The organism is Nonomuraea fuscirosea (assembly GCF_003001935.1).
Taxonomy (GTDB): domain Bacteria; phylum Actinomycetota; class Actinomycetes; order Streptosporangiales; family Streptosporangiaceae; genus Nonomuraea; species Nonomuraea fuscirosea.
Genome location: NZ_PVNG01000017.1, coordinates 228,687 through 283,882, shown reverse-complemented (window position 1 = coordinate 283,882; position 55,196 = coordinate 228,687). Strand labels below are relative to the sequence as shown.

The window sequence follows — 55,196 nt, the reverse complement described above, 5'->3', positions numbered from 1 at the left end:
CCGCACACCCGCTGGAATGACCGCGACGGCATCCTCATCGAGGTGCACGACGGCATCGTCACTCTTTCCGGGCACACGCTCAAGCGCGGCGACGCGGACGCGGCCGTTCGCTCGACCCGCCGGACGGAGGGGGTCGTGGACGTCCAGGAGACGCTCACCTGGAGCGAGAACGACGTCCTGGAGGTTCCCCTCGCCTGGTACCTCCGGTGACGGCGGACACCACGGCGTGGGCCGCGATCCCACCCAGCACCGAGCAGGACCGAAAGGTCCCTCTACGGGGCCGTGATGCGGAACACGGGGAACTGGGGCGCGATCGACTCGAAGTCCTCCAGTGGCGCGTGCCGGTCCACCGGGATGTGCGGGCGCGCGCCCGGTGCGAGAGCCAGGTAGCGGCGCAGGATCGGGGCGCGTCCGGCGGGCTCGACCTCGATCAGCCGAACGCTCCTGCGCCGGCCGTGCCGCAGCACCGCCCGGCCACCGGCCGCGCGCAGATTCAGCACCCAGTTGGTACGCGAGCCCAGCATCGCCACCAGATACCGCTCTCCTCCGTGGTCGGCGAGCACCAGCGGGAAGGAGATGCTCCGCCCCGTGCGGCGTCCGGGCACCTCCAAGGTCACCCAACGGGGCACCAGGCCGCTCGCGTGCAGCACGGCCGAGCACCGGTTCATGGCGCGCGCCAGACGGCCGGGCCGGCCGCCGCGGTACAACCATCGGAGCCAGCGCGCGGAGGGGCGGGTGTCCAGGTTCATGATCTCCCCTCTCAGCTCGCCCAGGCGCGCAGGCCGTAGGATTTCCCCTGCCCGCGCAGCCTGGTGAGCGATTCCTTCTCGATCTGGCGAACCCACTGGGGAGTCAGCCCCAGCTTCTCGGCGATCTGCCGGGGCGTGTGCGGATCGTGCCCGTCCATGCCGAACCTCAGCCGCATGATCAGCGCATTGCGTGGTGCGAGCCCGTCCACGAGGCGATCGAGCACCACCTTCAACGCCCGCTGCTCGGCCAGTTCCTCGGGGGACGGGCTCCGGTCGTCCTCTACCAGGTCGCCGAGGGTGTGACGGTGCCGTCCCTCGCCCACCTCGACGTCGAGGCTGGCACAGGGTCCTGGCAGTTGCCGCAGGAAGGCGAGTCTCGCGGGTCTACGCCCCAGTTCCCCGGCCAGTTCCCGCTCGGTCGGGACGCGTCCCAGCCGGTGCAGCTCCCGTGCCCGCGCGCGGGCGACCTCAACAAGCTCGTCCTGCACGGCGATGGGCAGCCGTACGGTGGGCGCGTGCTCCAGGCCGCGCTGGATCGCCTTGCGGATCCACCAGGTGGCGACCGTGGAGAACCGGTTGCCCCGCGTGTGGTCGAAGCGCCCGACGGCCTCGATGAGCCCGAGGTTGCCGTCCTGGATCACGTCGGCCAGCGACATGCCGCGGTGCGCGTACCGTCTGGCGATCGACACCACCAGCCGCAGGTTCGCCTCGATCAGGTGCCGGCGGGCGGCCCGGCCGTCGGCGACGATGTCCCGCAGCCCTGGCGTCGGATCACCCTGCCGGATGAGACGGGCGGCGCGGGCGGCCGCCGCCATCCGTTCGCCGAGCGAAACCTCCTCGGCGGCCGTCAGCAACGGCGTCCGGCCGATGCGGAGCAGATAGTCGCGCACCGGGTCCGCGCCAGGGTTCATCGGGTCCTCCCCGGGACGGCGAGCGGGCCGAGTGGGTGGCGCGCACCAACGAGAAGCATGCTTCCTCCTCTGTAGCCCTTCCAGGACACACGGGAAATAGCGGCCCGCCCAGCGTCGTAGGGCCTCACGCGGGTGGACCTTCGCCGGTCCGGTTCCGGGACTTTCGTCCTTCCTGCGGCACCGTCGCTTCGGTAGCGTGCGACGCATGATTCGTGTCTTCCTCCTCGACGACCACGAGGTCGTCCGCCGTGGTGTCGCCGCCCTGCTGGACTCCGAGGACGACATCGAGGTGATCGGCGAGGCCGGCACGGCCGAGTCCGCCATCGCCCGCATCCCCGCGCTCGCGCCGGACGTGGCGGTCCTGGACGTACGGCTGCCCGACGGCAACGGCGTGGACGTGTGCCGCGAGGTGCGCTCCCGGGTGCCCGGGCTGGCGTGCCTGATGCTGACCTCCTTCGCCGACGACGACGCCCTGTTCGACGCGGTCATGGCGGGAGCCGCCGGCTACGTGCTCAAGCAGATTCACGGCTCCGACCTGGTCGGCGCGGTCCGTACGGTCGCCTCCGGGCAGTCGCTGCTCGACCCGCAGACCACCGCCGCCATGCTGCAGCGGCTGCGTGACCAGGCCGCCAGGAAGGACCCTCTCGCGGCGCTGACCGAGCAGGAGCGCCACATCCTCGACCTCATCGGCGAGGGGCTGACCAACCGGCAGATCGGCGAGCGCATGTTCCTGGCCGAGAAGACGGTCAAGAACTACGTCTCCAACCTGCTGGCCAAGCTGAACATGCAACGCCGCACCCAGGCGGCGGCCTTGGCCGCACGGTTGCGGGCCGACCGGAAGGACTGACACAGGCGCCGCCCGGCCGCCGGCCTCGAAGTCGGCGGCCGGGCGGCGCAAGACGCGCGGCACGTCACGTCGGCGCGGGGTGCACCCCTCATGAACGGACCACGGCCACCGGGCACAGGGTGTGGTGCAGGACGCCCCGGCTGACCGAGCCGAGCAGCGCCGAGCCGAGCGCGCCGCGCCCGTGCGACCCCACGACCAGCAGATCCGCCCGCTCGGCGGCCGCGGTGAGCGCGTCCACCGGATGTGCGGGCTGGACGTCTTCGACGACCGTCACCCGCGGGTGGTCGTGCCCGGCGGCCTTCACCCGGTCGTGCACGGCCTGCTGCTCCATGGCGCGGATCTCGTTCACGTCGTAGGCGGTCGACGGGACGAAGTCGTGCGCCGGTGACTGCACCGCGTGCACGACCCTGAGCGTCGCGCCGCGCAGCTCGGCCTGCTCGAAGGCGTAGGCCAGGGCGGGCTCGCACTCCGGCGAGTCGTCGACCCCCACCACGATCTCGCCGTGCACCGGCAGGTTCTCGCCCCGCACGACCACGACCGGGCAGGCGACGTGGCCCGCCACGTGCGAGCTCACCGAGCCCAGCACCGCGCCGGCGAACCCGCCCAGCCCGCGGCTGCCCACCACCAGCTCGGCCGCGCCCTCGGCCTGCTCGCGCAGCACCTCGGCGGGCACGCCCTCCAGCTCACACGTGGTGACCTCGGCGGCCGGGTGACGCTCACGCGCCAGAGCCTCCGCCTCCCGCAGCACCCGCCATCCCTCCTGATGCACCGTGGCCGGCAGGACCGCCTCGGGGCGCCTGCCGACCAGGTACCACGAGGTGTCGGTCACGTGCACGACGCGCAGCGGCACGCCCCTGCGTACGGCGTCGCCCGCCGCCCACTCCACCGCGGCCCGCGATGCCACGGAACCGTCGACCCCTACAATGATCATGATTGCCTCCTTCGACACTCTCATCAGACCGCGTCCACCCCCTTGTGGCGCAGGGCCGGAGGTCGCCGCCGGCCGGGACGAAGGTCCCTGCCGGACCCCCGGGTCAGGCCGTCGTCACGGGGAACGACGCCGCCAGGCTCTCGCCCCACTTCCTGGCTCGCTCCAGTTCCCCCTCCACCAGCGGCCCTTCCGTTCCGAGCACGTAGAAGCTCTGCGCCGGCGCCAGGACCCCGACGCCGAGGCGGCGCAGGCGCCGGGCGATGCCGCGGGCGGCCGAGCCGGGCAGGCGCGGCTTGACGACGCGGGTGTCGAAGGCGGCCGAGCGGAGCCCGGCCGAGGAGGTACGGAGCGTGGCGAGCCATTCGCGCACGCCGTTCCCGGCCGAGACCAGCGGCCTGGTGGCCTGCTGGGCGGCCGAGCGGCGGGTGGAGGCCCTGCTCATGGCGAAGGCGTGCGTCGGCCCGCCCACCACCAGCAGCCCGACCTCCGCCCCCACCGCTCCGGGTGCGCGGCCGGCCTCGGCCGCCTCCGTGCGCAGGCGGGTGGAGATCCCTTCGGCGATCGCCTTGGCGATCTCCTCGGTGTTGCCGAACATCGATTCGTACACGACCAGCGCGTCCATCACGCGCCTCCCATCGGGTTGTGTTGGTGTGACCATCGGCCGGAGGCCGGAGCAGGAGCTCCGGTGAGACGACGGCGGAAGATCCAGTACGTCCACGCCTGGTACGCCAGCACCACCGGCGTGAAGACGCCCGCCACCCAGGTCATCACCGTGAGCGTGTACGGCGAGGAGGCGGCGTTCGTCACGGTCAGGCTGTTGGCCGGGTCGAGCGCGGGCAGCACCTTCGGGAACAGCCCGATGAACAGGGCCGCCACCAGCGCGACCACGGCCACCGCGCTCGCGGTGAAGGCCCAGCCGTCGCGGCCGCGCAGCGTCGCGACGAGCGCGCCGGCCAGGCCGAGCGCGACCAGCGCGACCGCCGCCCACCAGGCCGGCCGCGAGCCGCCGGCGGCCAGCAGGAACGCCATCACCACCAGGAGCGCCGCGGGGAAGAGGCTCTTGGCCGTCCGCGCGGCGCCCTGGCGCAGCTCGCCCGTGGTGCGCAGGGCGAGGAAGACCGCGCCGTGCAGGGTGAACAGCAGCAGCGTGGCCAGCCCGCCGAGCAACGCGAACGGGTTGAGCAGGGTGAACAGGGTGCCGGTGTACTCGTGGCCGGCGTCCAGCGGCACGCCGCGCACGATGTTCGCGAACGCCACTCCCCACAGGAAGGCGGGGCCGAGGGATCCCCAGAAGAAGGCCCGGTCCCAGCCGCGCTTGCTGTCGGACTTGCCGCGGTACTCCAGCGCCACGCCGCGGGCGATCAACGCCAGCAGGATGAGGAACAGCGGCAGGTAGAAGCCGCTGAACAGGGTGGCGTACCACTCGGGGAACGCGGCGAACGTCGCCCCGCCGGCCACCAGCAGCCACACCTCGTTGCCGTCCCACACAGGGCCGATCGAAGCGACGATGGCGCGCCGGTCGGCCTCGTCCCGGCTGAGGAACGGCAGCAGGATGCCGACGCCGAAGTCGAACCCTTCCAGCAGGAAGTATCCGGTCCACAACACGGCGATGAGGACGAACCAGACGGTGGTCAGTTCCATGACGACGTGTCCTTCTAGTAGCTCAGGGCGGGGACGGGGGCTTCCGGCTCGGCCTGCTCATGCGGCCCGATGCGGATGAACTTGACCAGCAGGCGTACCTCGATGACCGCCAGCACGGCGTACACCAGGGTGAAGCCCACCAGCGTGATGGCCACCGAGGCGACGTCCGCGGTCGGCGAGACCGCAGCGGCGGTGCGCATGAGGCCGAAGACCGTCCACGGCTGGCGGCCCATCTCGGTGAAGATCCAGCCCAGGGTGTTGGCCAGGAAGGGCAGGCCGATCCCGGCGATGGCCAGCCGGTACGCCCACCGCCCTGCGGGGAGCCTGCCGCGCCTGGTCAGCCAGAGCCCGGCCGCGGCGAGCAGCGCCGACAGCGCGCCGAAGCCGATCATCAGGCGGAACGACCAGTACGCCAGGCCCACGACCGGCCGGTAGTCGCCGGGGCCGTAGAGCGCCTGGTAGCGGGCCTGGATGTCGTTGATGCCCTCGACCCTGCCGTCCAGGGTGTTGGTGGACAGCAGGCTGAGGCCGTACGGGATCTGCAGGTTGATGTGGTTGCGGCCGTTCTCGACGTCGCCGACGGCGAACAGGGAGAAACCGGCCGAGCTCTCGTCCTCCCACAGGGCCTCGGCGGCGGCCATCTTCATCGGCTGCTGCTCGGTCATGATCTGCGCCTGCCAGTGGCCGGAGAACGACACGCCCACGGCCGAGACGAGCGCGACGACCAGGGCCAGCCGCGCCGAGGTGCGGAACAGCGGCGTGTCCCGCTTCCTGAGCAGGAACCAGGCGCTGACGCCGAGGACGAAGGCGGCGGCGGTCAGGAAGGCGCCGAAGATGACGTGCGGGAAGGTGACCAGGGTGGTGGAGTTGGTGAGCACCGCCCAGATGTCGGTCAGCTCGGCGCGGCCGTTGTCGATCCGGTAGCCGACCGGGTGCTGCATCCAGGAGTTGGCCGCGAGGATGAAGTAGGCCGAGATGTTGGTGCCGATGGCGGCCACCCAGATCGTGGCGAGGTGCACCCGGGGCGGCAGCCTGTCCCAGCCGAAGATCCACAGGCCGAGGAACGTGGACTCCAGGAAGAACGCCATCAGCCCTTCCATGGCCAGCGGCGCCCCGAACACGTCTCCGACGAAGCGGGAGTAGTCACTCCAGTTCATCCCGAACTGAAACTCCTGCACGATGCCGGTCACCACACCCATGGCGAAGTTGATCAGGAAGAGCCGCCCCCAGAACCGGGTCAGCCTGAGGTACTCCGGCTTCTTCGTCCGGTGCCACGCGGTCTGCAGTCCGGCCACGATGATCGACAAGCCGATGGTGAGCGGCACGAACAGGAAGTGGTAGACGGTGGTGACACCGAACTGCAATCGGGAGAGATCCAGAACGTCCATGTCAGTCAGGCTGCTCCTGGCACTGGCCGCTCCCCAGGGCCGTGCGTCCCGGCCCGGAGGGACTTTGGTCCTGACCCGCGTTCACCTCTCCGCCCACCGCTGCGGCGATCCGCTTGATGATGCCGTGCGCGCATGTCACGCCTCCCGCCAGCTTCGTGCGGGCGAGTCCGGTGCGGTGCGCTCCGGCAGGACAGGTTCCAGGTGGAACATGCCGGTCAGCACCTCGCCGGTCTCCCGGGCCGGGCCGAGGCGGCCCGCGACCGCGGCCAGCACGTCCCGGGCGGTGATCAGGCCGACCAGCCCATCGGCGGAGACGACCGGCACGGCGTCCACGCCGGCGTCGAGCATGACGGCCGCCACCTGGGGCAGCGGCGTCTCCGGCCGCACCCGCGCGGTACGAGCCCGGCGCAGCAGGTCGCCCACCTGACGGGTGGACTGCTCCTGCGGACCGCCGGACCAGGACGTGGCCAGTTCCTCGCGGGTCAGGACACCCAGCACGCGCCGCCCGTCGACCACCGGCAGGTGGTGCACGCCGGCCCGGCGCATCAGCTCCCAGGCCATGAGCGGCGACTCCTCCGGCTTGACGGCGACCAGGACGCGGCTCATCACCTGCCCGGCCGTCCGCGTTTCGGCGGTCATGACTCCTCCTCGCGGGCCGGGCGGACCACGGCGACCGGGCAGGTCGCGTGGTGCAGTACGGCGTGGCTGACCGAGCCGAGCAGGGCCGAGGCGAAGCCGCCGCGCCCGCGCGAGCCGACCACGACGAGGTCGGCGGTGCCGGCGGCTCTGGTCAGGGCGGCCACCGGGTGTTCGCAGGGTTGCTCGCCGGTGATGACCAGGTCCGGGTTGCTCGTGCGCCAAGGCTCGACCAGCTCGCGTGCCGCCCGCGGCTCCTCCTTCATGATCCGGTCGATCAGGCCGCTGTAGGCGACGGCGTACGGGGACAGGGCCGGCGGCTGCCAGGCGGTGACCACGTGCAGCTCGGCCCGGCGGCTTCTGGCCTGCTCGATCGCGTACTCCATGGCCGCCCGCGCGTGCTCGGAGCCGTCGTAGCCGACGACGACGCGGCCGTGCTCCGCCTGCGGTGCGCGGACGACGACGACCGCTCCGGCGGCGTGCCCGGCCACCGCTGTGCTCACCGAGCCCAGCACCATGCCGGTGAACCCGCCGAGCCCCCGGCTGCCCAGTACCAGGCTGTCGGCCGTCGCGGACGCGCCGATCAGCTCGTCGATGACGTTCCCCGCTCTCAGGTCGGTCGTCACCTTGACGCCCCCGGCCCGGCCCCGCGCCCGGTCGGCGGCGGCTTCCAGCGTTCCCGCGCAGTACTCGGCGCCCTCGCTGTGCGGCCACTGCTCGCACACGTGGACGAGCCGCAGGTCCAGCCCGCGTCGCTCGGCGTCGGTGGCCGCCCATTCCACCGCCGCGGCGGCCGGGGCGGAGCCGTCCACACCGACCACGATCTGCCTGGTCATCGTTTCATCTCCTCAACCGTTCGGATGTCGCACTTTCAGCGTCGATCCGGGCGGCCGAAGGCGCAGCGGGAGAAGGTCACGTGAGGGTGTGTCTTTGGTCCTTGATCTCGGGACTCCCGGCGGGCCGGATGCGGGTGCCGCTGGAGCCGTCCACCACCTGGACGAGCTCGTCCAGCGCGCCGATGGCCACCGGCCGCCCGGTGGCGCGGCTGAATGCGCAGGCCGCCGCGATCTTGGGGCCCATGGAGCCGGGTGTGAAGGAGCCGTCGTCCAGTTCGCCGGGCGAGGCGGATCTGATGGGCCGCTGCCGTGGTGTGCCGTAGCCGGCGTACACGTAGGGCACGTCGGTGAGGATGGCCAGCAGGTCGGCGTTCAGTCGCGTGGCGAGCAGTGCGGCGACGGCGTCCTTGTCCACGACCGCCTCCACGCCCGCGAGGTCCCCGGTGACGGGAGCGCCGCCTCCTCCCCCGGCGATCACGACCGTCCCGGCGTCCATCAGCCGAGCGATGACGGGCAGCTCGACGACGCGTTCTGGCTGCGGGGAGGGCACGACGCGCCGGAGGCCGTACCGTTCCTGGACGAAGGTCCATCCGCGCTCGGCCGTGAGCCGGTCCGCCTCCGCGGCCGGGTAGTAGGGGCCGATGGGTTTGTCCGGGTGGCCGAAGGCCGGGTCGGCGGGGTTCACGACGACCTGGGTGACGAGCGCGGCGACCGGCGTGTCCGGCAGGTGGCGGCCGATGCTCCGGGCGATCCAGTAGCCGATCATGCCCTGGGTCTCGGCCACCAGCGTGTCGAGCGGGTAGCCGCGTTCCAGGGTGGGGTCGCGTTCGCTCTCCTCGGCCAGGAGCCCCACCTGGGGGCCGTTGCCGTGCACGACGAGGATCTGGTGGTGGCCGGCCAGGCGGGCGATCTGCTCGGCGGCGGACGCGGCGTTGCGGATCTGCGTGGCCGCGTCGGCGCGTTCGCCGCGGTGCAGCAGCGCGTTGCCGCCGAGCGCGATGACGATTCTCACTGTGCGCCTGCCAGGATGCCGGCGACGAGCGCTTCCAGGACCGCCTGGGCGGTGGGCAGCCGGTTGGCGGCCTGGGGGAACACCTGGGAGGCGGGACCGTCGATGACATCCGCGGCCACCTCCTCGCCGCGGTGGGCGGGCAGGCAGTGCAGGAAGATCGCCCCAGGCGCGGCCGCCGCCATCAGATCGGCGGTGACGCGGTACGGGGTGAGCGCGGCGGTCCTGGCCGCCCTCTGCTCGGGGGGATCGCCCATGGACAGCCACACGTCGGTGTAGACGGCGTCGGCGCCTCGGACCGCTTCGTGCGGATCGCCGGTGATGAGCAGGTCCCCTCCTGTGGCGATCTTCCTGGCTATCGCCTCGGCCTCGGGGTCCGGCCGGTAGGCGTCGGGAGTGGCCACGGCCAGGGAGATCCCGGCCAGCGCGGTGGCCTCCATGAGGCTGTGGGTGACGTTGGTGGCGGGGCCGACGTAGGCCAGTCTGCGCCCGCGCGGGTCGCCGAAGTGCTCGCGCAGCGTCAGCAGGTCGGCGAGCGCCTGCAGGGGGTGGTGGGCGTCGGTGAGCGCGTTGATCACCGGGACCTCGGCGGATCGCGCGAAGCGGGCGACCTCGTCGTGGTCGAAGGTGCGGATCACGACGGCGGCGGCGTAGGAGCCGATGACGCGGGCGGTGTCGGCGATGGTTTCGGCCCGGCCGAGCTGCAGTTCGGCCGGGCCGACAGTGAGCGGCACGCCGCCCAGGCGGACGACGGCGGTTTCGGTGGAGACGCGGGTGCGCGTGGAGGGTTTGGCGAAGTAGAGCAGCACCGTCCGTCCCTGCAGGGGGTCGCCGGCGGCGCTGGGGTGACGCTTGAGGTGTGCGGCCCGATCGAGCAGGTAGGCGAGGTCGTGTTCGGTCAGGTCGGCGATGCGCAGCAGGTCTTTCACAGCGGGTTCCTCTCGATGGGGCAGCTCATGCAGCGGGGACCGCCGCGCCCGCGGCCCAGTTCCGCGCCGGCGATGGTGATGACCTCGATGCCGTGTCTGCGGAGCATGGTGTTGGTGGTGACGTTGCGCTCGTAGGCGACGACGACGCCGGGGGCGATGGCGAGCACGTTGGTGCCGTCGTCCCACTGCTCGCGCTCGGCGGCCCACACGTCCTGCTCCGCGCGCAGCACGGCGGCCGCGCCGAGAGCGGTGAACAGGTCGTCGTTCTCGCGCACGTGCAGGCCGGGGGTGAGGGTGAACGAGCGCAACGGCGGCAGCTCGGGATAGACCACGAAGACGCCTCGGTCGACCATCGTCATGACGGTGTCCAGGTGCATGAACGCTCGTTTGGACGGCAGGGCGGCGGCGATCACGCGGTCGGCGGCGCCGGCCTCGAACAGGCGCCGGGCCAGCAGCTCGATCGCCTGCGGGGTGGTGCGTTCACTCATCCCCACCAGGACGGCGCCGTCGCCGACGACGTGGATGTCGCCGCCTTCGATGGGGGCCGGCCGCTCGGCCTCCGCCGGGTACCAGGCCGGGGCCCGCCCGGCGAACATCGGGTGGAAGGCGTAGACGGCGGCCACGTGCGTGGTCTCGCGGCGGCGGGCGGTCTTGGCCATCGGGTGCAGGGACACCCCGCCGTAGATCCAGGCCGAGGCGTCGCGGGTGAACAGGTGGTTGGGCAGCGGCGGCAGGACGAAGTCGTCCTCGCCCAGCCCGGCCAGGCGCAGGCTGTCGGCATGCAGGCCGAGCTCGCGCCGGGTGAGGCCGCCGATGAGGTGACGGGTGAGGATGTCGGCCGGCATCGCCTCCAGCGCCTCGCGCAGCGGCGGCGCGAGCGTGGGGCCGAAGGCGGGCTCGGTGACGACGCGATCCAGCACCCACGTCCTGGCCCGGTCGTGTTTCAGGGTCTCGGTGAGCAGCTCGTCGAACAGATGGACGGTGACACCGCGTTCGCGCAGCGTGTCGGCGAAGGCGTCGTGCTCCTGGCGGGCGCGCTGGACCCAGAGCACGTCATCGAAGAGCAGTTCGTCGCAGTTGGTGGGGGTCAGCCGCTTCAGCTCCAGCCCCGGCCGGTGCAGGATGACCTGCCTGAGCGGGCCGGCCTCGCTGTCGACGTGGAACACGGTCATGCCGCCTTCCTGGTGATCCCGGCGACGTCGTGGCGGTCGCGGCGCTTGAGCCACACGTAGACGGGGATGCCGGCGAGCAGCAGCAGCGTGCCCTTGTAGACGACCTCGTAGCCGGCGCCGGCGATGGTCCACAGCGTGTACGCGAACGCCAGGGCCGCGATGGTGCCGTCGAACGCCAGCCGCCTGCCGGAGAGGCGTTCGCGGTCGGTGAGCATCAGCATGAGCTGCGCCGCCGCCGCGTACGCGTACGGGATCAGCGTGGTGAGCGTGGCCAGCAGGATCACGAAGTTGAACTGCTCGACCAGGCCCGCGTTGTAGTTGAGCAGCATCAGCCCGGTGACCAGGACGCTGGAGACGACCAGCCCCACGGCCGGGGTGCCCCAGCGCGACACCTTGGCGAACACCTGGGGGAACAGTCCGTCGCGGGCGGCTGCCAGCGGGACCTGTCCCTGCAGCAGGATCCAGCCGTTCAGCGCGCCGAACGCGCTGACGATCGCGCCGATGGCGACCACGGTGCCGGCCCAGCCGCCGAACATGATCGCGGCGGCGTCGGCGAACGGAGCGGTGGAGTCCACCAGCACCTGGCGGGGGACGGCGGCGAAGACGGCGACGGTGCCCAGGATGTAGACGGCGGCGGTGACGATCGCGCCGGCGACCGTGGCGCGCGGGATCGTCCGCTCCGGGTTCTCGACGTCCTCGGCCGGGACGGTGGCCGACTCGATGCCGATGAACGCCCACAGGGTCAGCGACGCGGCGGCGGTCACCGCCCCGAAGGCACTTTGATCGCTGGGGTTGAAGGGGGTGAAGTCACCGGCGTCGATGAAGAACGGCGCGGCCACGGCCAGCGCGACCAGCGGCAGCAGCTTGGCCACGGTGGTGACGGCCTGGATCCAGCCGCCTTGCCGTACTCCGCGCACGTTGACGGCGGTCAGCAGCCAGATCGCCGCCAGCGCGACTCCCGCGGCGAGCAGTGCGGTGTCGCCGAGGGCGGGCCAGAAGTAGCCGAGATAGCTGACGAAGGCGACCGCGATGGCGGCGTTGCCCACCCAGACGGCGATCCAGTAGCCCCATGCGGTCTGGAAGCCGATGAAGTCGCCGAAGGCGCGGCGGGCGTAGGCGTACGGGCCGCCGGTCCTGGGGTAGGCGCGGCCGAGGCGGGCGAAGACCAGCGCGAGCAGCAGCGCGCCGGTCGCGGTCAGCGCCCAGGCCACCAGGCTCGCCGAGCCGAAGGCCGCCAGCGAGGCGGGCAGCAGGAACACCCCTGAGCCGATCATGTTGCCGACGACCAGTGCGGTCGCCATCCACGGGCCCAGCTTGCGGCGTGGTGACAGTGACGTGATGGACATGACCTTGTCCTCCTTCCGAATCATCACCAGCACATCAGCGGCGTGCCGACAGGTACGGAGGCCGACGTCACCCGTTGTTTGTGACCTTGGTCCTTTCTGCCGATGCCTTTCGGCCCCGGTGGCCGCCGCTCGGATCCAGGAGGGTGAAAGCGGGCATTCGACGCGAAGGGGAGAGCCATGACGACGACCAGGTCAGAGGCGTGGCGCGGCTTTGGCGGGACGGCCTGGCGGAGCAGGGTGGACGTGCGCGCCTTCATCCAGGCCAACTACACGCCCTACACCGGTGACGAGGGCTTCCTGTCCGGTCCCACCGAGCGGACCCTGGCCGTGTGGGGGAAGGTGAGCGCGCTGTTCCCGGAGGAGAGGCGGCGCGGCGTGCTCGACGTGGACGCGAAGACGCCGTCGTCCATCACCGCGCACGCGCCCGGCTACATCGACCGGGAGCGCGAGCTGATCGTCGGATTGCAGACCGACGCGCCGCTCAAGCGGGCCATCATGCCCACGGGCGGGCTGCGCCTGGTGGAGAAGGGCCTGGCCGCGTACGGCCACCGGCTCGACCCGGGCGTGCGGGAGATCTTCACCAAGTACCGCAAGACCCACAACGACGGCGTCTTCGACGCCTACACCCCCGAGATCCTGGCCGCCCGCCGTTCCGGCGTCATCACCGGCCTGCCGGACGCCTACGGCCGCGGCCGCATCATCGGCGACTATCGCCGCGTCGCCCTCTACGGCGTGGACCGGCTCATCGAGGCCAAGCGGGCCGAGCTGCGCTCCCTGGACGACGCCGACGCCTCCGACGCGGTCATCAGGGACCGGGAGGAGCTGTCGGAGCAGCTCCGCGCGCTGGACGAGCTGAAGGTGATGGCCGCCTCCTACGGCCACGACGTGTCCCGGCCGGCCGCCACCGCCCACGAGGCGATCCAGTGGCTGTACCTCGCCTACCTGGCCGCGGTCAAGGAACAGAACGGCGCGGCCATGTCCCTCGGCCGCACCTCCACGTTCCTGGACGTCTACCTGGAACGCGACCTCGCCGAAGGCCGCATCACCGAGGAGCGGGCGCAGGAGCTCGTCGACGACTTCGTGATCAAGCTGCGCATCGTCCGCTTCCTGCGCACCCCCGAGTACGATCAGCTCTTCTCCGGCGACCCCACCTGGGTGACCGAGTCGATCGGCGGCATCGGGCAGGACGGCCGCCCGCTGGTGACCCGGACGAGCTTCCGCTACCTGCAGACGCTGCGCAATCTCGGCCCCGCCCCTGAGCCCAACCTGACCGTCTTCTGGTCCCCGCGGCTGCCGGCGCCGTTCAAACGCTTCTGCGCGGCCCTGTCGATCGAGACCAGCGCCCTGCAGTACGAGAGCGACGAGCTGATGCGCCCGCGCACCGGCGACGACACCGCCATCGCCTGCTGCGTCTCCGCCGCCCCGGTCGGCCGGCAGATGCAGTTCTTCGGCGCCCGGGTCAACCTGGCCAAGACGCTCCTGTACGCCATCAACGGCGGGCGCGACGAGCTCACCGGTGAGCAGGTGGGGCCCGCGTACCCGCCGATCACCGGTGACGTGCTCGACTACGAGGAGGTCGCGAAGGCGCTGGACCGGATGATGGACTGGCTGGCCCGCACCTACGTCAACGCGCTCAACATCATCCACTACATGCACGACAGGTACGCCTACGAGCGCCTGGAGATGGCCCTGCACGACCATCCGGTCAAGCGGACCCTCGCGTGCGGCATCGCCGGCCTGTCCGTCACCGCCGACAGCCTGTCCGCCGTCAAGCACGCCCGGGTCAAGGTCGTCCGCGACGAGACCGGGCTGGCCGTGGACTACGCGGTCGAGGGCGGCTTTCCGGTCTACGGCAACAACGACGACCGCGCCGACGCCATCGCGGTCGAGCTGGTGCGCTCGTTCATGGCCAAGATCCGCGAGCATCGCACGTACCGGGACGCCGAGCACACCCAGTCCGTCCTGACGATCACCTCCAACGTGGTGTACGGCAAGCACACCGGCAACACCCCCGACGGCCGCCGGGCGGGAGAGCCGTTCGCCCCGGGCGCCAACCCGATGAACGGCCGTGACCGCCACGGCATGATCGCCTCCGCGCTGTCGGTCGCCAAACTCCCCTACGACCAGGCACTCGACGGCATCTCGCTGACCAGCACCGCCACCCCCGACGGGCTCGGCCGCACCCCGGCCGAGCGGGTCACGAACCTGGCCGGGGTGCTGGACGGCTACTTCGACGCGGGCGGCTTCCACATGAACGTCAACGTGCTCACCCGGGCCGTGCTGCTGGACGCCATGGAACACCCCGAGCGCTACCCGCAGCTCACCGTCCGCGTATCCGGCTACGCCGTCAACTTCGTCCGCCTCACCCCCGAGCAGCAGCGCGACGTCGTCAGCCGTACCTTCCACGGCTCGACGTGAACGGGGCGGTCAGCTCGTGGGACCTGTCGGTCGGGGTGGACGGCCCCGGCACCCGCTTCGTCGTGTTCACCGCGGGCTGCCCGCTGCGCTGCCGGTACTGCCAGAACCCGGAGACCTGGCGGATGCGCGACGGCCGCCAGGTCAGCACCGACGAGCTCATGGACGAGATCGGGAGATACCGGCGCTTCATCTCCGTCGCCGGCGGCGGGGTGACCATCAGCGGCGGCGAGCCGCTGCTGCAGCCCCGCTTCACCGCCGAGGTGCTGCGCCGCTGCCGGGAAAGCGGCCTGCACACCGCCCTGGACACCTCGGGCCTGCTCGGCGTCCGCGCCACCGACGCCCTGCTCGCCGACACCGACCTGGTGCTGCTCGACATCAAGTCCTACGACCCGGCCACCTACCGGCGCGTCACCGGCGGCCCCGTCGCGCCCACCCTGCGCTTCGCCCGCCGGCTCGCCGAGTTGGGCCGGCCCACGTGGGTGCGCTTCGTGCTGGTCCCCGGGCTGACGGACGCGCCGGACAACGTGGACGCCCTAGCCCGCTTCGTGGCCGGGCTCGGCAACGTGGAAAGGGTGGACGTGCTGCCCTTCCACCGCATGGCCGCCGGCAAGTACGAGCGGCTCGGCCTGCGCTTCCCGCTCGCCCACGTCGCACCACCCGACCAGGAACTGCTGGACCGCGTGCACGCGCAGTTCCGCGCCTACGACGTCGCCAGTATCTGATCAAGACTGAAGGGGCTATGAGTTCTTCTGATAACGCGTTTTCCGGCCGAATCGGGCTGTACCAAGTTTCTCCGGCCGACGTTGGGCTAAGACAGAGCCTGTACCGGACATGTCGGATTTGTTGCGACAGGGGCCACTGATATGACAGGCATGGACGGACCGGTCAGCGACGCGCTGCTCAAGATGGGCCGGCATCTGCGGCCCGGGACAGTGTCGCCGGATCTCCGGTCGTTGTATCAGGTGGGCGGCCGGCAGGCGGACGCGTTCTACCGGGACCGGTGGAGCCACGACAAGGTCGTGCGCTCCACGCACGGCGTGAACTGCACGGGCTCGTGCTCGTGGAAGGTCTACGTCAAGGACGGGATCATCACCTGGGAGGCGCAGCAGACCGACTATCCGAGCGTCGGCGGCGACCGGCCGGAGTACGAGCCGCGCGGCTGCCCGCGCGGCGCCGCCTTCTCCTGGTACACCTACTCCCCCACCCGGGTCCGCTACCCCTACGCGCGCGGCGTGCTGGTCGAGATGTACCGAAAGGCCAGGGCGCGGCTGGGCGACCCGGTCGCGGCGTGGGCGGAGATCACCACAGACCCGGGCAAACGGGAGAGGTACCAGTCCGCCCGGGGCAAGGGCGGCCTGGTGCGCGTCACCTGGGACGAGGCGTGCGAGATCATCGCGGCGGCCCACGTGCACACCATCAAGACCTACGGCCCCGACCGGGTGGCCGGCTTCTCCCCGATCCCGGCCATGTCGATGGCCTCGCACGCGGTGGGCGCCCGGTTCGTCTCGCTGATCGGCGGCGCGATGTTGTCGTTCTACGACTGGTACGCCGACCTGCCGGTGGCCTCGCCGCAGGTGTTCGGCGACCAGACGGACGTGCCGGAGTCGGCGGACTGGTGGGACGCGGCGTACCTCATGCTGTGGGGCTCGAACGTGCCGGTCACCCGCACACCTGACGCCCACTACATGGCCGAGGCGCGCTACCACGGGCAGAAGGTGGTGGTGCTCGCGCCCGACTACAACGACGCCGCCAAGTTCGCCGACGAGTGGCTGGCCCCGCATCCGGGCACGGACGGCGCGCTGGCCATGGCGATGGGGCACGTGATCCTCAAGGAGTTCTTCGCCGATCGGGACACCCCGCGGTTCACCGACTACGTCAAACGCTTCACCGACCTGCCGTTCCTGGTCCGGCTGCGGGAGCGGGACGGGTCGTACGTGCCGGACAAGTTCCTCACGGCGGCGGACCTCGACGAGCGGGAGAGCGCGTTCGCCACGGTGCTGCTGGACGCGCGGACCGGCGAGCCGGTCGTGCCGAACGGCTCGCTCGCCTTCCGCCACTCCGAGCAGGGGCAGGGCCGCTGGAACCTCGACCTGGGCGAGGTCGATCCGCTGCTGAGCGTCCTCGGGGGTGAGGCGGTCCCGGTGGCGCTGCCGCGCTTCGACGCCGATGGCGTCCTGGAGCGGGGCGTGCCGGTGCGCCGCGTGGGCGGCCACCTGGTGACCACGGTGTTCGACCTGATGCTGGCCCAGTACGGGGTGGCCCGCGACGGGCTGCCAGGGCGGTGGCCGTCGGGGTACGACGACGCGGCGGAACCGTACACGCCGGCCTGGCAGGAGACGATCACCGGCGTGCCGGCCGCGGCGGCGGCCCGGATCGCCCGCGAGTTCGCCGCGAACGCGGAGGAGTCGGGCGGCCGCTCGATGATCATCATGGGGGCGGGGACGAACCACTGGTTCCACTCCGACACGATCTACCGCGCGATGCTGGCGCTGACCACGCTGACCGGCTGCCAGGGCGTCAACGGCGGCGGCTGGGCCCACTACGTCGGCCAGGAGAAGTGCCGGCCGATCACCGGATGGGCGCAGCTCGCCTTCGGGCTGGACTGGTCGCGCCCGCCCCGGCAGATGATCGGCACCGCCTACTGGTACCTGCACACCGACCAGTGGCGTTACGACACCTACAGCGCCGACGTGGTCTCCTCGCCGCTCGGCGACGGCATGTTCGCCGGCCGGGCCACCGCCGACCTGCTGGCGCAGTCGGCCCGGCTGGGCTGGATGCCGTCGTACCCGACGTTCGACCGCAACCCCCTCGACCTGGCCGACGAGGCGGGCGCCGAGCCGGGAGCGTACGTGGCCGAGCAGGTCGCCGCGGGGCGGCTCGGCTTCGCCTGCGAGGACCCGGACGCGCCGGAGAACTGGCCGCGCGTGCTGACGATGTGGCGGGCGAACCTCCTCGGATCCTCGGCCAAGGGCAACGAGTACTTCCTGCGGCACCTGCTGGGCACGGACTCCGCCGTACGCGCGGAGGAGGCAGCGCCCGATCAGCGTCCCGAGGGCGTCACCTGGCCGCAGGAGGCGCCGCGCGGCAAGCTGGACCTGCTGCTGTCGCTCGACTTCCGGATGACCTCCACGACGCTGTTCTCCGACATCGTGCTGCCCGCCGCCACCTGGTACGAGAAGCACGACCTGTCCTCGACCGACATGCACCCGTTCGTGCACGCCTTCACCCCCGCCATCGACCCGCCCTGGCAGACCCGCACCGACTTCGCCGCCTTCCACGCCATCGCCCGGGCCTTCAGCGAGCTGGCCAGGACGCACCTCGGCACCCGGACGGACCTGGTCGCCGTGCCGCTGCTGCACGACACCGCCGACGAGCTGGCCACCCCGCACGGCCGGGTGGACGACTGGCGCGCGGCGGGACGCGTGCCCGTGCCCGGCCGCGACTTCCCCAAGATCGTCGCCGTGGAGCGCGACTACGGGGCGGTGGCGGACAAGATGGCCGCGCTCGGCCCGCTGCTGGAGCGGCTCGGCGCCACCACCAAGGGCCTGACGTTCGACGTGTCCGGCGAGATCGAACGGCTGGCCCGGATGAACGGCACCCGGGAAGGCCGCCCGTCGCTGGCCCGCGACCGCGACATGTGCGAGGCCATCCTGGCGCTGTCGGGCACCACCAACGGCCACCTGGCCGCGCAGGGCTTCGCCACGCTGGGCCGCAGGACCGGGACCTCGTTCGACGGCCTGGCCGACGAGCACAAGCAGATCACCTTCGCCGACACCCAGGCCAGGCCGGTGCCGGTGGTCACCTCGCCGGAGTGGTCGGGCAGCGAGAGCGGCGGGCGCCGCTACTCGCCGTTCACGATCAACGTGGAGCACCGCAAACCCTGGCACACCCTCACCGGCCGCCAGCACTTCTACCTCGACCACGACTGGATGCACGAGGCGGGCGAGGCGCTGCCGATCTACCGGCCGCCGCTGAACATGACCGCGCTGTTCGGCGAGCCGGGCTTCGGCGCGAGCGAGCAGGGCGTCGTCGTGCGCTACCTCACCCCGCACTCCAAGTGGTCCATCCACTCCGAATACCAGGACAACCTGCTCATGCTCACCCTGTCGCGCGGCGGCCCGACCATCTGGATGAGCCCGGCCGACGCCGCCAAGGCGGGCATCGCCGACAACGACTGGGTCGAGGCGGTCAACCGCAACGGCGTCGTGGTGGCCCGCGCGGTCGTCTCGCACCGCATGCCCGAGGGCACGGTGTACATGTACCACGCCCAGGAACGGGTGGTGGACGTGCCCAAGAGCGAGACCTCCGGCCTGCGCGGCGGCATCCACAACTCCCTGACCCGGCTGCTGGTCAAGCCCACCCACCTGATCGGCGGCTACGCCCAGCTGAGCTTCGCCTTCAACTACCTGGGGCCCACCGGGAACCAGCGCGACGAGATCACCGTGATCCGCCGCCGCGGCCAGGAGGTCGACTACTGATGCGCGTGATGGCACAACTGGCCATGGTGATGAACCTGGACAAGTGCATCGGCTGCCACACCTGCTCGGTCACGTGCAAGCAGGCGTGGACCAACCGGGCCGGCACCGAGTACGTCTGGTTCAACAACGTCGAGACCCGCCCCGGCCAGGGCTACCCCCGCACCTACCAGGACCAGGAGCGGTGGCGCGGCGGCTGGGAGCTGAACCGGCGCGGCCGGCTGAAGCTGAAGGCCGGCGGCCGGGTCAGGAAACTCTTCTCCATCTTCGCCAATCCGCTCATGCCCTCCATCCAGGACTACTACGAGCCCTGGACGTACGACTACGACCGGCTCTTCTCCGCCCCGATGCAGGCCGACACGCCGGTGGCGCGGCCCCGTTCGCTCATCAGCGGCCGGCCCATGAAGATCAGCTGGAGCGCCAACTGGGACGACAACCTGGCCGGCGACCCCTCCCCCGACCCCGTGCTGCGCAAGGTGTCGGACCAGGTGAAGCTGGAGTTCGAGCGGGCGTTCATGTTCTACCTGCCGCGCATCTGCGAGCACTGCCTCAACCCGTCGTGCGTGGCCTCCTGCCCGTCGGGGGCGATGTACAAGCGCTCGGAGGACGGCATCGTGCTGGTGGACCAGGACCGCTGCCGGGGCTGGCGCATGTGCGTGACGGGGTGCCCGTACAAGAAGGTGTACTTCAACCACCGCACCGGCAAGGCCGAGAAGTGCACGTTCTGCTATCCGCGGGTGGAGGTCGGCATCCCGACCGTCTGCTCGGAGACGTGCGTGGGACGGCTGCGTTACATCGGGCTCGTGCTGTACGACGCCGACCGCGTCGCCGAGGCCGCCGCGACCCCGTCCGAGCGGGACCTGTACGAGGCGCAGAAGAGCGTCCTGCTCGACCCGCACGACCCCGAGGTGATCGCCGCCGCCCGCGCCTCCGGGATCCCCGAGGACTGGCTCGACGCCGCCCGCGAGTCCCCGGTGCACCGGCTGATCTTCGAGTACGGGGTGGCGCTGCCGCTGCATCCGGAGTACCGGACGATGCCCATGGTCTGGTACATCCCGCCCCTGTCCCCCGTGGTGGACGTGCTGGCGAAGACCGGGCACGACGGCGAGGACGCGGGCAACCTGTTCGGCGCCATCGACGCGCTGCGCATCCCCGTCGGCTACCTGGCCGAACTGTTCACCGCCGGCGACCCGGAACCGGTGCGGGCGGTGCTGCGCCGGCTGGCGGCCATGCGCTCGTACATGCGCCGGCTCAACCTCGGCCGGGAGCCGGACGAGTCGATCGCCACCGCCGCCGGCCTGCGCGGCGAGCAGGTCGAGGGCATGCACCGGCTGCTGGCCCTGGCCCCCTACGCCGAGCGGTACGTGATCCCGAAGGCCCACGCCGAGCAGGGCGCCCAGCTGGAGGAGCTGGGGTGCAGCCTCGACTACGACGGCGGCCCCGGCATGACCGGCCCGTTCGGCGAGGCGTCCGGCCTGCCCGCCCCGGTGGCGGTGGAGAACTTCCACGCTCTGCGCGAACGCCAGACCGGCGAGAACCTGGACGACGCCGACGAACTGCGCGGCCGGGTCAACCTGCTCAACTGGGACGGCAAGGGCACCCCGGACGGACTGTTCCCCAGGAGGAAGAAGTGAGCGTGCGAACCGTCCACCTGGTGGCCTCGGTGCTGCTGGGCTACCCCGACGAGCGGCTCCACGACGCGCTCGGCCTGCTGCGGAAGGAGGTGGACGGGCTGCCGGCGGGCACGGCGCGCGAGCGGCTGTCGGCCTTCCTCGGTCACGTCGCCGCCACGCCGCCCGCCGAGCTCGCGGCGCACTACGTGGCCACGTTCGACCTCAAGCGGCGCTGCTGCCCGTACCTCACCTACTACGCCTACGGCGACACGCGTAAGCGCGGGGCCGCGCTGCTGCGCTTCAAGCACGCGCTGAAGGCGGGCGGCTTCGAGATCGCCGACGGCGAGCTGCCCGACCACCTGGCCGTGGTGTGCGAGCTGTCGGCGCGCGGCGCCGTCCGCGAGGCCAGGCGGCTGCTGCTGGAGCACCGGGCGGGCGTGGAGGTGCTGCACACCGCGCTGTGCGAGGAACGTTCGCCGTACGCGGACGTGGTCGCCGCCGTGCTGGCCACGCTGCCCCCGGCCGGGGCGCGCGAGCAGGAGGCCGCGCTGCGGCTGGCCACGCAAGGGCCGCCCGCCGAGGCCGTCGGACTGGAACCCTACGCGGTGATGGAGGCGGGCCGATGAGCGTCCTGCTGTGGGTGGTGCTGCCGTACGTGGCGCTGACCGTGTTCGTGCTCGGCCACGTGTGGCGTTACCGCTACGACAAGTTCGGCTGGACCACGCGCTCCTCCCAGATGTACGAGTCGCGGCTGCTGCGCGTCGGCAGCCCGCTGTTCCACTTCGGCATCCTGGTCGTGGCGCTCGGCCACGTCGGCGGCCTGGTCATCCCCAAGAGCTGGACCGAGGCCGTCGGCGTGAGCGAGGAGCTCTACCACCTGTCCGCCGTCGTCCTCGGCACCGTCGCGGGCGTCGCCACCGTGGCCGGCCTGGTCATCCTCATCTACCGGCGGCGCACGGTCGGCCCCGTCTTCACCGCCACCACCCGCAACGACAAGCTGATGTACGCGGTCCTCGGGCTCACCATCGCCCTCGGCCTGGCCGCCACCGTGGTGGCCAACCTGGTCGGCGAGGGTTACGACTACCGCACCACGATCTCGCCGTGGTTCCGGTCGATCTTCACCTTCCAGCCGGAGCCGGCGCTGATGGCGGGCGCGCCGGTGCTGTTCCAGCTGCACGCGCTGAGTGCGCTGGCGCTGTTCGCGATCTGGCCGTTCACCCGGCTGGTGCACATGCTCACCGCGCCCGTCGGGTATCTGACCCGGCCGTACATCGTCTACCGCAGCCGCGACGAAGGCCGGCCCGCCGCGAAGCGCGGCTGGGAACCGTCCCGCTGACCGGCCTCGTCGTGTCCCGCCCTCGTGTCCCGCCTGCTCAGCCGGCGGGCACCTGCGGGGCGGTCGGCGCCTGCCGGGCGGCGGTCAAGGACCGCACCGCGGTCAGCGTCAGCACGACCGCCAGCACGGCGGTGCCGGCGAGCAGGGCCAGGCCGAGCCCGTACGAGCCGAGCCGGCCGTAGATGAACCCCATGACCAGCGGCGGCACGAACCCGCCCAGCCCACCGGCCGCCCCGACCAGCCCGGTCACCGACCCCACCTTGTCGGCCGGGGCGACCTGGGCCACGAGCGCGAACGTGGCGCCGCTGCCCGCGCCGAGCGCCGCCGCCATGGACAGGAACGCCACCGTGCCGACCGGCATCAGCGCGGGCGTCAGCGCCTGCACCGCCGCCATGACGGCGACCACGGTGAACACCCCGGCCAGCACCCGTACCGGACCGATCCGGTCCGACAGCCAGCCGCCGAGCGGCCGCATCAGCACCGCCAGCGCCACGAACCCGGCCATCCGGTAGGCGGCGTCGGCCTGCTCCAGGCCGTACCCGGTCTGCAGGTAGGCCGGCAGGTAGACGGAGAAGGCGACATATCCCCCGAAGGCGACGGCGTACAGCAGGCATGCCTGCCACGTGATCGGCAACCTCGCCGTGGCCGCCAGCCGGGCGAGCAGCGGCTGTCCCGCCACGCTCCGCCCGGGCGCGTCCCGCAGCACCAGCCACGCCACGACCGCGTACAACGCCAGCACGACCGCCGTGATCACGAACGGCAGCGCCGCGCCGCCGCGCTCGACCAGCCCGACCGTGGTCAGCGCGCTGACGGCGGTGCCGCCCATGCCCGCGCCGAAGATCCCCACGGCCAGCCCGCGCCGGTGCGGCGGGAACCACGCGTTGACGAACGGCACCCCGACCGCGAACGCGGTCCCGGCCACGCCCAGGAAGAAGCCGCCGGCCAGCAGCGCGGCCAGCGACGTCTGCCCCGCCACGCCGATGAACAGCACGGGCACGATGGTGACGGCCGACACCAGCGGGAACATCACCCGGCCGCCGTACCGGTCGGTCAGCGCGCCCACGGGGATCCGCCCCAGCGAGCCGACGATCACCGGCACCGCGACCAGCAGCGCCTGCTGCGGCGCCGACAGGCCGAGCAGCTCCTTGAAGCGTGGTCCTAACGGGCTGAGCAGCGCCCAGGCCCAGAAGTTCACCGCGAACCCCACCGTCGCCAGGACCAGCATCAGCATGGCCCGGCCGTCCGTCTTCTCCGTCACGTTTCCCCCGGTCTCCGCCATCGAGCTCCGCCTCATCTCGATCGCTCCGTCAGCCAGGCACCATCACGTGCCTCTCGGCCGGCGACCGCGCCGATCATCGGCGTCCGGACATGTGTCCAGGGCCCGGGGCATCCGTCCATTCGTACGATCATGTCTTCCTCCTCGCGTTCTGACCGGCGAAAGCCCGCCCTGCGGGGCAGGGCGGGCGGGTGGCCGGGGTGGTCACCTGAGCCACGGGGTGCGGCGGACGACGGGCAGGTTGCCCAGTCCGAGGGTGCCGCCGGCGCCGGCCAGGGCCAGGCCGATGAGGACGATGGCGTAGACGATGTGGTCGTCCATGAACGGGTTGGTGGTCAGGGGCAGCTCAGCCGCCCACATCAGCAGCAGCATCGCGGTTCCCGCGCCGGCCGCGATCCGGGTGCCGATGCCCAGCACGAGCGCCAGGCCGACGCCGGCCAGACCGGCCATGAACAGCCAGTCCACCCATGCCTGTCCGGCCAGGGCCGAGAAGAGGCCGCCGAGCGCGTTCTCGCCGGTGCCCTTGAGGAAGCCGGTGGTCGGGCTGCCGCCGTTGATCCAGGCCTTGGCCGCCGGGGTGGCGAAGCCCCAGCCGAAGGTCTTGTCCAGGAACGCCCACAGGAAGATCCAGCCGAGCGAGATCCGGGCGAGCGCCCAGACGTAGTCGGCGGGGGTCTTGTGCTCCGCCTTGTCCACGCTGATGTGCGTCATGGGCCGGTTGATGGTGGTGGCCATGGCGGGCCTCCCCTTTCCTGATCTTTCGCGCTTTCCTGTCTCACCTCCATCACACCGTTCGCGGCGGCCGGCGCTCAGTGCCGTACGACCCGAGGCGGAAGGACCTTGGTCCCCGCACAGAGGCCCGTGCTGAGGAACAGAAGGCCCCCGTCCGGCGGGGCGGGTGGCTGGGTAGCCTCGCCTGGGGCGGCTCGCATCAGCTGTCACCCCTGTCCGCACCGTCGAGGAGACACTCATGACTCATCCGGGCGATTTCGGGCGTCGTATCACCCATCACCGTACGAAGCTGAACCTGACGCTGGAGGAGGTGGCCGATCGTGCGGACATGTCGGCCGGATGCGTTCAGCGCCTGGAGGACCACCTTGGCGCCCCCGACAGGGGCACGGTGACCCGGCTGGCCAAGGCGCTGGAGACCACGGAGGAGGCTCTGCTGGGCGGAGGGTATGAGCGCTATCAGGTGCACGACGGCGCGATGGTCTTCCGCACCGCCCACGGCGGCCCCATGGACCAGGACCTGCGCACGGGTGTCGAGGGCGTGGAGATCGAGATCGGCTTCCAGGTCGACCGAATCGACGAGGCACGGCGCGAGGGCTGGAGCGTGCTCGTCCAAGGCCCCGCCCACCACGTACCCGACGATGAGGCGGCCACGGTGAGCGGCGCCGACGTCACCCCTTGGGCGGGCGGCGATCGGCACCTGTACATCCGCATCGCGCCCCACCAGATCACCGGCCGCCGCACCCACGGCCTCTGACCGCGCACCCTGACGGCATCGGGTGTGGAGATGAAGACACCCGCCGAGTGATCGAACGGTCCCGTCCGGCCCGGAGTCGCCGCCTTCTGCGGCCGGAGCATCGTGACTGCCACTCTCCGGTGCCGGTCGGGCCGCCGCGGGGATGGGATTCTCTCGCCTCGGCGGGTGTCTTCCTTCATTCTCGTGACGTGCCCCCGGCCGGGAAAGGGCCGTTGGTCCTCGCCTATCGGACGAACGGCCCGCGCAGGCTGTGACTTGGATCGGTTGAGGTCGTGATTCTTGGATCGGTCTTTGTCGTGGGGGTCACCACAGTGATCACCGAGCACCAGGGCGGATGGAGCGATCACCTTGTTTGAGCTGCCTGGGATGGCGTCCGGGGTCCGGCCTCGTGACTGGGCCTCAGTGTCGGCGGCTGGGCGGGGCGAGGTGCTCGCTGACCTTGGCGATGGCCTCAGGGCCGGGTTTGACGTAGCGCATGGCGGTGCGGGGGTTCTTGTGCCGGGTCTTGCCCATGATGAGCTCCAGCGGGACTTCGGCTTCACCGAGGTGGGTAGCGGCGCTGTGGCGCAGCTGGTGCAGGTCGAGCCCGGCGTAGGTGTCGAGCAGCACCCGGACGCGGTCGTAACCGAGGCGGCCCCGGCCGATGTGCGGTCAGATGTCGGCGGCGGCCGGGCGGCGGGCGGGGACGGGGCGGCGTTCGGACACCGGAACAGCGGGCCGTGCGTGCGTGAGCTGCCGTCCGGGAGCCGGAGCAGGCGGGGCAGCAGGTGGGCGGTGCCGCTGTCCCAGTACACCCACTCTACCGCGCCGCCCTTGGACCGGACGGGGGTGCGGCGGTGCTCCAGGTCGAGGTCCTCGACGTTCACTGCCAGGATCTCACCCGCTCTGGCCGCCGTTTCATAGAGCATCCGCCACAGCGCCCGCTCACGCAGTGGGATGTCACGGCGCGACAGAAGCCGGTGGATCGCGGTCTTGGCGACCGCGCGGGTCTCGTCGGCGCTCTCCTTGCGGCGCTCAGCGTCGGCCGGAACCGACGGCGCGGCCCAGTGCTTCTTGGTGCGGTACCAGGACAGCCAGGAAACGATAGCGGCGCGGTTGCGGTTCCAGGTCGCCGTCGTGCTTGCCCCCACAGCTCGCTGAGCGCTTGCCCGGCGGCCTTCGGGTGTGGTGGTGTCGATGTTTTGATCCAGCGCCCGCAGGCCGGCGCCGGCGCCCTGGACGCGGTCGGCGATCTGTTTGAGCATCTTCACCGAGCGGCGGAGCCAGTCCAGCTTGGTGAAGACCAGGACGTCGCCGACGCGCAGCGCGTCGAGGGCCTTGTCGAATGCGGGGCGGCTGGACAGGGTGCCGCTGATCGTGTCGATGTAGGTGCGGTCGCATCCGGCGGCCTGCAGTCGGTCGCGCTGGGCGTGGGGGTTTGGGTCGCGGGTCGAGACACGTCCATAGCCAAGATCCATGACAGCACACCGTTAACCGACAAGATTATTAATGGCTGCCCCGCTGCTACTCAAGCCTGTCGTATGGGGTGGGCTTCCGTACGGTCGAGAAGGCGTTGGCAGCACGGGCAGCGTGTGCTGGTGCGGACGTAGAGCGAACTCTGCTGCGGCGTGTCGGCACCCATGGTGGCCGATGGACCGCAACACGGCCGTGAATGTGTGATGGTCCTGGTCCTTCAGCCTCTACGACGCCGACGGACTGTCGCTTGTGGAGGCCGCAAGGCGGGCAACAAGGTCGCTTCGAGTACGTCGGCGGCAGTGTTCTGCTTGAGGTGTCCGGTGTTGACGTCGGCGGCGGCGGCGTGCAGCAGGCTGTAGACGGTGGTGACCAGCCAGTTCAGTGGGAGGTCGGTGCGGAAGGCTCCCTCCTGCTGACCGCGGATGAGGAGTTGCTCGACACGGCTCATGGCTTGGTCGTGGTGCTGGCGCAGCACGGCGGGGTCGAGTTCGCGTTGGGCGATCTCGAACAGTCGGCGGTGCCGGTCGAGGACGTGCCAGGAGATGTGCAGCAGCCTGCTGAGGGCGTCGACGGCGGGGCCCTCGTTCGGGGCGGCGGTGTCGATGACGGCGCTGGCCAGGGTGATGGTGTGGTCGAGGACGGCTTCCAGCAGTACTTCCCGTGAGGGGAAGTGGGCGTAGAGGGTGACCCGTCCGACTCCGGCGGTGCGGGCGATCGCCGTCATACTCGCCTGGGGTTGCTCGGTGAAGCACACGAGCGCGGCGTCGAGGATGGCGGTGATGTTGCGTTCGGCGTCGGCGCGGCGCCGGGGCGCACTCTGCTTCTCCCCGGCGCCGTCTGGTTGATGGCCCGTGTCCGTGGTTCCCACGATGACCCAGCCTAGATGGTCAGTGGGCGAACACGGGGCCGTCGGTGGCAGGCGGGCGGCCCGCTGGTATCAGCCACCCGGCGGCCGTGGCCATGATCACGGCTGTTACGGCGGCGGCGGTGAACGCCGCGCCGAATCCGGTGACTGATGCTGGGCCCATGGGCATGGTGTCCAGGCTGGCGGCGGCGATGGTGGATACGAACGCGATGCCCAGGGTGGCGCCGAGTTCGTGTCCGGTGTTGATCAGCGCGGAGACCATGCCGGCGTCGTGCGGATCGACGTGCGCCATCACGGTGATGGTCGCAGTGACGAACGTCGCGCCCAGGCCGAGCCCGGAGATGGCGAAGCCGGGCAGAAAGTGGACCAGTGCGTTGCCGTCGGCGGGCAGCTGGGCCAGCAGCAGCGCGCCGATCGCGGCGAGGAGAAACCCGGCTGCGGCAGCGGGCCGTCCGCCGAATCGCCCGACGATCCGCACCCCCAGGTGCGTGCCGAGCCCGATGACCAATGCGGCGGGGAGGAAGAGCAGCCCAGTGCTCAGCGCGCTCAGCCCGAGCACGTGCTGGAGGTATTGAGAGCCCAGGAAGAAGTGGGCCAGCAGCAGACCGGACGCGGTCAACATGACTAGGTTCCCTGCGGCCACGGGACGCCGGGCCAGCACTGCCAGGCGCACCAGCGGCACCATCGTGACGCGCTCGATCAGGACGAACACCACCAGCAGCACGACGCCTGCGGCGAGGGCGAGCAGCGTCACCGTGTCGCCCCAGCCGGTGTCGCCTGCCCGCACCAGCCCGTAGATCAGTGAGCCGACGGCGAGGGCGGCGGTCACCGCGCCCGGCACGTCGATCTGGGTCGCGTGGCGGGTGGAACGGCCGGAGGGGACCACCATCGGCAGGGTCACGGCGACCAGGATGCCGACCGGTACGTTGATGAAGAACACCCATTCCCAGCCGGGTCCGGCGGTGAACACCCCGCCGAGCAGCACGCCGATGGCCGCGCCCGCGCCGCCGATGGCCGCCCAGACGCCGAGCGCGGGATTGCGGTCCGGGCCGTGGAAAGTCGTGGTCACGATCGACAGGGCCGCGGGTGACAACATTGCCGCACCGATGCCCTGCGCGGCACGCGCGGCAACGAGCATGGCCGCGTCACCGGCCAGCCCGGAGACGAGCGAGGCGAGGGTGAACACCGCCAGCCCGGCCAGGAACACGCGCCTGCGGCCGAGCGCGTCGGCCATGCGCCCGCCGAGCAGCATCAGCCCGCCGAAGCACAGCGTGTAAGCGGTGATCACCCAGGTCAGCGCGGTCCGGTCCAGGTCGAGCCGGTCGGCGATTACCGGGAGCGCGACGTTCACCACCGTCACGTCCAGGATCACCATGAACTGGGCCAGGCACAGTAGGACCAGCACCAACCAGCGCCGAGACGTTCGCTGCCCGTCGGCTGCCGCCAGGTGGTACCTGGCATGTGGGGTCTGATTCATCAACCCTCCTAAACTGAACATATGTGTTCGACTTAGGATATGGTCGAACTTGCGATAAGTCGAACAGCAGTGTCTAGATAAGGTGTGGTGAGGCAGATGGCCAGCGGACGACGGGCCGACCATGGAATGCGGGAGCTGGCAACCGGCGGTGCTCCAGCAGGATGGGTACTCGCTGCACGACGCCGGCCCCGAGGAGGCTCACCCTCTGCTGGCCCGCTCCTGGCGGCCGATCATGCGTAGCGATCCGGCGTTGGGCACGGACACCATCGTCGTGCTGCTGCCGGCAGGGCTGATCTTCCTGGGGGCATTGGTGCTAGGCGTCTGGAAGCACCGGCAGATGGTCCACTCGGAACAGCACGTGGCCCACCCCTATGTGGACATCGCTCACAGGGCTGCGCTGCTCTATTCGTTCGCGACGCTGCTGATCGCGGTGTTCGTCGAGCTGAGTGGCTGGCCGCCGGTGGTGAATCTCGTCGCGGCCGGCGTCGTAATCCTGTTCTTCGTCGCGGCGATCGGAACCTACATCTACCATGGCTGGCGCCAGGACACCGACAACCAGCTTCGCCATCCCGTCCGCGGTACGGCTGCCTTCATGTCCGCACTGATCGTCGGCGAGATCGGCGGCGTCACCGTCCTGTTGGCCGGATTCGTCCAGGCGCAACTGTTGTGAACCACCATGCCGGGAGGTGCTCGATGCTCGACGTGGTGGTCGTTGGAGATCGGGTTGGCGGGCCACGCGGCAGTTGATGCGCTGAGGCGGATCTACGCCCCCTCTTCGTCGTCGTCCTCGTCGCCTGCGGCGTCCGGGTCGCGCAGCTGCCGGCGCCCGCCCGGCAGCTGCGGCAGCGCGAACGAGTACTTTCCATACACGTTCTTATCTGGACATTCGCTTGGGATGACCTTGGAGTTTCTCCTCTTTGACGCGTCTTCGTCGCATACGTTGGCCCACATCCCTGCTGCCGCAAGGCGGGGAGGCCGAGATGCGGGTCGTCAGGGAGCGGGATGGCAGGATCGTCCGCCGGGTTCGGCCGGTCAACGATGAGGGAGAGCCGGTGGGGCCGGTCCGCCGGCTCCTGGATCACCTTCGGGACAGGGAGTTCTCGCCGAACACTCTGAGCGCGTACGGGTACGACCTGAAGTACCTGTTCACCTTCCTCGATCGGGAGAGCTTGGACTGGCAGGACTTCCGGGCGCCCTCGCGATAGGCCGCATCCAGGCCAGCCAAGTGAGTGGCCAGCAGCGCGCCGGGGTCCTCGGGCAGGCCCCGGGGCGGTCAGCACCGGTGTTTTGACCGCAGCCCACTCCGCACCCTCCAGCAGGTGCGCGTTCAGATCACGCCAGCGCAGCGAGGTCTCCGCGTAGATCTCCCGGCGTTTGAGATGCCGGTGGAACTGCTCCAGTACGCAGAAGGTGTAGGCGTTCTTGTCCACCGCGCCACCCGGATCGGCCGGGTGGCCGAACACCAGGCGTTTCCACGGCCCGGTCACCACCTGCGCGTGCGTGGTCTTGGTGGTCCATTTGCGGCTGGAGTCCAGCTGGGCGGCCAGGCAGCGCATCGCCCGCAACACCTCGATCCCCTCGGCGTTCGCGCCGAAAGCGATGAGAGTCGGCAGCAGCTTCACAAACCCGCTGACCGTGGCGATCCGCCCGGCTATCTCCGCTCGCCAGCCGCCGTCGTCCTCGGCGTCCGGCGGCGGCACTATGCCGGTCACCGTGGCCACCGCCGCCCGCAACTCCGCGCGGGGAATGACCATGTCGATCGCGTCCCACACCTCGGCCGGCCGGATCTCCTCACCCCAGCCGGTAGCCTCCAGTAACACCTCCACCGCCACCACCAGCCGGGCCGAGGCCTTGGCCAGCTTGGGCGCCCGGCGCACCGTGCCCTTGCCGGCCGCCCGCTGCGCCTTGCCCAGCAGTTCGGTGACCATCAGCAGGTCCAGCAGTTCAAGGCCGTCATCGACCGTCTTGGCCTCCAGATGGCGCACCGTGGCCAGCAGCGTGGCCGGCTTGCGCGCCTCGGGGTGGCGCTTGAGCTGTGAGGGCTTGGCGCCTATGCCGTAGCGGGCCGGCTCCGCCAGCCGTCGGCGCGGCATCTGCGTGCCCAGCTCGATTTTTCCGAACCCCGCCTGGCAGATCTCCCTGACCAGCTACAGCGTCTTGACCATCTCCGGTCTCGAGGCTCGCGCCGGCCCGGTGCGCCAGCGCTCCAGATCCGACATCCGCATCCCCGGTCGGATCTCCGGCACCATCATCAGCACCTGGCGCTGCTCGGGCGTCGGCACCTCGTTCAAGGCGTCCCACAGCCGCGCAATCGCCTGTTCGCGTACGTGGGCGATCAGGCGCGTCAGCGTCGAGATGCCCGGCAGCAGCACATCGCGCTCGGCCAGCCATTTCACCGCCGTGGAAGATCGCGGTGCGCCCTTCCTCGAACATCCACGCCCGCGCGTCCACCCACGCGGTCAGCTCGTCTTCGACCTCGGCGAAGTCCCGCAGTCCAAAGACACGCCGGATCTCCCACATGTGGTCCAGACGAGTCTTCTCCCGCTCGGTGTAGCGCTTCACGCACAACGGATCGGCGATCTCCAGCTGTTCGGCGACGAAGTCCATGACTTCCGTTGGCACGTCCAGCGGATCGGTGAGAAACGTGCGCAAGAAACGCACCGTCCCGAGCTGCAAGGCAAACCCGAGTTTCAGGTGCCCCCGCGCCGTTTGGCGATCAGGGCCTTGCCTGCGTCATCGAGGAAGAAGACCCTCTCCAATTCGGCCCGCGACGGAGGACCGTCGAACCGTCCGTATTTGGCTACGACGTCGTCATTCAAGAACTCCACAGGCACGGCCCGCAAGGTAGGGCCAAACATAATCAATTTTCCGGAGAGTCCTGGAATCGTTACACAGCGTTCAATTGGCGCGCCTGTTGAAGACCGATTTAGGTGTGCGATGGAACGGAATCCGGCGTTACCGCTTCAGGGAACGCAGGCTGTGAGTACGGCCTGGACCAGGTCGACCACTCGCTAACGCCGGATTTCGTTCCACTGTTCTCCGGCCCCCATGTCACGGTGGCGTGCCCGCTGTGCCACTCAATCGTGATCACCCAAGACGGTGCGACGCTCAGGTGCGCCACGGATGCACGATGAGCCGGGTCACGATTGCTGGAACGGGTGGCTGCTGCTCGTTATGCGGTCAGAAGATCAGGTTCAGTGCGGCCTCGCGCCGGAAGGCGGGGGCGGTATGAGGGTTGCCGGCGTTGAACGGCGGTTGGGGGTCGTATTCGATCGCGAGCTGCACGGTCCGCGCCGTCTCCTCATCCTGCGCCTCGGCGAGGAAGGTCAGCGCCATGTCGATGCCGGAGGAGATTCCAGCGGCTGTCACGATTTTGCCGTCGAATACGACGCGTTCCTTGACGTGTTCGGCGCCGACGGCGGGAAGCTGCTCGGCCCAGCCCCAGTGGCTGGTGGCTTTACGACCGGCCAGCACACCGGCCGCGCCGAGGACGAAGGAGCCGCTGCAGACCGAGGTGGTCCATCGGGTGTGCTCGTGCGCGGCGCGGATCCAGGACAACAGTTGCTGGTCGCCCATGGCGGCCAGGGTCCCCGGGCCTCCGGGTACCAGGATCACGTCCGGCCGGGGCAGGTCGGCGAAAGAGGCGGTAGCGGTGATCGCGAGGCTGGCTTTGTCGTCGATGACTGGGCCGGGTACGGCGGCCACGAAAGTGACCGTCCAGCCCGGCGCGAAGGCCAGAACGGTGTAGGGGCCGACCGCGTCCAGGGCGGTGAACCGGGGGTAGAGAGGGATGGCGACGTGCATGGTCAGTTCTCCTGTGTCTGGAACCGGCGGCGGTAGTCGCCGGGTGAGATCCGCCAGTGTCGGCGGAAGACGCGGTAGAGGGTTTCCGGCGTACCGAGCCCGGATAGGCTCGCGATGCGGTCGAGCGGATGGCCGGTGCTCTCCAGCAGTCGGCGAGCGGCGTCGGCGCGGCTGCGCTCGACGTATCGGCCGGGAGAGACTCCGGTCTGGTTGGTGAAGATCCGCGAGAAGTGGCGCTCGCTCATCCCTGCGCGCCGGGCCAGTGCCGGCACGCTCAGGTCATCGGCGGGGTTGGCGTCGATGAAGGCTTGGAGTTCGCGCAGCGGCTCGGTGCGCGGTGTGCCGGCCCTCATTGGGGTGCTGAACTGGTCTTGCCCGCCCGGCCGGTGCAGGTACACCACGAGCCCGCGGGCGACTTTCCGGGCCAGCGCGTGGCCGTGGTCCTCGGCCACCAGCGCGAGCGTGAGGTCGATTCCGGCGGTGACTCCGGCCGAGGTCCAAACCTCCCCGTCCCGGATGTAGATCGGATTGGCGTCCACCGTGGTAGCCGGGTAACGGTGGCCGAGGTCGGCGGCCGCCATCCAGTGCGTGGTCGCCCGTCGGCCATTCAGCAGCCCGGCCTCAGCCAGCAGGAAGGCTCCGGTGCAGACCGACGCGACCCGGCGGCTCACATGCGCCAGCCGGGCGATCTGCTCAACCAGCTCCCGATCATCCACGCAGTCCGGGATCTTCAGGCCGCCCAGCACCAGCAGCGTGTCGACCGGCCCTTCGACCTCGCGCAGGGCTATTGCCGCGTCGATCGCGATCCCGCCGTGAGCCGCCACGGCGCCAACGCGCACCGCGGCCACCTCCACCCGGTAGCCGCCCTCCTGGGCGAACAAGCTCGCGGTCTCGAACACGTCCACTGGCCCGGCCAGATCAAGGAGCTGGAACCCGTCGAAGATCACCACAACCACTCGTCGCCGCATGACATTCATCCTGGTCAGTGACGTGGATGGCGTCAATGACACAGGTATTGCAAATTAGGCCATGGACAGGTTGCCGATCGGCGCTCAGGTGACGGCTATCCCAGAAAGTGACAGCTACCGCGAGCGTCAAAACGATCATGAAACCTTAAAACGCAAGCACGTACATGGTCGCGGCCGCATTGGATCCGTTGGTAAGAATCGCGCCACATGACCCAGACGAGAGGCATAGCCGCAGCAGCTCATGCTGTGCAGTTGCGGGACGCCGCCAAGATCGGGTTCGGTCGGACGTTCGAGGTGAGTCTGGCGCGCAGCAACGTGATCACGATGCGTCGGGCGTTTGCGCAGCCGCCTGGGCCGGCTACTGCATCAGCTCGGTGTGCGGATGCTCGGCGCTGCCGGGCAGAGGTAGAACTGCTGGTTGTAGCCGCGGCCGATCTGGACCGCGGCCGGGTTACTCGGGTCGGGGTAGCCGTAGCCGGTGGACGATGCGGCGGCGGGTGGGGCCAGGACCAAGGGGCCGGGTTCGCGGCCGAGGGGGAAAGCGCAGGCAGGTGATCTCACGGGAGTGGCCTGCGCCGGACGCGGGGCACCCCTCGTGCCCACGTGCTGCGGTGGTCACAGGGGTGCGCTCGCGCGGAGGCGGGCGTGGCGGGCGGGTGAGTGTCGTGAGTATCCATCAACGGACCGCTCGGCATCCTGAAGCCCGGCGCGACGGGTTTGCCCCGTCGCGCCGGGCATGTCAGACGGTTCGCAGTGCCTCGGTGGGTTGCATGCGGGCCGCGCGGATGGCGGGCAGCAGCCCGGCGGTGGCGCCAATGGCGACGGCCGCGCCCAGCCCGCCGGCCCAGGTCAGCGGGGGTATCACGGTGGCCCAGTTGTTGATGTGGGTGTAGACGATGGTGGCCAGGGCACCGAGGGCCACGCCGGCGAGGCCGCCGAGCGCGCCCAGCAGGATCGCCTCCGACAGGAACTGCAGGCGAATGTCTGCTCTGGTCGCTCCGAGGGAGCGGCGCAGGCCGATCTCGGAGCGGCGTTCCAGGACCGAGATGACCATGGTGTTGGCGACGCCGATGCCACCGACGAGCAGTGCGACCGCGCCCAGGCCCAGGAACAGGCCGTTGAACGCGGATTGGGCGGCCGCGCGGGCCACCAGGGCGGCGGAGGGCTGGCTGACGTTGACCTCGCCGGGATTGCGCGGGTTGGTGGTGGCGGCCAGTACCTTCCGCACGCTGGGCACGTGTTCGGTGGCCGCCCGCACGTAGATCGTGGTCGGATGGCCGTCGAAGCGCAGGTATTTTTCGGCGGCCGGATAGCCGACCAGTACCGCGGAGTCGATCTCCGGCGTCAGCTTCGCCGGGTTGAGGATCCCGGCGACGTAGAACCATTGCCCGCCGACCCAGATGCGCATCCCCTGGTGGATCTTCGCGATGCCGAGACGCCGGGCAGCGTCGGCGCCGAGGACGGCGACCGGTTGCCGGGCGGTGGCGGCGTTGAGATAGGCGCCTTGGGCCAGGCTGGTGCGCACCGCGGCGGGCAGGTCCAGGCTGGCCGCGTTGACGCTCAGCGAGTTGGTGTTGAAGACGGGGATGTAGGGGTTGCGGAAGGCGTTGGCCGTGGTTTTACCGGTGTGTTCGACCTTCTCGACCGGGCCGATTCTGGCGATCATCCCCGGCGCGTCACCGGGCAGCTTCGCATTGTCGCCACCCATGGTCTGGCCGGGGGTGACGGTGAGCAGGTTGGTGCCCAGCTTGTCGATCTCGGCCAGCAACCCGGCCTGGGAGGAGGCTGACAAGCCCAGCACGGCCACCATCGCCGCGACGCCGATGGCGATGCCGAGCGCCGACAGGGCCGCCCGCATCCGCCGGGTCCGCAGCCCCAGGCTGGCCACCCGCGCCAGGTCGGCCGAATACATCACGGCTCCCGCCCATCGGCGACGAGGTGCCCGTCCAGCATCTCGATGCGGCGGGGCAGCCTCGCGGCCAGCTCCCGGTCATGCGTGATCATGATGATGGTGGCGCCTTCGGCGTTGAGCTCCTTCAGCAGGGCGAAGATCGCGGCTCCGGAAACGCTGTCGAGGTTACCGGTGGGCTCGTCGGCCAGCACGATCGCCGGGTTGCCGACCAGCGCGCGGGCGATCGCGACCCGCTGCCGCTCACCGCCCGACAACTGGGTGGGACGGTGGTCCAAGCGATGCCCCAGCCCGACCCGCTCCAACGCCTCGGACGCCGCCTGCAGCCTGGCGCGATATCTGACACCGGTGTACAGCATGCCGTCGGCCACGTTCTCCACAGCCGTGGCGTGCTGGGCCAGGAAGAACTGCTGGAAGACGAACCCGATCCGCATCGCCCGCAGCCTGGCCAAGGCCCGGTCGGACATGCTCGCCACGTCGTCGCCGACGATGCGCACCGTGCCCAGGGTGGGCCGATCCAGCGTACCCATGACCTGCAGCAGCGTCGATTTGCCCGACCCGGACGGCCCCACGACGCCGACCAGTTCGCCGGCCTCGACGGTGAAGCTGACCTCCTGCAGCGCCACCACCGGTGTCGCGCCAGGATAGACCCTGCTCACCCGGTCCAGTTCCAGAACACTCCTCATGACGCAGGCACCACGATGCGCTGACCTTCGGCCAGGCCGTCGCCGGTGACCTCGACCCTGCCCTCGCTGTCGTCGAACAGCCCCGTCGTCACACCCACCAGCCGATGCTCGCCACCGGCGTCCACGACCTCGACCGCGTAGCCGCCACCGGCCAGCGCGAGCAGCGAATTCACCGGCACCGACAGCACATCCTCGGCGGTGCCGGTGACGATCGAGACCTGTACCGGCGCCTTATCCAGGCTGCCGGTCTGCTTCGGCCTGGTCGGCCGGATCTTCACCTCGATCGTGGTCCCGCTGTCGGAGGTGGTGGCGACCTTGCCGACCTCGGAGACCACGCCCAGCGCTGTCTTGCCGTCGGGCAGCGTGATGATCACCTTGTCGCCGACGGCCACCTGGCTCTGCCGGCCGGCGTTCAGCTCGACGGTAACCTGCCGTGCCGTCGAGGATGCCTCAAGCACCACGGTCCCGGCCGCCGTCTGCGCGCCGCTGACCGCGTTCACCTTCAGCACCCGGATCGTCTTGGCCGGCACGAACACCGCCTGGCCGAGTGCAAGGTTCCCCGACTCTTCCAGTCCGGCCCTGTCCTGCAGGTCCCGAAGAGCGTTGTAGGTGGCCCTGCCGAAGTAGTCGGATCCGGGGTCGAGCTGGTCCTTGGTGGCGTGGCCGAGCGTCACCAGCGCGGCGTTCAGCTGCTGAACGTCGGCGCCGTCGGCGCCCCACGACAGCGACCGGTAGATGGGAACCGCACCGTGGAGCAGCACCACGGGCTTGCCGTCCACCCGGTAGAGCACATTGCCCGCGGTGACGACCTGGCCCACGGCGGGCAGCTTGGTCACCGTACCGGCGGCCCTGTTGACGATCTGGTGGTTGCCCGCGTAGCCGAGCGTGCCGTTTTGCAGGGTACGGGCCGACAATGTGCCCTTGGTCACCTGTGCCAGCCCGGTCCTGGCCGGGCTCTGGGCGGTGGTGCTCGCAGTGGGCGCGGCGAACGGGTCGGCGCGCAGGACCCAGCCACCCCCGGCCACCAGTGCGCCGGCCGCCACCAGCGCGGCCACCCAGCGCATCGCACTCAACTGCCGCCGCCGATCTTGCCGGGGGTCATGTTCCGGATGCTCTGCGGCTGGTATTGCTTACAGGATTCCTCGGCCTTCTTGAACTGCGGCGTGTTCGGGTCGTCGTTGAGCTTGAAACCGCCACCCGCGTCAGGGTCGGGGAACGACGGCACGCCGTTGTCACGCATGCACGCGGCGTACTTGAGCTTGTCCGCCGTGGACCACGTCGCGTTGGGGTCGTTCTGCGGGGGCGGAGCGGGCATGAGCTCCTTGCAGGCCTCGGCGGCCTTCTTGAACGCCGGGGAGTTGAGATCGATCCCCTCTCCCATGCCTTTGCCCGGCTCCGGGTCCTTGAAGTCCGGCAACCCGTTGTCGCGGACACACTGGGCGAAGGCCACCGGATCGGCCTTGGAACCGCCCTGCGGGGCGGCGGCGGACGCCGGACCGGCCTGCGGCGCTAGGGAGGCCACCGTCCTGCCGGGTTCCTGGCTGTCCCCGCAGGCCACACCGGCCAGCGCGAGGGCGGCCAGCGCGAGAACCGGTGCGACGGCCCGCGCGGTGCTCTTGCGTGAGCACTTCCGCCTGGCCACGCTCTGGCCGAGAGTGCTTCCCATGTCGTTCTCCATCATGTGCGGGTGAGTATTGGCCCGGTCGCCGAGACGGCGCGTGCGGTGGCCGTCCCGGCGACCGGGTGAGGGCAGCGTCGGCTACTTCGCGGGTACGGGGGTGCCGTCGCAGCCGCGGTCGATGCGGCCCGTGGTGAAGTACGACACGAGCTCGGCGGCGCAGTCCGGCACGCGCAGGACGGACCCGTGCACGTCGTCGGCGACGGTGAAGACCGTGCCGCCGACGGCGGAGTGCATCTGCTTGGTCCACTCATACAGGGAGACGGCTTCGTAGCGATGTCCGGCCAGCACCAGCGACCCGCCGCGGCGCTGCACCTTGATCTTCTGCACCGGCAGCGACCAGCCCGCGCATTGGGCGGAGAACCTACTGGCCCGCCCGGTGACCGGGTTGCGCTCAAGTCGCCGCTGGTAGGTGGCCCAGGCATCGGAGAAGTTGAGCCGGCTGGGGTCCTCGTTGCAGAAGACGGCCTGGCCCGCGGTCGCGTTGAACCGCTCCGGCGCGCCGGCCGGCGGGCGCTGCAGAGTGCCCTGCCCGAGAAGTCCCCTCAGGGCCGGCGGCGCGGTGTCACTCTCGTCCCGCATCTCCTTGAACGCCTGGGCGACCTGCGGCCAGTCCGGTGCGCTCTGGATGGCCAGCATGGCGACCGTGGCACCATCGGCCACCATCTCCCAGTCGCTATAGCGCCTCGGCTGCTCGTCATAGGCGCGACCGAGCGCCAGCACCGTGGCCCGCACCTGCTTCGCGGTGCTGCCGAGGCCGTAGGTCCCGTTGCGCTCGGCGATCCAGGCCGCCATCCGCGGGAAGTGACGCTCGGTGCCCGCCGCGTGGCCGTCCTCGAAATCGTCGAGCCGGAAGTTCACCGGCGCCACGCTGTCCAGGAACATGCGTCCGACGCTGTCCGGGAACGTGCTGCGGTAGACCGCGCCCAGCCAGGTGCCCCAGGAGATGCCCAGGAAGCTGAGCTTGCGCTCGCCCAGCGCGATCCGCGCCCGATCAAGGTCACGGGCCGCGTTCTGGGTGGTGAGCTGGCCGAGGAAGGCGGGATCGAAAACCCCGCACGCCTTGTTCGCCGCGACCCCGGACTCGTGGACGAGCTTGGCCGTCTCCTCGGGCAGCGGCCCCGGCTGGGGCGGCACGCCCTGGCCCTGGGGGGCCGGGCAGTCGACCTTGGTGCTGTAACCGACTCCGCGGGGGTCGAAGCCGATCAGGTCATAGCGGTCGTTGAGCTTGGCGTTCGTCTGGTTCATCGAGGCGATCTGGAGCGGGAATAGGTAACCGGAGGCGCCTGGCCCGCCCGGGTTGAGCGCCAGGCTGCCCAGCCGGTGCTTGCGGTCGATGGCCTTGACCCGGGTGATCGCGATGGTGATCTGCCGTCCGCCTGGTTTGCGGTAGTCCAGTGGAACGCTGACGGTTCCGCACTCCATCCGGCCCAGCAGCGCACGGAACGTCCGCCGTTGCTCATCAGTGACGGCAAGGCTACGGATCACCTCGTCGGAATAGGCGGGACACGACCGCCACGTGACCGATGGCAGCGCCTGCCCGCTGTCAGCCGTCGCGGCGGGCGAGCCCGCGATCAGCGCGGTCAAGGTGACGGCACTCGCGGCTGCGGCGGCAACCGCGCGGCCGGTCAGAAGTCCATGTTCAGTCATGTGGCCCACCTTGGTGGCGGCGATCGTGCACCCGCGTCCGCCTCCAGCCACACGTGGGCATCTGTCTTGAGACGTATACGGGCGTCGCCGAATCAGACTTGCGGCAGACGCGGGCGCATCGGTCCTGACCATAAGCTCACAGGATTATGACGCCTCTTCGCGCGTGGTCACGCTCACCGATGCTGCAGGACGCGGCGCCGGCCGCGGTGCTGCTCGCGATCTGCGTGCTGGTCAACGCCCCGAACGCGATCGTGGGCAACACGGCGGGTACCCCCGTCGCAGCTGGACAGGACGGACAACTCGCCCTGTGGTGGGCGGCGACGGCGCTCGCGGCCGGCGGCGTCGTGCTGCGCAGGCGCTGGCCGCTGCCGATGCTCGTCGTCTGCGTGCTGTCCGCCGGGGTGCACGTGGCGCAGGCCGCACCTCTCATGATCATCGATCTGAGCGTGCTGGTTCTGCTCTACACGGTGGCCTCCCGTTACGCGTGGGTCATCTCGCTGGCGGCCCTGACTTGCCTGTTGCTTGTGGCCGCCGGATGGAGCCTGTACGGCCCGCTACCCGGCCCATCCGAGGTACTTTCCATGGGCCCCGGCCTTGGCACCCCATCCGGCCCGAAAGAGGTCATGAGGGTCCATCGCCAGGCCTCGGCCGATGCCTGGAGCGGCCTGTCCGTACTCGGCTCGGCCCTGGTCGCCTCCTGGGCCATCGGCTCCGGCGCCCGCAGCCGCCGCGCCTACCTCGACGAGCTGCACGCACACGCCCGAGACCTCGAACGCGAACGCGACCAGCAGGCCGCGCTCGCGGTAGCCGCCGAACGCGCCCGGATTAGCCGCGAACTGCACGACGTCGTGGCCCACGGCCTGTCCCTCATGGTGATCCAGGCCCAAGGAGGCGCCGCCGCGCTCGACAACACCCCGGCCGATACCCGGACCGCGCTGGAGACGATCGTCACCACCGGCCGTAACTCCCTCGCCGACATGCGACACGTGCTCGCCGCGGTCGGCGAGGTGGACGATGCCTGGCATCCGCAGCCCGGCCTGGCGCACCTGCCCGCCCTGCTCACGCAGGTCAACAGGGCAGGCACGCCGGTACGGCTGCGCGTCGAGGGCTCCCCCGTGACCCTGCCCGCCACCATGGACCTGTCGGCCTACCGCATCGTGCAGGAAGCCTTGACCAACACCATGAAACACGCCGGAACGGGTGCCGCCGCCAGCGTCGTCCTCACCTACCACCACGCGGAGATCGGCATCGAGATCAGCGACAACGGCCGCGCCCGGACCGGGGACGCTGGCGCAGGTAACACCGGCGCAGGTAACGGGCTGCGAGGCATGCGCGAGCGCGTCAAACTGCTCGGCGGCACGTTCACCGCAGGCCCGAAGCCCCGAGGCGGGTTCACCGTACGGGCGGCGCTCCCGATCCAGGGACACGCCACATGATCGACATACTGCTCGCCGACGACCAAGCCCTCGTCCGTACCGGCTTCCGCATGATCCTCGACAACGCCGACGACATGCAGGTCGTCGGCGAGGCAGGCGACGGCGCGCAGGCCGCGGAGATGGCCGTCCAACTTCAGCCCGACATCGTGCTCATGGACGTCCGGATGCCCGAGGTCGACGGCGTCGAAGCGACCCGCCGCATATGCACCGGCACCAGCCGGATCCGGGTGCTGATCCTGACGACCTTCGACCTCGACGAGTACGTCTACGCCGCCCTCCACGCCGGCGCCAGCGGATTCCTGCTCAAGGACACCCTCGCGCCCGACCTGCTCTCGGCCATCCGCGTGGTCGCACGCGGCGATGCGGTCGTCGCGCCCAGTGTGACCCGCCGGCTCCTCGAACGATATGTCGGCATCGGCGTCGCCCAGGCCATACCCGCTGCCAGCCTCGACGTCCTGACCGAACGCGAACGCGAGGTGCTGAGCCTCATCGCCCGCGGCCTGTCCAACACCGAGATCGCCGAGTGCCTCTTCCTGTCCGAGGGCACCGTCAAAACCCACGTCAGCCGCGTGCTGGCCAAACTCGGCCTACGCGACCGTGTCCAAGCCGTGGTCTTCGCCTACGAAAGCGGCCTGGTACGCGCCGGAGCCACCTAACGATCATGGGTCGCGAAGTTCTGCGCGTATGCGACCGGCCCAGTCGGTCAAGCCGCCACACCAAGCGGCCCATTCGCCGGCGGCGACGCCACCATCCTCTGGCTCTACCACGTCCTCAGCCCGCTGCAATGCCTCACCAGCCCCGGCCTGACCAGCCAGAACGGCACCCTGGTCGCCCAGATCACCCTCAGCTGAGGGCCCGCCCACGCGCGCGCCAAGAGCACACCGCCGCCACCCGACTGTGGCATGAGTGTGGCTTCGAGGCGGGTGGTCTGTGCGGTGCGCGGGGCCGACGATAACAGGGTGAGCACCGCGAGTGAGGAGCCGCAAGGAGCCGCTACCGCCCCGGCCCGTTCCGGGCGGGCTGCCGCCAAAACGGGCCGTGGGTCGGCGATGGCCCGCTATGAGCTGCCGGCCCCGCATCTGCATGAGGGCGCGCCGCTGGCCCGGCTGGCGGCGGGGCAGGGCGAGAGCGGTGTCACCTACCGGACGTTGCAGCGCTGGCTGGCGGCCTACCGGCGGGGTGGGCTGTAGGCGCTGGCCGGGCCGGCCGAAAGGACAAGGGGTTGCGCCGGTTCACCTACTGGACGGTGCATAAGATCGTCAGCTCGCTGGACCCGGCGCTGGTCACCCTCGGTGTGCAGGGCGCCAAGAAGTACCGCAAGACCTATGAGCTGGTCTACCGGCGCGAGGCCGCCAAGCCCAACGAGATCTGGCAGGCCGACCACACCGAGCTGGACATCTGGGTGATCGACGACAACAACAGCCCCGCCCGGCCGTGGCTGACCGTGATCGAGGATGACCACTCCCGCGCGATCGCCGGATAGGCCGTCAACCTGGAAGCGCCCTCGGCGCTGAGCACCGCGCTGGCCTTGCGGCACGCGATCTGGCGCAAGAACGAACCGTCCTGGCACGTGTGCGGCCCCATCGGGGGCACCTGCGACCGGGCCGGGCAAGCCACGCTGACCCTGCCCCAACTGGACGCCGCGATCGGCCGGTTCTTCCATCAGGTCTACAACCAGCGGCCCCATTCGGAGACCAAGACAGCGCCGCAGGCACGCTGGGAGGCCGGCGCATTCATCCCGCGCATGCCCGGCTCACTCGAGCAGCTGGACCTGCTGCTGCTCACGGTCCCCAAGCCCCGCAAGATCCACACCGATGGGATCCACTTCCTGTCCTTGCGCTACTGCCGCCCACACCGAACCGCTGCCCGCCGCCTACCCCACGCCAGCGCCGCCAACTGGCACGGCCTGGCCCAGCCCGCCACTGACGACACCGTGGCCGCCGCCCAGCCCGGCGATCCCTGCCCCGAGCCGCCGCCAGGCAGATCAACGATATGTCCATCGTCACCAAGGAGATCGTCGACGCCGCCCGGCAGAACCTCGTCATCGGCTCGATGTGAGATCACACCAGCCACAAGCGGAGATCCACGACCAACGATCATGAGCTGAGGCTATTGCCTGGCCCCCGTTTCCGGGCCAGGCAGCGGCCTGTTCAGAACACTCAGGACCAACCACCCCAGCCAAGCCGACCACGACAAACACCGATCCGAGAATCACGACCCCAAGCGATCCAAGTCACACGCAGGCGGCCGCCGATCGTCACCGTGCTCGTACACCGCCGCGCGCTTCGACCGCGTCCTGCACCCGTCCGCGCCTACCATCGGGGGCGATCGGCGGTCGTCGCGGGACTTTCGTCCCTGACCGGCCGGGCGGGGACGCGGGCAGGCTGAAGACATGAAACTCGACTCGGCCGGCCTGCAGGTGCTCACCCATGAGGAGTGCATGCGCCTGCTGCCCGCACGCCCGATCGGGCGGATCGTCTTCACCGACCGCGCGCTGCCGGCCGTGCAGCCGGTCAACTTCTGCCTGGACGGCCAGGACATCGTCATCCGGGCGGCGGCCGGCTCCAAGCTGGCGGCCGCCAGCCGCTGCTCGGTCGTGGCCTTCGAGGTCGACGACTTCGACGCCGACGCGCGCAGCGGCTGGTCGGTCACCGTCGTCGGGTACGCCCGCGTCGCCGACGACCCGGAGGAGATCGCCCGGCTGGAACGACTGCCGCTGACGCCGTGGGCGCCGGGCCGTGACCACTTCATCGTCGTCACCACGGTGGAGGCCACCGGCCGGCGCGTCCAGCAGCCCTTCGCCGGTGCTCCGAGCCCGGTGGAAAAGGCACCATCTGCTCATCAGGAGGTGAACCGATCATGATCGGTGGACGCGTGATCATGGAAGCGCCGCTCGTCGACGCCGAACTGCTGACGCTGAAGAAGCGGGTCGACAGCCTCGAGGAGCAAGTACGCACGCTGACGGCCGCGAACCTGGCCCTCGTGCGCAGCATGGAGAATCTGCAGCGGATCTCGCCGGCCGCGGCCGGTTGAGCGACTACGTGGTGCAGGCGAGCTCGTCTCACGCCTACACGACGAGCTCGCCAAGGTCAGGAATGCTGCCGAGGTCGGTGATTCGGGTGATGGCGACGTCCGGCGGACTCGCCCGATCGATCAGCCCGTGTCATCGGCGGCCGGGGACGACACGCGCGTCCGGCCCGGGATAGACAAGAGACTCGTGCCCGTTGTCCAGCCAGCGCACCCGGTAGGGAGGCGAGCCGTCGGCGTGCTCCACGCCCACGACGAAGCCCTCCCGACGGACGTTGGCGCCGTACGTACCCTCCACGATCAGCCGATCCCCCACAGTCGCTTTCATGACGATCCCTCATCTCCTCGTTCAGGTGAGTCGGCGGGCACGGACAAGCCGGAGCCGCCCGCGCCCGCCAGGCGTCAGTGCTCGACGGTGATCCGCCGGCCCTCGGCCTTCTTCTCCTCGGTCAGCCCCACGCTGACCTCCAGGACGCCGCCCCGGTAGACGGCCTTGACGTCATCGGTCTTGGCCGTGGCGGGCAGCGTCACCGTCCGCGACAGCGCCCCGTAGGCGAACTCGGAGCGGTGCGGCTCGGCCGACTGGCGGGTCTTCTCCGCCCGGATGTGGAGCATGCCGCCGTCCACGGTGACCTCGACGTCCTTGTCGGGGTCGATCCCGGGCAGTTCGGCACGCAGCACGTACCGGCCGTCGGCGATGTAGTCCTCGACCCGGACGATCTGGCCGAAGGGGCGGAACCCGAACATCGGGCTCTCCATCCACTCCAGCAGCTCCGGGAACGGGAACCTGATGTCCCTCCGCTCAGGCAGGTTCATCGCAGCCTCCTTCCGTGGGACCCCGGTCCCACACCTCCAGGCCACACCCGGGGGAATCCCGTCCCCAGAGGAGAAAGCCCTCGTACCGGCGGGACCATCGTCACTTTCGCCGGGGGCCGGGCGCGGGACTTTCGTCCCTGGTGCCCGCGACGGCGATGACCTGGGCTTGAGGTGTGGAACCGGCGGAAGGGAGGCCACCATGGACTGGCCCCTCGCGATCGTCCTCGTGGCGGTGATCATCGCCGTCATGGTGATCATCACCTCGCTCATCGCCCGGCCGAAGCAGTAGCCCCATGGCCGGAACGGGCGCACGGGAGCTCCGGCTCCCGCGCGCCCCCTCTTCCGGACTCTCCGCACACACCACCGCCGGCGCGCCCGCGCCGCGACGACCCCGAAGGAGGAGCACGATGTACGTCACCGTCAACGAGGTCATGACCCGCGAGGTCGTCTCGGTCCACGAGCACACGCCGTTCAAGGACATCGCCGAAGCGCTCATCGAACGCGGCATCGGCTCCGTCCCGGTGGTCGACGACGCCGGCCACGTCCTCGGCGTCGTCTCCGAGGCCGACCTGCTGTGCAAGGAGGAGTTCCGGGAGCTCTACTACCAGGAGGGCTACAAGCCGCCCCTGAAGACCCGGCTGCGCCACCGCCTGTCCCCGGACAGCGCCGGCCGGCGCCGCAAGGCGACCGGCGACACCGCCGCCGAGCTGATGACCGCCCCCGCCGTCACCGTCCCCGCCACCACCTCGGTCGTGCGGGCCGCCCGCGCGATGGACGAACACGGCGTCAAGCGGCTCGTCGTCACCGGCGACGACGGCACCCTGCGCGGCATCGTCAGCCGTCGTGACCTGCTGAAGGTCTTCGCCCGCTCCGACGCCGACATCGCCCGTACCATCCGCGAGGACGTGCTGGAACGCTCGCTCTGGATCGAGACCCTCGGCATCAGGGTGGAGGCCGACCACGGCGTGGTGACGCTCACCGGCTGGATGGACCGCCGCAGCGACGCCAGGATCGCCGTCCGGATGGCCGGCCGGGTGGACGGCGTGGTCGACGTCATCGACCAGCTCAGCTGGAAGCACGACGACACACGTTGAGGCACACGACGAAACGGGCTCGACCACGGGCGGTCACCCACGCACTCCCATTCGCGTCAACGGCGGGCGGCGCCGCTGACCACCGCGACGGGACAGCGCGCGTGGTGCAGGACGCCTCTGCTGACCGAGCCGAGCAGCAGCGAGCCGAGCCCGCCCCGCCCGTGGGAACCGACGACCACCAGGTCGTACGTGGTGCCGGTGAGGGCGTCCACGGGATGCGCGTTCTGGATGTCCTCCACCAGCGTCACCTCGGGATACCTGGCCTCCCATGGTGCGATCCGGCCGCGCACCAGATCGTGCCTGGAAGCGTGGATCTCGTCCGCGTCGAAGAAGATCTCGGGGGCGAACGCGTGCACCGGCACCTGCCAGGCGTGGACGAGACGTAGCGTGGCGCCGCGCAGACCGGCCTGCTCGAACGCGTAGCCGATCGCCGGCTCGCAACTGTCGGAGTCGTCGATGCCGACCGCGATCTCGCCGGCTCGCTCGCGAGGTCCGGCCCGCACCACGACCACCGGGCAGGGCGCGTGCCCCGCCACCTTCATCGTCACCGAGCCGAGCAGCGCTCTGGTGAAGCCGCCCAGCCCTCGGTCACCGATGACAAGCTCGTCCGCCTGCTGTGCCTGTTCCAGCAGAACGATCGCGGGTATGCCCTCCACGACCTGGGCGTCCACCCGTATCGCGGGCTGCCGGGAACGCGCGACCGCCTCGGCCGCCTCCAGCACCCGCACCGCCGCGCGTGCCAGAACGTCCCCCGTGCCGGGAACGGCGACTCCGGCGATGTTGTACGGATGCCGGTCCAGCGCATGCAGGATCCGGAGGACGGCGCCCGTCCGCGCCGCGTCGTCCGCCGCCTGCTCAACCGCCGCAGTGGCCGGAGCCGAGCCGTCGACGCCTGCGATCACGAGATCGGTCATGGCAACCCCCTCCTCCCGACCTGTTCACCGGACGCTCCGCCGGCAAACTCCAGGTTCGAACTCGTCTTCACCGCCGCCTTGATCTACGTGCCGGTGCTGCAGGACCTGTTCGGCACCGCCGCCCTGCCCATCGACGTGCTCGCCATCATCGCCGTCTTCCCCTTCATCGTCTGGGGCACCGACGAACTGCGCCGCTGGGCGGTACGCCGTCACGCCGCCCCGCCGCCGGCAACGTAGGTTGTGCCTTTCGGCCCGGCCGTGACGACTTTCGGCCCTCCTCCGGTGACCGCCCCTCCCGTGAGGCTGGATTCAGGACGACAAGAGAGGGGCGTCACTATGACCGTCACCAAGGAAGACGTCAAGGTCCGCGGCACCGACCTCGCCCGCAAGCTCAAGACGGCCCTGCACGAAGGCAACGTGCACCGGATCATCGTCAAGGACTCGCACGGGCACACCGTGATGGAGGTCCCCCTGACGGCGGGGGCCGTGGTGTTCGTCGCCGCCCCGTTCCTCACCGTGATCGCCGGGCTGGCCGCTGTCGCCGCGGAGTGGACCCTTCGTATCGAACGGCAGATCCAGGGCGTGGAGGACGTCGACGATTCGGTCGATGTCGATGTCGTGCGGAACGACACGAGCAAGGCGCCCGCGGCCTGAGCGTCATCCCGTGGTCGGGACGCGGTTGAGATCAGGGGCTGACGGGTGTGATCGAGTTCGCCGGCCGGCCTGTCCTTGTGGCGCCCGATCGCATGCCGCCATACGACCGGAGCCGGTGAAGGGAGTTCCGTCATGGCGCGGCTACGCGAGTTCGCCGGCCGGTTCCGTCCGGCGGGAGTGCCGGGCGCCGCCGCACCGGCGGGGGTGCCGGCCGACCTGCGCGCCTGTCGCGAAACCGAGCTCGAACCCGTCTTCGCCGCACTGGCGGAGACGGTGAAGACCTGCGTGGACCTGCGCGAACAGGCGGCCGAGTATGCTCGCGAGACGGAACGGCGCACCCGCGAGCGGTGCGAGTCCTGCTCGCGGAGGCCGACCGGCTCTCCGCGCTGGCCGAGCTGGTCGGCACCGCCACCTTCCCCGCCCGCGAACGCGTCGTACTGCTGGCCGGACGGCTGCTGCGGGAGGGCCTGCTCCAGCAGAGTGCGCTCAGCCCGTCCGACGCCTACTGCGCCCCGAGCGCACCGCCCGCCTGGCCAGGCTGATCCTCGACGCCGTCGACGACTGTCTCCGGCTGACCGAGCGCGGCACGCCGGCCGGAGAGATCGAGGTCCGCGACTTCTCCGATGTCCTGCGCGCCAAGGAGCGGCCATGATCGAGCTCGAATACACCGCGCTCAGCGAGCTGCGTGGCCCGCTGGCCGTGGTCAGCGGCGTCACCGGAGTGGGCTGGGACGAGTCCGCGACGATCCGGCTGTCCTCCGGCGAGACCCGGCACGGCCTGGTGCTGGAGGTGGATCGCGATCTCGCGCTGGTCCAGGTGCTGGAAGGCACCTCCGGCATGTCCAGGAACGGTACGCGCGTCACCTTCGCCGGCTCGCCCCTGCGCGTGCCGGTCGGTCCCGGCTGGCTCGGCCGGGTCTGCGACGGCCGCGGCGCTCCGCTGGACGGCGGCCCGCCCGTCTTCGGCACCTCCACGGCTCCCGCGAGCGGCTTCCCGCTCAACCCCGCCTGGCGGGTACCGCCCGCCGAACCCGTGCTGACCGGGGTGTCGGTCATCGACCTGCTGACCACCCTCGTCCGCGGCCAGAAGATCGCACTGTTCTCGGCGGCGGGACTGCCGCACCTTGAGCTGGCCGCCCAGATCGCCGCCCAGTCCCACGCCGGCGGCGAGCCCTTCAGCATCGTGTTCGCGCCTCCCTCTACGAGCGCTGCGGCCGGGTCCGCGGACGGCCCGGATCGCTCACCCTGCTTCCCGTGCTGACCATGCCGGCCGGGGACATCACCCACCCGGTCCCCGACCTCACCGGCTACATCACCGAAGGCCAGATCGTCCTGTCCGCCGACATCCCCGTCCACCCGCCGATCGACCCGCTGGCCTCGCTGTCCCGGCTCATGCGCGGCGGGGTGGGTGTGGGCCGTACCAGGCCCGAGCACATGGACCTCGCCGCGCAGACACTCGCCGCCCTCGCCCGCGCCCGGCAGGCCGGCGCACTCGCCGAACTGGTGGGGGCCGGCGCACTCAGCGCCACCGACCGCCGCTACCTCGACCTCACCCGCGCCTTCATGCGCGACCTGCTCTCCCAGCCCGGTGACGAGGCGAGAACGCTGGGGCAGACGTTCGAGCGGGCCTGGCGGGTCCTGTCCATACTGCCGAGGCGAGAGCTGTCCATGCTGGACGCCGACGCCCTGGACGCCCACCACGAGGAGGCCGGATGAAGGTGCACGTGCCCCCCCGGCCGGGCCGGCCGGCTGTGGCTGCGCCACCGCCTGGCGACCGCCGAACGCGGCATCGACCTGCTCGAGCGCAAACTCCGGATCCTGCGGCAGGAACAGCGGTGCCTGACGCTGCTCAACGAGCGGACCGGACGCGAATGGAGCGCCGCCCTCGCCCGGGCCGAGACCTGGACCCTCAGAGCGGCCACCCTGGCCGGCGAGCACGCACTCCGGCCCGCACCGCCGGCGGAGATCACCGTGGAATGGGCCGAGGTGATGGGCGCCGCCTTCCCCCAGCACGTGCGCTGCCTCTTCCCTGACCCACTTGGCACGCTACCGCTCAGCGCCGCGGTCACACCCGCGAGGCTCGCCTGCCGCCCCGCGATCGAGGCGGCGGCCAAGCACGCCGCGGCACGGGAGGCACTTCGCGTCGTCACCGCTGAGACCACCGCCACCACCACGCGGATCAGTGCGCTCAGGGAACGCTGGACGCCCGCGCTACGACGGGCCCTCACCGACCTCGACCTGGTACTCGACGAAAGCGAGCGCGCCGCGGCGGTGCAGGCCAGACGCCGGATCGGAGCGGCTGGAGATGCCTGATCAGAGGCCGCCCGTCACGTCGGGCACCGGCGTCTCCACCCGCGGCGGCCGCCGGTAGCCGCGGGACTCGGGCCGCGCCGGGATCTCCAGCGGCGGGCGCCGCACCTCCCGGTACGGGATCGTGGACAGCAGGTGGGAGATCATGTTGATCCTGGCCCGCCGCTTGTCCTCGCTCTCCACCTCGTACCAGGGCGCCTCAGGGATGTGGGTGTGGATCATCATCTCGTCCTTGGCGCGGGAGTACTCCTCCCAGCGGGTGATCGACTCCAGGTCCATCGCGGCAACTTCCAGCGCCGCATCGGATCGTCCAGCCGGGCCCGGAAGCGGCGTTCCTGCTCGGCGTCGCTGACCGAGAACCAGTACTTGCGCAGCAGGATCCCGTCCTCCACGAGCAGCCGCTCGAAGATCGGGCACTGGTGCAGGAACCGGGTGTGCTCCTCCTGCGTGCAGAACCCCATCACCCGCTCGACCCCGGCCCGGTTGTACCAGCTCCGGTCGAACAGCACGATCTCCCCCGCGGCCGGCAGGTGCTCGACGTACCGCTGGAAGTACCACTGCGTCCGCTCCCGCTCGGTCGGCGCGGGCAGGGCGACGATCCTGGCCATGCGCGGATTGAGGTATTCGGCCACCCGTTTGATCGTGCTGCCCTTGCCCGCCGCGTCCCGTCCCTCGAAGACGACCACCACGCGGCGGCCCTCCGCCCGCACCCACTCCTGCACCTTCACCAGCTCCGCCTGCAAGCGGAACAGCCGCTTCTCGTACGGCTTGCGCCGCAGCCTGTCAGCGCCCACCACACCACCCCCTCCTCTCCATGTGACGCCGGCCGACCAGCAGGAGAACGATCGATCGCCCCGTTGTTCCCGCTCACTCCAGGAGGTCGGTCAGCGGACGCCGGGGCAGGCCCCGGCCGTCGTCGAAGGCGACGCCGAGTCGCATGAGCATCTGGGGATACCGACCGGAGAAGAGCTCCTGGCGCAGGAACTCGCGCAGGAGGTCCGTCTCCAGTGCCTGCGTGTGGAAGGCGGCGCTGACCCCGTGCGCGGACGCGTGCAGTAGGACCCGCTGCAGCGCCTGTCCCGTGGCGATCCACTCCTCGCGGCTGTCACCCGGCGTGGTGAGGACGGCGACGACGCCGGTCGCCGTCTCGCCGGCCTCACCCTCGGCGCCCCAGTCGTGCCGCCAGGAGTAGTGACGCTGGGGGAAGTCCGGCTCCGTCGGCACGTGCTCGTGGGGATAGCTCCGCGCGGGCACCCCGTCGGCACGGGTGCTGCCCGGCGGCCGGGCCCATCGGATGAGCTCCAGGCTGAACCGCTCGTCCTGCGCCTGCACGCCCTGCGCGGCCTGGGTCAGCGCGGCCAGGACGTTCACCGCCGCGGACGAGCGGACCGGCGTCAACGTGGCGCCTTCGGCCATGGCTGCCTTGGCCAGTGACTCGACGAACTGGTCGGGCAGCGGCACGTCGGCGAACCCGGCCCGGTGGGTGTGACGCCGCTCGATCTCGCCGCCGAGCACCCAGGTCGGCTCGTCGGCCTCGGTCTCCGCGCCCGGCCTGATCGTCGCCAGCAGCCCCGGACGGTCGGGATCGGGCAGGATCCGCACCACGGGCTCGTAGCCTTCACAACGCATCGCGGTGCGCATGGTGAACAGGGCGGTGCCGCAACTGATCAGCAGTTCCCGGCCGGCGGCGTCGCCGATCGGCAGTTTCCTGGCGGTGTCGGCTCTCAGGCCGATCTCCTCCCCGGAGACGGCGAAGGTCCAGGGCTGGGTGTTGTGCACGGACGGAGCCCAGCGGGCGGCCTCCACCGCCGCGTCCAGTGCCTGCTTGGGCGAGCGGGTACTCATGGGCCACCTCCAGAAGGCGATGCCTCCAGCGCATCACATCGCGGGCTTCCGGTGAAGCACCCCGCTCCTCCGCTTGCCAAGCCCTGTCCGGCTGTGACGAAAGGACGTCGGTCGTCGGGGAAGAGGACCTTAGCCCCTGCCCGGTCACCGTCCCACGAGGGAGCCTGTGAGCTGGACGGACAAGGAGGAGACACCATGAAGGCACTCGTCTATCACGGACCTGGTAACCGCTCCTGGCAGGACATTCCAGAACCGCGGATCACGGACTCGACGGACGTGATCGTCCGCGTGGACGCCGTCACGATCTGCGGCACCGACCTGCACATCCTCAAAGGGGACGTGCCGGCCGTCGAAGAGGGCAGGATCCTCGGGCACGAGGCGGTCGGGACGGTGACGGCCGCGGGAAGCGCGGTCGGCACGGTCAAGGAGGGCGACCGCGTGCTCGTGTCCTGCATCACCGCCTGCGGGCGGTGCCGCTACTGCCGCACCGGCATGTACGGCCAGTGCCTGGGCGGCGGCGGCTGGATCCTCGGCCACCGCATCGACGGCACCCAGGCCGAGTCCGTACGGGTGCCGTTCGCCGACACCTCCGTGCACCCGCTGCCCGGCGCCGTGCCGGACGAGACGGCCCTCATGCTGGCCGACATCCTGCCCACCGCCTACGAGGTCGGCGTGCTGAACGGCCGCGTCCGGCCCGGCGACACCGTCGTGGTCGTGGGCGCGGGCCCGATCGGGCTGGCCGCGATCACCACGGCGCGGTTGTTCACGCCGAGTCACATCGTCGCCGTCGATCCCGCGCCGGCCCGGCTGGAGGCCGCCAAGCGGCTGGGCGCGGACGTGCTCGTCGGCGCCGGGGACGATCCCGCCGCCGCGATCGCCGAGCTCACCCGCGATCTGGGGGCCGACGTCGCCATCGAAGCGGTCGGCGTCCCGGAGACCTTCGAGCTGTGCACCCGCCTGGTACGCCCGGGAGGGCACGTGGCGAACGTCGGCGTGCACGGGGCACCCGCGACACTGCATCTCGAGGACCTGTGGATCCGCAACGTGACCATCACCACGGGCCTGGTCGACACCCACTCCACACCGGCCCTCCTGGACATGATCGCCGCCGGACGGCTCGACCCGGCCGCTTTCATCACCCACCGCTTCGACCTGGACCACATGGACGAGGCCTACCGGACGTTCTCCGACCCGAAGACGAGCGGAGCGCTCAAGGTGGTCCTGACCAGACGATGAGCCGGGCGGCTGGCCGCACGCGGCGCGAGGGGGCGGGCCGTACGGCGCGGGTGACAGGACGTTCGTCCCTACTGCCTCTCCCCCGCGCCAGCGAGACTGGAATCAGGAGCACTCACGGGAAAGAAGATGATCCATCATGCTCCCGATCCGTCCCCTCATCGCCGGCGCGGCCCTGGCCGCGGCGGTGACCGTCCCGCTGGCCCTGCCGGCCCAGGCCACGCAGCTCGCCCGGATACCGGTGCTGACCGGCATCCGCGCCGCTCACCAGCCGGGCCTCGACCGGCTCGTGTTCGAGTTCCGGGGCGGCGTCCCCCGCCGGGCGCAGGCCCGCTACACCGGCGCCATCGTCGACCAGGCCACCGGGCGCACCGTCAGCGCCGTGGGTGACGCCCTGCTGCGGATCCGCTTCGAGCGGGCCGGGGCCGGCACCGTGCAGGCTCGCACCACGTACCCGCTGCCCGGCGTCATCCAGGTCGTCGGCACGACTCCGTACCACTCCACGCTCACCTACGGCGTGGGGCTGGCCAGGCAGGCTCCGTTCCGGGTCTACCAGCTGACCCGGCCCAGCCGCGTCGTGGTCGACATCACCACTCCCTACCGGACCGTCCCGGTGCGTGGCTACTTCCTCGACACGGCCAGGTACGACGCCGGCCGGCAGCCGTACACGACGGCGGTGCGACGGCCGGTGATCGCGCCGTCCACCGCCTACGGCGCGCTGCAACGGCTGTTCGCCGGACCCACCCAGGCTGAGAAGGCGCAGGGGCTGCGCTTCGTCTCCTCCAAGGCGACCGGCTTCAGCAAGCTGACCGTCAAGCGCGGAGTCGCCCGGGTCTACCTGACCGGCCGCCTCACCGGCGCGGGATCGACCTTCACCATCGCCGACGAGATCATGCCGACGCTCAAGCAGTTCCCGTCCGTCAAGTGGGTGAAGATCTACGATGCCCGCGGGCACACCCAGCAGCCCTACGGGCCGTCCGACTCCGTCCCCCGGAGCCTGGAACCGTAACCGGCGGGCAGGGGGCCCGGACGCCGGCCGTCCGGGCCCCTTCCGGCGCCGGGTGACCTTGGTCCCTGATACGGGGTCCGTCCGGCCCTGCCCGGCGATCGGCCTGCCGGACAGTCTGGGAACGGGAGAGCACGTCAGGCCTCCCGCCGGCGACCACGAACGGGAGATGCGCCATGCCTGAGGGATACGACGTACTGCTGCGCGACGGCGGCATCGCGCACGTCCGCCCGCTGCGTCCCGCCGATCGCGACGCCCTGCACGAGCTGGTCGACCGCTCGTCGGAACGCTCGGCGTACCTGCGTTTCTTCACCGGCGGCCGGAGCACCGCGCACGCCTACATGGACCGCGTCGCCGGCGGCGACTACCGCGGCCACGCCCTGGTGGCCGTCATGCGCGGGCGGCTGGTCGCGGTCGCCGAGTACATCCCGATCGACGGCGGCGGCGCCGACCTGGCCATCCTCATCGACGACGCCGTCCACGGCCACGGGCTCGGCACCCTGATGCTGGAGCACGTCGCCCTGGACGCGGCCGGGCACGGTGTGCGCGAGCTGGTGGCCGACGTACTGACCGAGAACCGGCCGATGCTGCGGGTGCTGCGCGATCTCGGCCTGGACGTCACCGAGCGCAACGAGGGCGGAACGCTGCACGTCACCATCGCCGCCGAGCCCACGGCCAGGCTGCGGGCGGGTATCGAGGCCCGCGACCACGAGGCCGGCCGCGCCTCCCTCGCCCGCGTGCTCACCCCGCGCTCGGTGGCGGTCATCGGCGCCTCCCGCGACGAACGCGCCGTCGGGCACAAGGTGCTGCGCAACCTCCTCGACGGAGGTTTCCCCGGGCCGATCCACCCGGTCAACCCCAACGCCGCCGAGGTGGCCGGCCTGCCCTGCCACGCCAAGGTCCCCGACGGGGTGGACCTGGCCGTCGTGGCGGTGCCCGCCCGTCACGTGCTGGACGTGGCCCGCGACTGCGCCGCCGCAGGCGTGGCCGGGCTCGTGGTCCTGACGTCGGGGTTCGCCGAGACCGGGCAGCGCGACGGGGAGTCGGAGCTGCTCGAGATCTGCCGTACGGCCGGGATGCGGCTCATCGGCCCGAACTGCCTGGGCGTGGTCAACACCGGGGCCCGGCTGAACGCCAGCTTCCTGCCGCACCACCCCGTCCAGGGCCGGGTGGCGCTGATGTCGCAGTCGGGGGCCGTGGCCGCCGCGCTGCTGGACCGGCTGGAGGTCTCCTCGTTCGTCTCGGTCGGCAACAAGGCCGACGTCAGCGGCAACGACCTGCTCGAATACTGGGAGGACGACCCAGGGACCGACGTCATCGCCCTGTACCTGGAGTCGTTCGGCAATCCGCGCAAGTTCGCCCGCATCGCCC

At 70.7% G+C, this 55,196-nt stretch carries 59 protein-coding genes and 3 pseudogenes (2 of these 62 cut by a window edge); 27 read left to right on the top strand and 35 right to left on the bottom strand.

Annotation, left to right across the window (positions count from 1 at the left end):
* On the top strand, positions 1 to 210 hold the final stretch of the coding sequence (locus tag B0I32_RS35570) for a CBS domain-containing protein (RefSeq protein ID WP_106247248.1). The gene continues 504 nt to the left of window position 1, outside the view; 210 of the gene's 714 nt are visible here — the last part of the coding sequence; the start codon falls outside the window, past its left edge; its stop codon occupies positions 208 to 210.
* 62 nt (positions 211 to 272) lie between these two features.
* Here the strand turns inward: B0I32_RS35570 and B0I32_RS35565 are convergent, their stop codons facing one another.
* Positions 273 to 749, bottom strand: coding sequence for a nitroreductase/quinone reductase family protein (locus B0I32_RS35565; protein WP_106247247.1), 477 nt, complete (start codon positions 747 to 749; stop codon positions 273 to 275).
* A gap of 11 nt (positions 750 to 760) precedes the next feature.
* Positions 761 to 1,660: a sigma-70 family RNA polymerase sigma factor gene (locus B0I32_RS35560; protein ID WP_106247289.1), complete on the bottom strand. Its 900-nt coding sequence runs from the start codon at positions 1,658 to 1,660 to the stop codon at positions 761 to 763.
* 205 nt (positions 1,661 to 1,865) lie between these two features.
* On the opposite strand from B0I32_RS35560, the gene B0I32_RS35555 reads away from it, so the two are divergent.
* Positions 1,866 to 2,507 (top strand): response regulator, encoded by a 642-nt coding sequence (locus tag B0I32_RS35555; protein ID WP_106247245.1) that lies wholly within the window; start codon positions 1,866 to 1,868, stop codon positions 2,505 to 2,507.
* A gap of 88 nt (positions 2,508 to 2,595) precedes the next feature.
* Here B0I32_RS35555 and B0I32_RS35550 read toward each other — a convergent pair whose 3' ends face one another.
* The 10 genes from B0I32_RS35550 to B0I32_RS35505 form a co-directional block, all read right to left on the bottom strand.
* Positions 2,596 to 3,438 carry a universal stress protein gene (locus tag B0I32_RS35550; protein ID WP_106247244.1) on the bottom strand — a complete coding sequence of 281 codons (843 nt, stop codon included), beginning with the start codon at positions 3,436 to 3,438 and terminating at the stop codon, positions 2,596 to 2,598.
* Positions 3,439 to 3,541: 103 nt separating this feature from the next.
* Positions 3,542 to 4,060 (bottom strand): flavodoxin family protein, encoded by a 519-nt coding sequence (locus B0I32_RS35545; protein ID WP_106247242.1) that lies wholly within the window; start codon positions 4,058 to 4,060, stop codon positions 3,542 to 3,544.
* A complete protein-coding gene (cydB, locus tag B0I32_RS35540; protein ID WP_106247241.1) occupies positions 4,060 to 5,079 on the bottom strand; it encodes a cytochrome d ubiquinol oxidase subunit II in 1,020 nt (339 codons plus the stop codon). Before cydB ends, B0I32_RS35545 begins: the two co-directional genes overlap by 1 nt.
* Before the next feature lie 14 nt (positions 5,080 to 5,093).
* Entirely contained in the window at positions 5,094 to 6,467 is a 1,374-nt protein-coding gene (locus B0I32_RS35535) for a cytochrome ubiquinol oxidase subunit I (protein ID WP_106247239.1), read from the bottom strand.
* A gap of 135 nt (positions 6,468 to 6,602) precedes the next feature.
* Positions 6,603 to 7,106, bottom strand: coding sequence for a CBS domain-containing protein (locus B0I32_RS35530; protein ID WP_106247237.1), 504 nt, complete (start codon positions 7,104 to 7,106; stop codon positions 6,603 to 6,605).
* Positions 7,103 to 7,939 carry a universal stress protein gene (locus B0I32_RS35525; protein WP_106247236.1) on the bottom strand — a complete coding sequence of 279 codons (837 nt, stop codon included), beginning with the start codon at positions 7,937 to 7,939 and terminating at the stop codon, positions 7,103 to 7,105. The genes B0I32_RS35530 and B0I32_RS35525 overlap by 4 nt, the downstream gene beginning before the upstream one ends.
* A 76-nt stretch (positions 7,940 to 8,015) precedes the next feature.
* Complete coding sequence (locus tag B0I32_RS35520; protein WP_106247234.1) at positions 8,016 to 8,951, bottom strand: carbamate kinase; 936 nt, start codon at positions 8,949 to 8,951, stop codon at positions 8,016 to 8,018.
* Positions 8,948 to 9,877, bottom strand: coding sequence for an ornithine carbamoyltransferase (gene argF / locus B0I32_RS35515; protein WP_106247233.1), 930 nt, complete (start codon positions 9,875 to 9,877; stop codon positions 8,948 to 8,950). The genes B0I32_RS35520 and argF overlap by 4 nt, the downstream gene beginning before the upstream one ends.
* Positions 9,874 to 11,049 (bottom strand): arginine deiminase, encoded by a 1,176-nt coding sequence (locus tag B0I32_RS35510; protein ID WP_106247231.1) that lies wholly within the window; start codon positions 11,047 to 11,049, stop codon positions 9,874 to 9,876. Before B0I32_RS35510 ends, argF begins: the two co-directional genes overlap by 4 nt.
* Positions 11,046 to 12,395, bottom strand: a complete 1,350-nt coding sequence (locus B0I32_RS35505; protein WP_106247287.1) for an amino acid permease — start codon at positions 12,393 to 12,395, stop codon at positions 11,046 to 11,048. The genes B0I32_RS35510 and B0I32_RS35505 overlap by 4 nt, the downstream gene beginning before the upstream one ends.
* 177 nt (positions 12,396 to 12,572) lie before the next feature.
* On the opposite strand from B0I32_RS35505, the gene pflB reads away from it, so the two are divergent.
* The 6 genes from pflB (at position 12,573) to narI (ending at position 22,237) form a co-directional block, all read left to right on the top strand.
* Positions 12,573 to 14,813, top strand: coding sequence for a formate C-acetyltransferase (pflB, locus tag B0I32_RS35500; protein WP_106247230.1), 2,241 nt, complete (start codon positions 12,573 to 12,575; stop codon positions 14,811 to 14,813).
* The gene (pflA, locus tag B0I32_RS35495; protein WP_106247228.1) at positions 14,810 to 15,535 is read left to right on the top strand and encodes a pyruvate formate-lyase-activating protein; all 726 of its coding nucleotides are present in this window, start codon (positions 14,810 to 14,812) and stop codon (positions 15,533 to 15,535) included. The genes pflB and pflA overlap by 4 nt, the downstream gene beginning before the upstream one ends.
* A 141-nt stretch (positions 15,536 to 15,676) precedes the next feature.
* Positions 15,677 to 19,291, top strand: coding sequence for a nitrate reductase subunit alpha (locus tag B0I32_RS35490; RefSeq protein ID WP_106247227.1), 3,615 nt, complete (start codon positions 15,677 to 15,679; stop codon positions 19,289 to 19,291).
* Entirely contained in the window at positions 19,291 to 20,922 is a 1,632-nt protein-coding gene (narH, locus tag B0I32_RS35485) for a nitrate reductase subunit beta (RefSeq protein WP_106247225.1), read from the top strand. Before B0I32_RS35490 ends, narH begins: the two co-directional genes overlap by 1 nt.
* Positions 20,919 to 21,527, top strand: a complete 609-nt coding sequence (narJ, locus tag B0I32_RS35480) for a nitrate reductase molybdenum cofactor assembly chaperone (RefSeq protein WP_106247224.1) — start codon at positions 20,919 to 20,921, stop codon at positions 21,525 to 21,527. Before narH ends, narJ begins: the two co-directional genes overlap by 4 nt.
* Complete coding sequence (narI, locus tag B0I32_RS35475) at positions 21,524 to 22,237, top strand: respiratory nitrate reductase subunit gamma (RefSeq protein ID WP_106247222.1); 714 nt, start codon at positions 21,524 to 21,526, stop codon at positions 22,235 to 22,237. The genes narJ and narI overlap by 4 nt, the downstream gene beginning before the upstream one ends.
* 37 nt (positions 22,238 to 22,274) lie before the next feature.
* On the opposite strand, the gene B0I32_RS35470 is transcribed toward narI, so the two are convergent.
* Positions 22,275 to 23,531 (bottom strand): nitrate/nitrite transporter, encoded by a 1,257-nt coding sequence (locus B0I32_RS35470; RefSeq protein ID WP_342751812.1) that lies wholly within the window; start codon positions 23,529 to 23,531, stop codon positions 22,275 to 22,277.
* A 186-nt stretch (positions 23,532 to 23,717) separates the two neighbouring features.
* The gene (locus tag B0I32_RS35465) at positions 23,718 to 24,248 is read right to left on the bottom strand and encodes a DoxX family membrane protein (protein WP_106247219.1); all 531 of its coding nucleotides are present in this window, start codon (positions 24,246 to 24,248) and stop codon (positions 23,718 to 23,720) included.
* Between the two features lie 235 nt (positions 24,249 to 24,483).
* Here B0I32_RS35465 and B0I32_RS35460 point away from each other — a divergent pair, with 235 nt between their 5' ends.
* Entirely contained in the window at positions 24,484 to 24,999 is a 516-nt protein-coding gene (locus B0I32_RS35460; RefSeq protein ID WP_106247217.1) for a helix-turn-helix domain-containing protein, read from the top strand.
* Between the two features lie 399 nt (positions 25,000 to 25,398).
* On the opposite strand, the gene B0I32_RS60280 is transcribed toward B0I32_RS35460, so the two are convergent.
* The 4 genes and pseudogenes from B0I32_RS60280 to B0I32_RS35440 all read right to left on the bottom strand — a co-directional run bounded on the left by B0I32_RS60280 (position 25,399) and on the right by B0I32_RS35440 (position 28,796).
* The gene (locus tag B0I32_RS60280; protein WP_245956212.1) at positions 25,399 to 25,608 is read right to left on the bottom strand and encodes a tyrosine-type recombinase/integrase; all 210 of its coding nucleotides are present in this window, start codon (positions 25,606 to 25,608) and stop codon (positions 25,399 to 25,401) included.
* 602 nt (positions 25,609 to 26,210) lie between these two features.
* Positions 26,211 to 26,456: pseudogene (locus B0I32_RS61780) on the bottom strand (recombinase family protein); the annotation flags it as partial.
* Positions 26,457 to 26,671: 215 nt separating this feature from the next.
* The gene (locus B0I32_RS35445) at positions 26,672 to 27,322 is read right to left on the bottom strand and encodes a TetR/AcrR family transcriptional regulator (protein ID WP_219912169.1); all 651 of its coding nucleotides are present in this window, start codon (positions 27,320 to 27,322) and stop codon (positions 26,672 to 26,674) included.
* A gap of 19 nt (positions 27,323 to 27,341) precedes the next feature.
* Complete coding sequence (locus B0I32_RS35440) at positions 27,342 to 28,796, bottom strand: MFS transporter (RefSeq protein ID WP_106247214.1); 1,455 nt, start codon at positions 28,794 to 28,796, stop codon at positions 27,342 to 27,344.
* Positions 28,797 to 28,944: 148 nt separating this feature from the next.
* Between B0I32_RS35440 and B0I32_RS35435 the strand changes: the two genes are divergently transcribed.
* The gene (locus tag B0I32_RS35435) at positions 28,945 to 29,466 is read left to right on the top strand and encodes a hypothetical protein (RefSeq protein WP_219912168.1); all 522 of its coding nucleotides are present in this window, start codon (positions 28,945 to 28,947) and stop codon (positions 29,464 to 29,466) included.
* On the opposite strand, the gene B0I32_RS60275 is transcribed toward B0I32_RS35435, so the two are convergent.
* From B0I32_RS60275 to B0I32_RS35390, 12 genes and pseudogenes are all read right to left on the bottom strand, one after another.
* A complete protein-coding gene (locus tag B0I32_RS60275) occupies positions 29,423 to 30,889 on the bottom strand; it encodes a hypothetical protein (protein ID WP_245956211.1) in 1,467 nt (488 codons plus the stop codon). The two genes, B0I32_RS35435 and B0I32_RS60275, sit on opposite strands and share 44 nt — an antisense overlap.
* Positions 30,890 to 30,943: 54 nt before the next feature.
* Complete coding sequence (locus B0I32_RS60270) at positions 30,944 to 31,192, bottom strand: hypothetical protein (protein ID WP_245956210.1); 249 nt, start codon at positions 31,190 to 31,192, stop codon at positions 30,944 to 30,946.
* 67 nt (positions 31,193 to 31,259) lie between these two features.
* A pseudogene (locus B0I32_RS61775) lies at positions 31,260 to 31,457 on the bottom strand (DUF4158 domain-containing protein); the annotation flags it as partial.
* Positions 31,458 to 31,486: 29 nt separating this feature from the next.
* Complete coding sequence (locus tag B0I32_RS56780) at positions 31,487 to 31,630, bottom strand: DUF4158 domain-containing protein (protein WP_146178432.1); 144 nt, start codon at positions 31,628 to 31,630, stop codon at positions 31,487 to 31,489.
* 346 nt (positions 31,631 to 31,976) lie between these two features.
* Entirely contained in the window at positions 31,977 to 32,600 is a 624-nt protein-coding gene (locus tag B0I32_RS35420; protein WP_106247211.1) for a DJ-1/PfpI family protein, read from the bottom strand.
* Between the two features lie 2 nt (positions 32,601 to 32,602).
* Entirely contained in the window at positions 32,603 to 33,568 is a 966-nt protein-coding gene (locus tag B0I32_RS35415) for a GlxA family transcriptional regulator (RefSeq protein ID WP_106247209.1), read from the bottom strand.
* Positions 33,569 to 33,934: 366 nt separating this feature from the next.
* Positions 33,935 to 34,129, bottom strand: a complete 195-nt coding sequence (locus B0I32_RS56775) for a hypothetical protein (protein ID WP_146178431.1) — start codon at positions 34,127 to 34,129, stop codon at positions 33,935 to 33,937.
* Between the two features lie 178 nt (positions 34,130 to 34,307).
* Positions 34,308 to 35,480 carry an ABC transporter permease gene (locus B0I32_RS35410; protein WP_106247207.1) on the bottom strand — a complete coding sequence of 391 codons (1,173 nt, stop codon included), beginning with the start codon at positions 35,478 to 35,480 and terminating at the stop codon, positions 34,308 to 34,310.
* Positions 35,480 to 36,163, bottom strand: coding sequence for an ABC transporter ATP-binding protein (locus tag B0I32_RS35405; RefSeq protein ID WP_106247206.1), 684 nt, complete (start codon positions 36,161 to 36,163; stop codon positions 35,480 to 35,482). Before B0I32_RS35405 ends, B0I32_RS35410 begins: the two co-directional genes overlap by 1 nt.
* Positions 36,160 to 37,227, bottom strand: a complete 1,068-nt coding sequence (locus tag B0I32_RS35400) for a peptidoglycan-binding protein (RefSeq protein ID WP_106247204.1) — start codon at positions 37,225 to 37,227, stop codon at positions 36,160 to 36,162. The genes B0I32_RS35405 and B0I32_RS35400 overlap by 4 nt, the downstream gene beginning before the upstream one ends.
* A 5-nt stretch (positions 37,228 to 37,232) precedes the next feature.
* On the bottom strand, positions 37,233 to 37,829 hold the full coding sequence (locus B0I32_RS35395; protein WP_106247203.1) for a hypothetical protein: 597 nt from the start codon (positions 37,827 to 37,829) through the stop codon (positions 37,233 to 37,235).
* A 93-nt stretch (positions 37,830 to 37,922) separates the two neighbouring features.
* On the bottom strand, positions 37,923 to 39,491 hold the full coding sequence (locus B0I32_RS35390; RefSeq protein ID WP_106247201.1) for an alpha/beta fold hydrolase: 1,569 nt from the start codon (positions 39,489 to 39,491) through the stop codon (positions 37,923 to 37,925).
* Between the two features lie 146 nt (positions 39,492 to 39,637).
* Between B0I32_RS35390 and B0I32_RS35385 the strand changes: the two genes are divergently transcribed.
* From B0I32_RS35385 to B0I32_RS58060, 7 genes are all read left to right on the top strand, one after another.
* Positions 39,638 to 40,927 carry a sensor histidine kinase gene (locus tag B0I32_RS35385; RefSeq protein WP_425438123.1) on the top strand — a complete coding sequence of 430 codons (1,290 nt, stop codon included), beginning with the start codon at positions 39,638 to 39,640 and terminating at the stop codon, positions 40,925 to 40,927.
* Positions 40,924 to 41,583 carry a response regulator gene (locus B0I32_RS35380; protein ID WP_106247198.1) on the top strand — a complete coding sequence of 220 codons (660 nt, stop codon included), beginning with the start codon at positions 40,924 to 40,926 and terminating at the stop codon, positions 41,581 to 41,583. The genes B0I32_RS35385 and B0I32_RS35380 overlap by 4 nt, the downstream gene beginning before the upstream one ends.
* A gap of 393 nt (positions 41,584 to 41,976) precedes the next feature.
* Complete coding sequence (locus B0I32_RS58065) at positions 41,977 to 42,117, top strand: hypothetical protein (protein WP_181308129.1); 141 nt, start codon at positions 41,977 to 41,979, stop codon at positions 42,115 to 42,117.
* 32 nt (positions 42,118 to 42,149) lie between these two features.
* Positions 42,150 to 42,410 (top strand): hypothetical protein, encoded by a 261-nt coding sequence (locus tag B0I32_RS35370; protein ID WP_106247195.1) that lies wholly within the window; start codon positions 42,150 to 42,152, stop codon positions 42,408 to 42,410.
* A gap of 45 nt (positions 42,411 to 42,455) precedes the next feature.
* The gene (locus B0I32_RS56770) at positions 42,456 to 43,034 is read left to right on the top strand and encodes a hypothetical protein (protein ID WP_146178429.1); all 579 of its coding nucleotides are present in this window, start codon (positions 42,456 to 42,458) and stop codon (positions 43,032 to 43,034) included.
* Between the two features lie 285 nt (positions 43,035 to 43,319).
* A complete protein-coding gene (locus B0I32_RS35365; RefSeq protein WP_106247194.1) occupies positions 43,320 to 43,790 on the top strand; it encodes a pyridoxamine 5'-phosphate oxidase family protein in 471 nt (156 codons plus the stop codon).
* Positions 43,787 to 43,960 carry a hypothetical protein gene (locus B0I32_RS58060; protein WP_181308127.1) on the top strand — a complete coding sequence of 58 codons (174 nt, stop codon included), beginning with the start codon at positions 43,787 to 43,789 and terminating at the stop codon, positions 43,958 to 43,960. The genes B0I32_RS35365 and B0I32_RS58060 overlap by 4 nt, the downstream gene beginning before the upstream one ends.
* A gap of 130 nt (positions 43,961 to 44,090) precedes the next feature.
* Here the strand turns inward: B0I32_RS58060 and B0I32_RS35360 are convergent, their stop codons facing one another.
* On the bottom strand, positions 44,091 to 44,282 hold the full coding sequence (locus tag B0I32_RS35360; protein ID WP_106247192.1) for a DUF1918 domain-containing protein: 192 nt from the start codon (positions 44,280 to 44,282) through the stop codon (positions 44,091 to 44,093).
* Positions 44,283 to 44,356: 74 nt separating this feature from the next.
* The gene (locus tag B0I32_RS35355) at positions 44,357 to 44,770 is read right to left on the bottom strand and encodes an Hsp20/alpha crystallin family protein (RefSeq protein WP_106247191.1); all 414 of its coding nucleotides are present in this window, start codon (positions 44,768 to 44,770) and stop codon (positions 44,357 to 44,359) included.
* 407 nt (positions 44,771 to 45,177) lie between these two features.
* Between B0I32_RS35355 and B0I32_RS35350 the strand changes: the two genes are divergently transcribed.
* Entirely contained in the window at positions 45,178 to 45,864 is a 687-nt protein-coding gene (locus B0I32_RS35350; protein WP_106247189.1) for a CBS domain-containing protein, read from the top strand.
* Between the two features lie 56 nt (positions 45,865 to 45,920).
* Here the strand turns inward: B0I32_RS35350 and B0I32_RS35345 are convergent, their stop codons facing one another.
* Entirely contained in the window at positions 45,921 to 46,778 is an 858-nt protein-coding gene (locus B0I32_RS35345) for a universal stress protein (RefSeq protein ID WP_106247187.1), read from the bottom strand.
* Between B0I32_RS35345 and B0I32_RS61095 the strand changes: the two genes are divergently transcribed.
* The 6 genes from B0I32_RS61095 to B0I32_RS35320 all read left to right on the top strand — a co-directional run bounded on the left by B0I32_RS61095 (position 46,668) and on the right by B0I32_RS35320 (position 49,744).
* Positions 46,668 to 47,015, top strand: coding sequence for a cation transporting ATPase C-terminal domain-containing protein (locus tag B0I32_RS61095; protein WP_146178428.1), 348 nt, complete (start codon positions 46,668 to 46,670; stop codon positions 47,013 to 47,015). The genes B0I32_RS35345 and B0I32_RS61095 overlap by 111 nt on opposite strands.
* Positions 47,016 to 47,114: 99 nt before the next feature.
* Positions 47,115 to 47,432, top strand: a complete 318-nt coding sequence (locus tag B0I32_RS35335) for a DUF4342 domain-containing protein (protein WP_106247186.1) — start codon at positions 47,115 to 47,117, stop codon at positions 47,430 to 47,432.
* Positions 47,433 to 47,779: 347 nt separating this feature from the next.
* Positions 47,780 to 47,974: an ATP synthase beta subunit C-terminal domain-containing protein gene (locus B0I32_RS35330; protein WP_106247184.1), complete on the top strand. Its 195-nt coding sequence runs from the start codon at positions 47,780 to 47,782 to the stop codon at positions 47,972 to 47,974.
* 106 nt (positions 47,975 to 48,080) lie between these two features.
* A complete protein-coding gene (locus tag B0I32_RS59085; protein WP_219912165.1) occupies positions 48,081 to 48,692 on the top strand; it encodes a hypothetical protein in 612 nt (203 codons plus the stop codon).
* Positions 48,677 to 49,147, top strand: coding sequence for an ATP synthase beta subunit C-terminal domain-containing protein (locus tag B0I32_RS59080; RefSeq protein WP_245956218.1), 471 nt, complete (start codon positions 48,677 to 48,679; stop codon positions 49,145 to 49,147). The genes B0I32_RS59085 and B0I32_RS59080 overlap by 16 nt, the downstream gene beginning before the upstream one ends.
* 33 nt (positions 49,148 to 49,180) lie before the next feature.
* Positions 49,181 to 49,744: a V-type ATP synthase subunit D gene (locus B0I32_RS35320; protein WP_106247183.1), complete on the top strand. Its 564-nt coding sequence runs from the start codon at positions 49,181 to 49,183 to the stop codon at positions 49,742 to 49,744.
* Here the strand turns inward: B0I32_RS35320 and ppk2 are convergent.
* Positions 49,745 to 50,463, bottom strand: a pseudogene (gene ppk2, locus B0I32_RS35315) (polyphosphate kinase 2).
* 145 nt (positions 50,464 to 50,608) lie between these two features.
* On the bottom strand, positions 50,609 to 51,586 hold the full coding sequence (locus B0I32_RS35310; RefSeq protein WP_106247181.1) for an Acg family FMN-binding oxidoreductase: 978 nt from the start codon (positions 51,584 to 51,586) through the stop codon (positions 50,609 to 50,611).
* Positions 51,587 to 51,781: 195 nt separating this feature from the next.
* Between B0I32_RS35310 and B0I32_RS35305 the strand changes: the two genes are divergently transcribed.
* The 3 genes from B0I32_RS35305 to B0I32_RS35295 form a co-directional block, all read left to right on the top strand.
* On the top strand, positions 51,782 to 52,822 hold the full coding sequence (locus B0I32_RS35305; RefSeq protein ID WP_106247180.1) for a zinc-dependent alcohol dehydrogenase family protein: 1,041 nt from the start codon (positions 51,782 to 51,784) through the stop codon (positions 52,820 to 52,822).
* 136 nt (positions 52,823 to 52,958) lie between these two features.
* The gene (locus tag B0I32_RS35300) at positions 52,959 to 53,828 is read left to right on the top strand and encodes a GerMN domain-containing protein (protein WP_106247178.1); all 870 of its coding nucleotides are present in this window, start codon (positions 52,959 to 52,961) and stop codon (positions 53,826 to 53,828) included.
* 173 nt (positions 53,829 to 54,001) lie between these two features.
* On the top strand, positions 54,002 to 55,196 hold the beginning of the coding sequence (locus B0I32_RS35295) for a bifunctional acetate--CoA ligase family protein/GNAT family N-acetyltransferase (protein WP_106247177.1). 1,394 nt of this gene lie beyond the right edge of the window; only the first 1,195 of its 2,589 coding nucleotides appear in the window; the start codon lies at positions 54,002 to 54,004; the stop codon falls past the right edge of the window.

Coding starts and splice junctions, on each gene's coding strand:
- B0I32_RS35565 (WP_106247247.1), bottom strand. CDS start 749: ATGAACCTGGACACCCGCCCCTCCGCGCGCTGGCTCCGATGGTTGTAC.
- B0I32_RS35560 (WP_106247289.1), bottom strand. CDS start 1,660: ATGAACCCTGGCGCGGACCCGGTGCGCGACTATCTGCTCCGCATCGGC.
- B0I32_RS35555 (WP_106247245.1), top strand. CDS start 1,866: ATGATTCGTGTCTTCCTCCTCGACGACCACGAGGTCGTCCGCCGTGGT.
- B0I32_RS35550 (WP_106247244.1), bottom strand. CDS start 3,438: ATGATCATTGTAGGGGTCGACGGTTCCGTGGCATCGCGGGCCGCGGTG.
- B0I32_RS35545 (WP_106247242.1), bottom strand. CDS start 4,060: ATGGACGCGCTGGTCGTGTACGAATCGATGTTCGGCAACACCGAGGAG.
- cydB (WP_106247241.1), bottom strand. CDS start 5,079: ATGGAACTGACCACCGTCTGGTTCGTCCTCATCGCCGTGTTGTGGACC.
- B0I32_RS35535 (WP_106247239.1), bottom strand. CDS start 6,467: ATGGACGTTCTGGATCTCTCCCGATTGCAGTTCGGTGTCACCACCGTC.
- B0I32_RS35530 (WP_106247237.1), bottom strand. CDS start 7,106: ATGACCGCCGAAACGCGGACGGCCGGGCAGGTGATGAGCCGCGTCCTG.
- B0I32_RS35525 (WP_106247236.1), bottom strand. CDS start 7,939: ATGACCAGGCAGATCGTGGTCGGTGTGGACGGCTCCGCCCCGGCCGCC.
- B0I32_RS35510 (WP_106247231.1), bottom strand. CDS start 11,049: ATGACCGTGTTCCACGTCGACAGCGAGGCCGGCCCGCTCAGGCAGGTC.
- B0I32_RS35505 (WP_106247287.1), bottom strand. CDS start 12,395: ATGTCCATCACGTCACTGTCACCACGCCGCAAGCTGGGCCCGTGGATG.
- pflB (WP_106247230.1), top strand. CDS start 12,573: ATGACGACGACCAGGTCAGAGGCGTGGCGCGGCTTTGGCGGGACGGCC.
- B0I32_RS35490 (WP_106247227.1), top strand. CDS start 15,677: ATGACAGGCATGGACGGACCGGTCAGCGACGCGCTGCTCAAGATGGGC.
- narH (WP_106247225.1), top strand. CDS start 19,291: ATGCGCGTGATGGCACAACTGGCCATGGTGATGAACCTGGACAAGTGC.
- narI (WP_106247222.1), top strand. CDS start 21,524: ATGAGCGTCCTGCTGTGGGTGGTGCTGCCGTACGTGGCGCTGACCGTG.
- B0I32_RS35470 (WP_342751812.1), bottom strand. CDS start 23,531: ATGAGGCGGAGCTCGATGGCGGAGACCGGGGGAAACGTGACGGAGAAG.
- B0I32_RS35465 (WP_106247219.1), bottom strand. CDS start 24,248: ATGGCCACCACCATCAACCGGCCCATGACGCACATCAGCGTGGACAAG.
- B0I32_RS35460 (WP_106247217.1), top strand. CDS start 24,484: ATGACTCATCCGGGCGATTTCGGGCGTCGTATCACCCATCACCGTACG.
- B0I32_RS35440 (WP_106247214.1), bottom strand. CDS start 28,796: ATGAATCAGACCCCACATGCCAGGTACCACCTGGCGGCAGCCGACGGG.
- B0I32_RS60275 (WP_245956211.1), bottom strand. CDS start 30,889: ATGCCGCGCCGACGGCTGGCGGAGCCGGCCCGCTACGGCATAGGCGCC.
- B0I32_RS35420 (WP_106247211.1), bottom strand. CDS start 32,600: ATGCACGTCGCCATCCCTCTCTACCCCCGGTTCACCGCCCTGGACGCG.
- B0I32_RS35415 (WP_106247209.1), bottom strand. CDS start 33,568: ATGCGGCGACGAGTGGTTGTGGTGATCTTCGACGGGTTCCAGCTCCTT.
- B0I32_RS35410 (WP_106247207.1), bottom strand. CDS start 35,480: ATGTATTCGGCCGACCTGGCGCGGGTGGCCAGCCTGGGGCTGCGGACC.
- B0I32_RS35405 (WP_106247206.1), bottom strand. CDS start 36,163: ATGAGGAGTGTTCTGGAACTGGACCGGGTGAGCAGGGTCTATCCTGGC.
- B0I32_RS35400 (WP_106247204.1), bottom strand. CDS start 37,227: ATGCGCTGGGTGGCCGCGCTGGTGGCGGCCGGCGCACTGGTGGCCGGG.
- B0I32_RS35395 (WP_106247203.1), bottom strand. CDS start 37,829: ATGGGAAGCACTCTCGGCCAGAGCGTGGCCAGGCGGAAGTGCTCACGC.
- B0I32_RS35390 (WP_106247201.1), bottom strand. CDS start 39,491: ATGACTGAACATGGACTTCTGACCGGCCGCGCGGTTGCCGCCGCAGCC.
- B0I32_RS35385 (WP_425438123.1), top strand. CDS start 39,638: ATGACGCCTCTTCGCGCGTGGTCACGCTCACCGATGCTGCAGGACGCG.
- B0I32_RS35380 (WP_106247198.1), top strand. CDS start 40,924: ATGATCGACATACTGCTCGCCGACGACCAAGCCCTCGTCCGTACCGGC.
- B0I32_RS58065 (WP_181308129.1), top strand. CDS start 41,977: ATGGCCCGCTATGAGCTGCCGGCCCCGCATCTGCATGAGGGCGCGCCG.
- B0I32_RS35365 (WP_106247194.1), top strand. CDS start 43,320: ATGAAACTCGACTCGGCCGGCCTGCAGGTGCTCACCCATGAGGAGTGC.
- B0I32_RS58060 (WP_181308127.1), top strand. CDS start 43,787: ATGATCGGTGGACGCGTGATCATGGAAGCGCCGCTCGTCGACGCCGAA.
- B0I32_RS35360 (WP_106247192.1), bottom strand. CDS start 44,282: ATGAAAGCGACTGTGGGGGATCGGCTGATCGTGGAGGGTACGTACGGC.
- B0I32_RS35355 (WP_106247191.1), bottom strand. CDS start 44,770: ATGAACCTGCCTGAGCGGAGGGACATCAGGTTCCCGTTCCCGGAGCTG.
- B0I32_RS35350 (WP_106247189.1), top strand. CDS start 45,178: ATGTACGTCACCGTCAACGAGGTCATGACCCGCGAGGTCGTCTCGGTC.
- B0I32_RS61095 (WP_146178428.1), top strand. CDS start 46,668: ATGCAGGATCCGGAGGACGGCGCCCGTCCGCGCCGCGTCGTCCGCCGC.
- B0I32_RS35345 (WP_106247187.1), bottom strand. CDS start 46,778: ATGACCGATCTCGTGATCGCAGGCGTCGACGGCTCGGCTCCGGCCACT.
- B0I32_RS35335 (WP_106247186.1), top strand. CDS start 47,115: ATGACCGTCACCAAGGAAGACGTCAAGGTCCGCGGCACCGACCTCGCC.
- B0I32_RS59085 (WP_219912165.1), top strand. CDS start 48,081: ATGATCGAGCTCGAATACACCGCGCTCAGCGAGCTGCGTGGCCCGCTG.
- B0I32_RS35310 (WP_106247181.1), bottom strand. CDS start 51,586: ATGAGTACCCGCTCGCCCAAGCAGGCACTGGACGCGGCGGTGGAGGCC.
- B0I32_RS35305 (WP_106247180.1), top strand. CDS start 51,782: ATGAAGGCACTCGTCTATCACGGACCTGGTAACCGCTCCTGGCAGGAC.
- B0I32_RS35300 (WP_106247178.1), top strand. CDS start 52,959: ATGCTCCCGATCCGTCCCCTCATCGCCGGCGCGGCCCTGGCCGCGGCG.